Source organism: uncultured Allofournierella sp., from assembly GCA_944382705.1.
GTDB lineage: Bacteria > Bacillota > Clostridia > Oscillospirales > Ruminococcaceae > Allofournierella.
This window is the reverse complement of record CALWNE010000044.1, coordinates 1-56,315: the sequence shown is the minus strand read 5'-3', so window position 1 is coordinate 56,315 and position 56,315 is coordinate 1. Positions and strand designations below refer to the sequence as shown.

Sequence of the window (56,315 nt, the reverse complement as noted above, 5' to 3'; positions counted from 1 at the left end):
TTCAGCACCTTGGTCACATTGCTGGTGGCAAAATCGGTAATTTCCTCAAACCCGTCGGCCTCAGGCAGTACCTCCATGTAGGCTGCGTTGGCAGCCGCCTGAAGCTGCTGGGCAATCACAGGAGCGGTGAACTGGTTGGTCACAGCCAAAGCGCCGCTTGCCGCCATACAGATGACCACCAACACCACCACAGGCTTTAAAAAATTTTCCCAGGTGTTGTTTTTCATGGGTTATGCCGCTCCTTTCGCTTGTTTTTTTGCGCCCAAGGGCTTCTGTCGGGTCAAGTCGTTGATGTAGGGCACCAGCAGGTTCATAAACAAAATGGCGTAAGAAACGCCCTCTGCCATGTTGGCAAAGTCACGGATTGCAAAGGTAATCAGACCCAGGCCCAGGCCAAACACCAGCTTGCCCTTCAGGGTGAAGGGGCTGGTTACATAATCGGTAGCCATAAATACAGCGCCAAACAGCAAGCCGCCGCTGAGCACCTGGCGCAGAGCCAGGCTGCCGGCAGTAGCCAGGGCGGTGCCAAAGGCTGCCTCGGAACCCTGCATGGTTTCCACCAGGGTATGCAACAGGCTGAACAGCGCAAAGCTGCCCACATAAGCCACCGGAATGGCTGCGCTGATGGTGCGGCTGGCCACCAGCCATACAAAGCCAAGCAGAATAGCCACAGCGCAGGTTTCGCCCAGAACGCCGCCATGCACGCCCAGCAAAAGGTCCATAAGGGGGTACTGACCCAGCAGAGAGCTGCCGTCTGCTGCCACCGCCTGCAAAGGGGTGGCACTAGCCACTGCATCAATGCCGGTCAGAGTGTTCTGGGCAGCTTCCGGGTAGGTCCAGGCGGTCATGCGGGTACCAAAACCGGTAAACAGCACAATGCGGCCCACCAGGGCGGGGTTTACAAAGTTAAAGCCCAGGCCGCCAAACAGCTGCTTGGTTACCACAATGGCAATGAACGCACCCACAATGGCAATCCACAAGGGCAGCGTTACCGGGAAATTCAACGCCAGAATCAGGCCGGTTACCACAGCGGAGAGATCCCCCACCGGGCAGGGCTTTTTCATCAAACGGGTATACAAAAATTCAAACCCCACGCAGGCTGCGGTGGTAACACCAATCAGCAGCAGAGCGCGCAGGCCAAAAATCACGGTGCTTGCCACAACACAGGGCAGCAGAGCCAAAATCACACTGCCCATCAGCTTACGGGTGGAGGAATGATCCACCAGGTGAGGCGAAGCCGTAACCATCAAACGGTTCTCCATTTATTTCTGCTCCTCCTTTTGGGCAAATCGCTTTGCCAGGCTCATGGTCTGCGTCACCGGTCGCTTAGCCGGGCAGACATAGCTGCAGCTACCGCACAGCATACACAAATCCACGCAGAGCTGTTTCAGCGCTGCGTCGTCCTTTTTATTAAAGGCACCGGCAATCTGTACCGGAGCCAGACCCATGGGGCAGGCATCAATGCAGCGGCCACAGCGGATGCAGGGGCCCATTTCCGGCTTTTGTGCGGCGGACTGGCTCAGTGCCAACAGTCCGTTGGTCTGCTTAATCACGGGGCTCTCCAGGCTGGGCATGGAAACACCCATCATGGGGCCGCCGCTGATAAGCTTTGCCACCGGCTCCTTCAAGCCGCAGAACTCCAGCACCTGGCTGGCAGGGGTACCAATGGGCACCTCCACATTCTTGGGGCTGGCCACTGCGTCGCCATCCACGGTGACACGCTTTTTCACCAACGGCATACCGGTTTCCAGATAGCTGCCCAGCACAGACAGGGTGGTAACATTCATCACCACCACGCCCACATCTGCCGGCAGGCCACCCTGGGGCACCTCTGCACCGGTGAGTTTTTCCACCAGCACCTTTTCGGCACCCTGGGGGTAGTGGGCAGGCAGCACCTTTACACTCATACCAGGCACGGCGGCAGCCATCTGCTCCATTGCCTTGATGCACTGGGGCTTGTTGCTCTCAATGCCCATAATGCACTTGCTGATGCCCAGATGCTTCATCACCGCTTGGATGCCCTTCTGAATGGTATCTCCATGCTCCAGCATCTCCCGGGTATCCGAGGTAAGATAAGGCTCACATTCCGCAGCATTCACCAGCAGGGTGTGCAGGGTCTTTTTGCTGTCCAGCTTCACCGCAGTGGGGAAGCCAGCGCCGCCCAAGCCCACCAGGCCGCTGTTTCGCACGGCCTCCAGCAATTCCTGGCGGTTGGTCACCTTAGGGGCCTTAACGGAGGGATCCACCGTCTGCTGGCCGTCCGGCTCAATGGCCACAGCCATCACCGCTGTACCGGCAGCAGTGGTGTAGCTTTCCACCCCTGTAACCGTACCGGATACGCTGGAATAGATATTTGCGCTTACAGTGCCCTGTGCCTGGCCCACCAGGGTACCCACCTGCACTGCATCACCTTTTTTTACCACCGGCTCACAGGGTGTGCCGATGTGCTGCTGCATGGGCAGCAAAATTTTGCTGGGCAGCGGCATAACCACCGTTGCCTGGTCCGCTGTTGTTTTTGCGTGTGGCACCTTTGCACCCAGGGCCGCACGCTTCATTTTGTTAAACATGAATCGAACCTTCCTCCATTTACATACATACACCGTCTTTTGGGCGAAAAAAATCCCCTGACAAAAGACACTTTCTTCTTTATTTTAATTTTTTTTCAAAATCAAGTCAACATTTCCGGCGGCGTTGTAATCTTTTTAGCGGTTTTTTCCTGCCGGGGGATTCATCTGTCAAATTGTGGTCAATCTTCCCTGTTTTAAGGCAGCAGCGCAGCATTTCGGGTGCTGCAAACCGACGGACTTTTTTGTGAGACAAAAGCAAAAGCGCAACCAATCTTTGGTGGATTGGCTGCGCTTTTGCAAAACTCCTCACAAAAATGTTTGGCGCAATATCCCCTCTTAGCTGTTCGGCGTGCATTGCAGGGTGTTGCCCTGGCAATTTTGCCTTGGGATTCTGCCGGGTGCAGTCTACCATTTTATTCGGTTCCGTGGTATACTAAAGCAAACCAACACCACTGTGCTTGGCACATCGTAAAGGAGGCATATTGTATGAAAACCATGCTCAAGATTTTCGCCTTAATCTGCGCCGCTGCCGCCGCTGTACTGGGCCTCGCCCTCTTAAAAGAGGAAAATAGCTCTCAGTACATCCCCATTTATGACACTGACGACGATCTGTATTAATATTTTACTGCCTGCGGATTCACCGCAGGCTTTTTTGTTTTAACCCCAACGCCACCGCTCCATGGAACTTGCAATAGCAGCCCCGCACCGGCCGCCATACCGCTGCCGCAAAATGGCAGCTGCCAGCCTTCCCCCTGGGACAGGCCGGCAAATTTAGACCCTTCCGCTTTTTCAATGACCGTAAACAGGCATACCCACACCCAGGCGGCGGATTCAATGATGGGAATCGACTTAATTGGGCAGCTGATTTTGTTCGCTGATTTGCCTGGCCTATTTTTTGAGGTATTTTTAGCCAAAATTGAGGCATTGTCAAGATAACACAAAAAGCCCACAAACGGCTCTACAAGGCCATTTGTGGGCTTTTTTATGGAGCTGGTGGACGGATTCGAACCCCCGACCTGCTGATTACAAATCAGCTGCACTACCAGCTGTGCTACACCAGCGCAAAGCAAATTGCCCCCTAATTATAGCACCTTTTTGTGCTGGGAGCAACCCCCTACGCTGTATTTTTTGTGTTTTAATGGTTTTGCGCAAGGCATTCTTCCAGCCGGCACAAGTCCTCCAGGCTTAACTGCTCCGGCCGTACCGTGGGGCTCAGGCCTGCCTGCTCCAGCGCGGCCAGCACCTTTTCTTTGGGCAGGTGAAGTCCGCTGCTAATGGAGTTTGCCGCTGTCTTGCGCCGCTGGCTGAACGCCGCCCTCACCAGGGCAAAATAGGCCTGCTCGTTTTGGGGCTGAACTGCAGGCTGGCTGCGCACCGCCAGCTGAATCACTGCGCTGGTTACCTTCGGCGGCGGATAAAAGCTGCCCGGCTGCACCGTAAACAGCAGCTGGGGCTGGGCGTAATAGGCCACTGCATAGCTGATGGCACCGGCCTGCCGGGTTCCAGGCTCGGCACAAATACGCTGGGCTGCCTCCTTCTGCACCATTACGGTGATATGCTCAATGGGCAGTTTTTCTTCCAGCAGCCGCATCAAGATGGGGCTTGTGATGTAATAGGGCAGGTTGGCGCACACGGCCACCCGCAGGCCTGCAAATTTTTCCCGAATTAGGCCAGCCAAATCCACCTTGAGCACATCCTGCATCACCAGTTCAATGTTATCAAATTCAGCCAGCGTCTCCGCCAGCAAGGCCGGCAGGCGCTGGTCCACCTCGATTGCCACCACCTTGCTGGCCCGTTTTGCAAGTTCCTTGGTAAGCACGCCGATACCGGGGCCGATTTCAATTACGCCATAGCTTTCATCAATACCGGCTGCCTCCACAATTTTAGGGCAGATGCCGGGATTTACAATAAAGTTCTGTCCAAACCCCTTGGAAAGGGCAAAATCATGGCGGGCACACAGGTCCCGAATGGTGGAGATATCGGTAAGATTGGGCATAGACATCCGCCTTTCTTTTATGTGTTGTTGCGCAAAACAGCGCCCTGCCGCTTCGCTCCCTGTGGGGCAAGTGGGCAGAGCGCCGCCATTGTATTTGTTTTTGGGCAAAGCCCTGGCTCTCTTAGCCTTCGCCGCCCTCCTGGGGCTGGCTGTCTGCGGCAGACTCCTGGCTGGATGCACTCTCAGAGGTTTGTTCCTGTGCATCCTGGCTCTCAGCAGACTGCTCACTGTCTGCACCAGACTGCGAGCTGCTGGTGTTGCCGGCAGATACCGTTTCACCCGCCATGGTTTTGGCCACACCCAGTGCTTTCTGCACCTGGGTATCGCTTTCAACCGGCAGCAGTACGGTATCGGTGCCGTCGGTCTTGACAGCGGCCTCCACATCCACGGTCAGGCCGGTGCCATCAAAGCTGGTTCCGTCGGAAGTAAGCATCTTTGCAGTGGTAACTACCACGGCGCTGCCGTCGCTCATGCGGTGAGGTTCTGCCTGAATGGTGCCTTTGCCATAGGTAGTGGTACCTACCAGCTGTGCACCGCCCAGCTGACGCAGGCTAGCGGCAAACAACTCTGCACTGCTGGCGGTGTTGCCGTTTACCAGCACCACCATGGGCAGATCCACACTGCTTTCATCGCTGGAGCCCAGCAGCGTCTTTTCGCCATTTTTATCCTCGGCAAACACAATGTTGCCTTCCGGCACCAACTGGTCAATGCAGTTTACGGCCACATTCAGCAAACCGCCCGCATTATCCCGCACATCAAATACCAATGCCTTGGCGCCCTTGCTGTACAGCTCGCTCACCGCTTTGCTGAACTGGTTCTGGGTAGTGCCGTCAAAACGGTAAATCTTTACATAGCCATAGCTGTTATCCAGCATCTGAAATTCCACGCTGGGAATGGTGTATTTGCTTCGGTTAATGGTGTAATCGGTGGTAGTACCATCCGGGCTCATGTAGGTAATGGATACCTCGGTACCCGCCTCACCCTGCAAACGAGAGGTCACATTGGCAGCGGTCAGGCCCTTCACCTCAGAGCCATCAATGGCAGTAATGTAGCCGCCTACCTGCAATGCAAGCTCGGCTGCCGGGCTTGTATCATACACCTTGGTAATGCGGGCATAGCCAGAGGAATCCTTAATTACTTCCACACCAATGCCCATCAGGTTACCGTTTTGCAGTTCCAGCAAATCGGTGTATTGCTTGGCGGTGTAATAGGTAGCATTTTTATCGCCAATTCCCAAAATATACCCGTAACCCAGGGTATCGTACAGGGTTGCATCCTGAATGTCGCCATAATAATTAGCGCGCACATATTTATCAATTTCAGCCAGCTTGCTGTACATACTTTCCTTCTCTTTTACCGAAGGGATGGTACTGTCAAACAGTTGGCGTGCCAGAATCATGGTAACCGAAAAGGTCACCGTCATGGCAATGATAGCAATGGTCAGTGCCATGCTGATGGAAATTTTTTTATTCATGGGTTCACTTTGGCTCCTCCCTTTTGCAAGCTGGAAGGCGGCTGCTCAAACGCTGTAAATCAGCTGTATAAGCAAACCGCTGAACATGGACACCGCCATCAGCAGCGCAATGCCCAGGCTTACCGCCCGTACCAAAAATTTTGAGTCCTTGTTGTCCATACAACGCTCCTTGCGGCTTTACCCAGCCGCATGACTTCAGTAACTAATGTAGTTGCGGGGATTTTGGCGCACACCATTGATGCGCACCTCAAAATGCAGGTGGTTGCCGGTGGACCGGCCAGTGGAACCCACATAACCAATCACATCGCCCTTTTTAACCTTCTGGCCCACGCTGGCCGCAATGCTGCTCATGTGGGCATACAGCGTGGTCACGCCGTCCCCATTGTCCACCATGACCACATTTCCGTAGGTCCAGTGGCCGGTGGTGGATGAGACCGTCCCATCATGTGCTGCATAAATGGGCGTGCCGCCAGGGGCCGCAATGTCCATGCCTTTGTGGCCGGTCATAATAACGCCGTTCACATTCTGGGTGGCCCCAAACTCGGTGGTCACGGTTCCCTGAATCGGCAGGGGCCAGCAAAATCCTTCGGCGGACTGGCCGCTGCCCTGGGAGGCCTGGCTTCTGACCCATGCCTCATACTGCTGTTCGGCTTCATCGGCCTTTTTCTGCTGCTCTGCCACCACCTGGGCCTGAGCCTTTGCCTGTGCCTCCACCTGAGAGATGGCTGCATCCTGCTGCTGAATGCTCAAGGCGTATTCCGCTTCTTTTGCTTCCAGATTCTGCTGTGCCTGTTCCAGTTCTGCCCTATCCTGCTCCAACTTTTCCTGCTTCTGTTGCAGAGCGTCCTTTTCCTGGTTCATTTCCTCCAAAATCGAGAGGTCCTGCTGGCTGATACTCTGCAAGCTGTTGGAATAGCTTAGCAGGTCATAAAGACTTTGCGCACTGGCAATCATGGCAACCATGCCTGTGTCATGCATCATCTGCATGGCCTTCATCCGCTCACAAAACCCGTCCCACCGCTCATCAATGAGCGCCTGCTGGTCTGCAATGGCCTGCTGCTGCACAGCAATCTCACTAATTTTCTGGTTTACCTGGTCAATGGTATGGCTGATTTGGCTTTTGATGATGGCCTGCATATTCTCCAGGCTTTGTTTGGTTTGCTCTTCTTTTGCCTGCTGTGCCTTAATCTGCTCGTAGCACGCTTTCTCTTCTTCCAGCTTCTGCTCAGCCTGCTGCCACTCCGATTTGTAGTCTGCATAAACAGCAGCTGTACCGGAACAGCTAAATACAATACACCCAGCAGCGACTGCTGCCACCAGGCGCTTGCACCAAAGAGCAAGTGAGTTTTTCATAGGGCAGCTCCTTCATTTCAAAACATCCTAACAACCATAAAAACTTATACTTTCAAATGTTTGCGCACCGAGGTGGCAGTGCCCAGGCTGCCCAGCAGGCTGCCAAAGACCAAAAAGCCCCCCAGCACCATCCACCAAACCTGATCCATGGGCAGCAGCACCGCAGTTGCCATGCTGCTCCAAAAGCCAGCAAACAGGTTGGTATTCATCAAAAGCAGGTAGTACCCACCCAGCACCAAACCGCTGGACAGCGCTCCTGCAATCAGGCCCACCGCAATGCCTTCCACAAAGAAAGGCATCCGGATAAATGTATTGGTAGCACCCACATACTTCATGATATTAATTTCTTTACGGCGGGCAAACACGGTAAGGCGAATGGTGTTGCTGATTACCACTACGCTCACGCAGCCCAATACAACCACCAGGCCGATGCAGCCATACATGACCACATTGTTTACATTCACAACCACATCCGAAAGCTCAGCGGGAGCCACTACCTCCTGCACGCCTTCAATGGCCTGAATCTGGGGCAGGATTTCATCCAGCTGTGCCACATCTTCCAGCACAACACGGTAGTTTACAGCCAGGGGGTTTTGCTCTCCTTCCAGCACATCCAGCAGATAGGCTTTTTCTCCCATAGACTTTTTGAGCCGCTGGAGGGCCTCATCCTTGGAGATATACTCCAATTCCTTGATGCCACTGATGGAGCGCAGCTGCCCATCCAGCTGGGCCAGCGTATTTTCATCCAAATCTTCCTGGGGGTATACCACCATTTCATTCTGGCTGCGCAGGTAGCTCATCATGCTGTTCATGTTCATGGTAAACAGTCCTGCAATGCCGGTAATAATCAGGCAAACGGTAAGTACACCCACGCTGGCAAAGGTCATCAGCCGGTTGCGCAGCAAACTGTGCAGTCCCTGACCGGTCAGATATTTAAAGCTGGACCACTTCATGCCTGCACCTCCTCTTCCTGCAAGAAATCATCGGTGTTATCGGCAGAGTCACCCACCACATTACCGCGGTTGATGGTGATCACACGCTTGTTAAAGTGCCGGGCCAGCTCATGTTCATGGGTTACTACCACAACGGTAACGCCCACGCTGTTAATGGCGTTCAGCAGCTCCATCATCTCCAGGCTCAGCTCTGGGTCAATGTTGCCGGTAGGTTCGTCTGCAATAATCAGCTGGGGGCTGTGCACCAGCGCACGGGCCAGAGCAACACGCTGCTGCTCACCGCCGGAAAGCTCTTCCGGGTATTTGTTCATCTTTTCCGAAAGGCCCACCAGGCTGAACACATAGGGCACACGGCTGGCAATCTTCTTTTCGGGGATGTTGGTCACACGCATTGCAAATGCCACATTTTCGTAGGCGGTCATGCTGGGAATCAGGCGGAAATCCTGAAATACCACACCCATGTTGCGGCGCAGGTAAGGTACATCCCGCTCCTTCATGCGGCTCAAATCCTTACCGTCCACATACACACGCCCGCTGGTAGCCTTCTCCTCCCGAAGGATGAGTTTCAAAAAGGTGGACTTACCTGCGCCGGAATGGCCCAGCACAAATACAAATTCACCTTTTTTAATATGGAGGCTTACATTTTTCAGTGCGGTGTTGCCTCCTGGGTACACCTTGGAAACACGGTCAAATACTATCATATCGTCCTCTTGCTTTATCTCTGGTCAACCGGTCAAGCACGGAAAATGCTTAGTATTTTGCAGGGTTGGCACTGAGGTATTTTTTAACCATCAGGGCCACCTTAAACACGATGGCATCGTCAAACTCCCGCAGATCCAGACCAGTGAGTTTTTTAATTTTTTCCAGTCGGTACACCAGAGTATTGCGGTGCACAAACAGGCCACGGCTGGTTTCGGACACATTCAGGTTGTTCTCAAAGAACCGCTGAATGGTAAACAGAGTTTCGTTGTCCAGGCTTTCGATGCTGCCCTGCTTGAACACCTCCCGCAGGAACATTTCACACAGGGTGGTGGGCAGCTGGTAAATCAAGCGGGCAATGCCCAGATTATCGTAGCTGATAATGGACTGCTCGGTATCAAATACCTTGCCCACCTCCATGGCAACCTGAGCTTCCTTAAAGCTGGCAGCCAGGTCTTTTACATTGACGATGGGGGTTCCAATACCAATCACTGCTTTGATGTAGTGCTCGCCAGAGAGGGTATCCACAATGCTGGAAGCCAGTTTTTCCAAATCCCGCTGGTCGATGCCTTTTTTAATCTCCTTCACCAGCACGGTGTCGGTTTCGCTGATGTTGAACACAAAGTCCTTCTGCTTATCCGGGAACAGGCCGCTGACCACATCATAGGCAGAAATATCTGTACCGGAGGTCACCCGAATCAAAAACACTACACGGGAAACATCGGTGACAAAATGCAGTTCTCTGGCCTTGGCGTAGATATCGCCGGGCAGGATGTTATCCAGCACCACATTTTTGATGAAGTTGGTTTTATCGAACTTTTCATCGTGGTACTGCTTGATGCTCTGCAAACTGATGGACAGCAGACTTGCAAACTGAGCAGCCGTTTCATCTGCGCCTTCCACAAATACCGCATAGTCGTTGTGCTTGTTGGCGCTGAACTGATGGTAGCTGAAGCCATCCTTTACAAAGGTGTCGCTCACCAGCCGCTCAGCAGCAAACCCATCCCGCACTTCACCAATGCTATTGAGGTCCGAACAGGCAATAATGGCGCCGTTGTCATCCGTAACACCCACAACGCGGCCGATGGCATCCTTCATCTGACAGACTACACCTTGAAATACTCTGTTAGCCATAATTTGCTCCCCTTTTTTGATGGTTCTCGTTTCCACAATCCTATATTTTGTTATTTTTGAACAATTATAAACAATGTCTGTGTATATTTTACACAAGAGCATCTACTTTTGCAACATATTTGAGCAAAATATTATTGGGTTTATTGTGTACTTTTAAAGGACATCCAGGGCTACATTTTTACAGCCCTTTTAGCCTATTCTAAAAATGTGTGTATTTTTTGAACAAATATTGAAATCCCTTCATTTCCCAGGGGTTATGCCACTGGCTTTGGCAAGCTGTTCCACTTCCTGGGCGGTCATTTCCCGCCATTGGCCCGGCGCAAGGCTGTCATCCAGCCGCACCTCTCCAATAGCGCTGCGGTGCAGCTGGTCCACGCCCGCTCCCAGCACTCCAAACATCCGCTTGATTTGGTGGTATACTCCCTGGCGCAGCACAACCTGAGCCGCCATAGGGTCCTGAGGGTCAGGCAGCAGCCGGGCCGGCAGCATGGTATGGCCATCTGCAAGGGTTACTCCCTGCTCAAAGGCCTGCACCATTTCCTGCGTCACTGGAGTATCCAACCGCACCCAATAGGTTTTGGGTACATGGCGCTTTGGTGCAAGGATGGCGTGTGCAAAAGTGCCGTCATCGGTCAGCAGCACAAAGCCCGTGCTTGTTTTATCCAGCCGCCCTGCAGGAAACAGCTGCCTTCTGGGGAATGCCTCCTTTACCAGGTCCACCACAGTGGTATCCCGCCGGTCGGTGCTAGCGCTCACTACTCCCTGAGGCTTATGTAGCATCAGGTACACAAACTGCCGATGTTCCAGCTGCTGGCCTGCTGCTGCCACCTCATCCTGGGGCTTTAAGGCCGTATCTGCCTTTTTGCACACCTGGCCATTTACCAAAACGGCACCCCGGGCAATGCGGGCTCTCGCCTCGCTTCGGGTAAGCTGCATAGCCTGTGCTACATATTTATCCAAACGCATCGGTTCATTCTCCTTGCTGTGCGTTAAGCCTTGCTTGCATTCTCTTTGTTAAAACGAGCATGTTCCTTGTATTATAGCATAAAGCGTGGCGTATTGGTAGAACGCTGCGCCAAATTTAGGGCCGCACCGCATAATTCCAGATGGCGGAGCGTGCCCAATTTTTTCGCAACAGAACCCCTAAAAAGCAGCCAATCCTTGCGGGACTTGCAAGCATTTCACAAAACCATTGCCAAGAATTTTTGCTTGATGCTCCCCCCTTTTTCGCCTTTCAGCATAAGCTGGGCGGTGCTGCCTTCAATGTTTTGCCCCAAACAAACCAAAACCCCCTGTTCCGCAGTTTTAAACTGGGAACGGGGGGCTGTTTTCCTCAATTCAGCAAGCAGAAGCTTCCACCAGCTGATTTATTTTGATGCTGCGCATGAACTGCTCCATCTGCTGCTGAATCTGATTAAAGCAATCTTCCACAGCATGCAGCGCCTTTTCCACCTCTGTTTCAGCCGAGCTGATGTCCTCAGACCGGCTCAGTGCCAGGCAGTCTTCCATACAGTCCACAATGTCAAACAGGCTGATTTCATCCACCTTGCGGCAGAGCTTATGCCCGCCCATCACACCGCTGCGGGCGCTTACAATACCGGCCTTTTTCAAACGGCTCAACACACGGGGTACAACATTTTCGGGCACATTGGTAGCTGCGGCAATGCGGCCTGCCTGCACATATTCCTGATGCTGCGCCAAAAACAATACGCAGCGAATGCCGTAATCTGTTTCCAATCGTAATCTCATAGTGGTGTCCTCATCTTTCTTCGCCAAAGGTAAATAGAACCCATTATTGTTCTTAAGCAAAGCTTAAGAACAATACGGGGTACCCCGTATTCGATTTTTATTTACCAAAAATTTCCACTACCCCGGAGATCTGCACATCCCGGGGTAGTGGTGCTGCATTCCGAACTCAACTTAAATAGCACTGCTCAGCCCGCAGTGTATTATTAAAATAATAGGTACTATCTTGCCTTTTTATCGTAAAATTTTTTGTCTTTTTTGTCAATCCATTTTTGTGTAATATTTGTTAATTTGTACAAAAACTCATCTTAATGCTTATTTTATCCCTACACCACATATTTCTATTGCTTTTTATTTCCAATCGGTATACACTAAATTAAACAATTCCTTAAAAGGACTATATACAAGGAGGGTTTTTCCATGGATTTCTATATTTGTGACCACTGCAAAAATGTTGTAACCTACCAAACCAACAAAGGCGTGCCCATTGTATGCTGCGGCGAAAAAATGCACAAACTGGTTCCCGGCTCGGTGGATGCCGCCCAGGAAAAGCATGTTCCTGTGGTGGAGCAGGATGGCCAGACCGTTCGGGTGCAGGTGGGCAGTGTAATCCATCCCATGACGCCGGAGCACCTGATTGAGTGGATTATTCTGGAAACCAATCTTGGCTATCATCGCCGCACCCTCACCGCTCAGGACGCTCCTCAGGCCCAGTTCCAGCTGGCAGAGGGCGAAGTGCCCGCCGCTGTTTACGAATACTGCAACCTCCATGGCCTGTGGATGACTCAGCTGTAAGCGGCTCTCTTTTCTTTATCTCACAAAGCAAAACCAGCCAGCCGTTTGTTACGGCTGGCTGGTTTTTACTTTATTTATAAGCGGTTGTTTTTCTTGCCTGCAAAAAAGCACCAAAGCGCTCCGCCCAGTGCGGCCAGTGTTAAAAAGCAGGTCCCAAATATCGCCAGACCCCACCCAAATCCAAAGCTTTGGCAGAGCTGCCCCATCAATGGGCTAACTGGCAGCATGACTGTGCTGTACACCATGCTTTGTACGCTCACCAGGGTGGCTCGCTGGCTGCTGGCCAGCCGTTGGTGCAGCCAGCTGCTGACCCGAATTTCCATGGCTCCATCCATCAGACTAGCCAGGCCGCCGCCCAGCAGCGCCAACCCAAGCCTGGGCGCACCGGCTACCGCAATTCCAACCCCGATGGCCGCGCAGCTTGCCACCGCCCAGTGGGCAAACCCCTTTTTGCTGCGGCCAGCCATCCAGGCACCCAGCGCACCCAGCAAAGGAACGCAGGCCAAAACCGCACCCAGCCCATTGCCGGACAGCTGCAAGCTGGTGAGATGCTGCTGCATGAGTTGCAGCCCAAAATAGGCACAACAACCCTCCAAGCCGCTTAACACCATTACAGCTGCCACCACAGGGTTATGGAACAAAAACCCTATGCTGTGCTTTATGTGGTTGCAAATTGCTTTTGGCACAGACAGTGCCGCTAGGTTGCTTTCGGTTTGTCTGTTGCTGTCTGGCTCCTGCAAGGCCAAGCTCAGGCAAAGCCCCAGTACCGAAGCGGCAATCCCCAAGGTATAGGCATTGCGCCAGCCCATCCAAAGGGTTAGGCCTGCCAGCAGGGTACAGGCAGTTTCCATCATGCGGCCCAGAGCACTCAAACGGCCTGCAAGGCCAGCGTATCGCTGCGGGCACCCTGCCTGCAGCAGGCTCTCGTACACCAGAGCTTCCTGGGTGCCGCTGGCCAGATTGTAGGCCAGTGCCGTGGCCCCCATGGCCAGGCACACCCCCAGCATCCCTTGGCTGGCCAGCATACACAGGCCGGAGAGTGCCCCTACCCCATAAGAAAGGGCCAGGGTGCGTTTGCGTCCTATAAAATCCGCCAGCATACCGCTGGGCACCTCACAGCAAAAACTTACCAGGTGAAAAAACCCTTCTGCCAGACCAATTTCCCCCAGAGAGAGCCCTCTGCCCGCCAGCAGAACCACCCAAATGGGGCCCGCCAGCCCAAACCGGCCAACCAGAGCCAGTGCGTACAAGATGCGAAGTTGTCGTTGTAAATTCATAAAAAAAATTCCTTTCGTTGCAGGCTGCATCTGCGCAAACACGCAGATGGTCAGCCGGACTTTACAGCCCCTTTTTTCAACGAAAGGAATTTGGATTCATATTTTGCAGCACGGCGCAGCCAAACCCAGCCGCGGCACTTACCAAAATGCCAACAGCAGCAAGGTCAATCGGCTGCATCTAACCGGTCAATTCCATCCCATACGCTAAAAAAGGGCGCACTTCTAGACGGAAGAGCCAAATCGTTGCCTTTTTGAACCCGCAGGTTACGCATTTTCCAGCCCATGGGTACACCCTCCTTTGCTCCGGAAATCCCGGTAACTATTGTTATTTTACCATATATCCTTGTGCTTTGTCAAAGTAAATTCGCTCTCTATCCGCCTCCCGCTTTTTGCCCGGGGGCAGAGCAATTCTGCTTGGTTTTCAGCGCAAAAAACCGGCCCTCTCCCACACCCAAAGGCGTGCGGCGAGGGCCGGCGCTTATGTTCGGTTGTGCTGCAAAAAGATGGATTCCCTGGCAGCCAAGCTATGGTTCATGCCAGCCCCTGTGCCTATACCAAGGGCTGGAGACACACCCTATACAAAATGTTATTTCTTGTCGAACATATCCTTTAAGTTTTTAAAGAACCCCTTACGCTGCTCATAGTTTTCATCCTTGAGGGTATCCTCAAAGGCTTTCAGAGCCTCACGCTGGGAGCGGGAGAGCTTTTTGGGAATCTCCACATTCACCTTCACATACTGGTCACCACGACCACGGCCGCCCAGGTAGGGCACGCCCTTGCCCCGCATCCGGAAGGTTGCACCGCTCTGGGTTCCTTCAGGCACATTGTACTCCACCTTGCCGTCCACAGTGGGCACCTCAATGGCGGCACCCAAAACTGCCTGGCTAAAGGTAATGGGCACATGGACCCATACATCGTAGTTATCCCGCTCAAACATGGGGTCGGGGCGCACGGTCACAATGACGATTACATCGCCAGCAGGGCCGCCGTTCACCCCTGCATCACCCTGACCACGGAGCGCAATGCTCTGGTCATCGTTGATGCCGGCGGGAATGTTCACCTCCAGGGTCTTGCGTACGCTCACCTTGCCACTGCCATGGCAGTGACCGCAGGGTGTTTTTACAATGGTACCCTTGCCGCCGCAGCGGGAACAGGGCTGACGCTGCTGCATCACCATACCACCCATGCGGATGTTACGGGTAACCTGGCCGCTGCCGTTGCAGTCCGGGCAGGTTTCGGGGCTGGTGCCCTTGGCAGCACCGCTGCCACCGCATTCGGTGCAGGTATCCTGCTTGGTGATGTTGATGGTTTTGGTGCAGCCGTGTACAGCCTCCATAAAGCTGAGGGTCACGCCCACCCGCACATCGGCACCCTTACGGGGTGCGTTGGGGTTTGCCCGGCCACCAAAGCCGCCGCCGAACCCACCGCCAAAGATGTCGCCAAAAATATCTCCCAGGTCCACACCGCCGAACCCGCCGCCAAAGCCGCCAAAGCCGCCGCCGAACCCGCCTGCTCCGGCACCTGCGCCATAGTTGGGGTCCACACCGGCAAAGCCGAACTGGTCGTACCGGGCGCGTTTTTCCTTATCGCTCAGCACCTCGTAGGCTTCGTTCACCTCTTTGAAGCTGGCCTCCGCAGCCTTATCGCCCGGGTTCAGGTCCGGGTGATACTTTTTGGCCTGTTTGCGGTAGGCGGACTTCAGTTCGCTGTCTGTGGCGTTTTTGGCCACGCCCAGCACTTCGTAATAATCCCGTTTATCTGCCATCGTATTGTCACCTCAAGCCCGCCGGGCGGGCCTTTTCTTGTGGAATTGCAAAGTGCCGCCCCAGCGGCTGGCCACAGACACTATGGGTGGAACCCTGTGGGCGCTGGGCCATAAGCCGGGGCGGCTTTTTATTCAACCATTAAACTTCCTTAAAATCGGCATCAATCACGCCGTCATCGCCGGGGGTGCCAGCGGTGCCCTGGGCTTCCTGTGCGCCCTGAGCAGCCTGTGCATTCTTGTACAGCTCCTCGCTGATGGCATAGAATGCCTTCTGCACTTCCTCCTGCTTTGCCTTGATGGCCTCGATGTCGGTGCCCTTCAGAGCTTCCTTCAGCTCAGCCAGCTTGGACTCTACCTCAGCCTTCTTGGCTGCGTCCACCTTGTCGCCCAGCTCGTTCAGGGTCTTTTCGGTCTGGAACACCAGCTGGTCGGCATTGTTGCGGGTGTCGATGTCCTCGCGCTTCTTCTTGTCCTCAGCAGCAAACTGCTCGGCCTCACGCACAGCCTTTTCGATGTCGTCCTTGCTCATGTTGGTGGAAGCAGTGATGGTGATGCTCTGCTCCTTGCCGCTGCCCAGGTCCTTGGCACTTACATGCACAATGCCGTTTGCGTCGATGTCGAAGGTAACCTCAATCTGGGGCACGCCACGGGGAGCTGCGGGGATGCCATCCAGCTTGAACATACCCAGGCTCTTGTTGTCGGCAGCCATCTCACGCTCGCCCTGCAGAACATTTACCTCAACGCTGGGCTGGTTGTCGGCAGCGGTGGAGAAGATCTGGCTCTTCTTGGTGGGGATAGTGGTGTTGTGCTCAATGATCTTGGTGCATACGCCGCCCAGGGTCTCGATGCCCAGGCTCAGGGGGGTAACATCCAGCAGCAGGATGCCGCCCACTTCCTTGTTCAGCACGCCGCCCTGGATAGCAGCACCAATGGCCACGCACTCGTCGGGGTTGATGCCCTTGAAGGGCTCGCAGCCCATCTCCTTCTTAACAGCTTCCTGTACGGCAGGAATACGGGTAGAACCGCCCACCAGCAGCACCTTGCCCAGCTCGCTGGGACGCAGGCCAGCATCCTGCAAAGCCTTACGCACAGGCACCATGGTGCGCTCTACCAGGTCGGCAGTCATGCTGTCGAACTGAGCACGGGTCAGGGTCATATCCAGGTGCTTGGGGCCGGTTGCGTCGGCAGTAATGAAGGGCAGGTTGATGGCAGTGGAGGGCACGCCGCTCAGCTCAATCTTAGCCTTCTCGGCAGCTTCCTTCAAACGCTGTGCAGCCATCTTGTCGTTGCGCAGGTCAATGCCGTTCTCCTTCTTAAACTCATCGGCCATCCAGTCAATGATGCGCTGGTCGAAGTCGTCGCCGCCCAGGTGGGTGTCACCGTTGGTGGCCAGAACCTCGGTCACGCCGTCGCCCATCTCGATGATGGAAACGTCAAAGGTACCGCCGCCCAGGTCATATACCATGATTTTCTGGTCGGCATCCTTGTCTGCACCGTAGGCCAGAGCAGCAGCGGTGGGCTCGTTGATGATACGGCGTACATTCAGGCCGGCAATGGTGCCTGCGTCCTTGGTTGCCTGACGCTGGCTGTCGTTGAAGTAAGCAGGTACGGTGATAACAGCCTCGGTCACAGTTTCGCCCAGGTAAGCCTCAGCATCTGCCTTCAGCTTTGCCAGAATCATGGCGCTGATCTGCTGGGGGTTGTAGTCCTTGCCGTCGATGTCCACCTTGTAGTCGGTGCCCATGTGACGCTTAATGCTGATGATGGTGCGCTCGGGGTTGGTGATAGCCTGACGCTTTGCCACCTGACCTACCAGACGCTCGCCGGTCTTGGTGAAGCCCACCACACTGGGGGTGGTGCGGGCGCCTTCGGCGTTGGCGATTACAACGGGTTCGCCGCCTTCAATAACGGATACACAGCTGTTGGTCGTACCCAGGTCAATACCAATAATCTTGCTCATAATCGTTCTCTCCTTCAATGAATGCTTTCAATGTGTTAAACGGTGCCGCCTTTTACCGGGAACCATGGCTGTTATGCCAGCCCTGTAAAAGCAGCTTCGGAATTGCTTGGTTTGCGTTAAAAACAGCGGACTACTCGGCCACCACAACGGTTGCGTGGCGAACCACCTTGTCGTCCAGCTTGTAGCCTTTCTGGAATACCTGTACCACGGTGCCGCTCTCCTGGCCTTCGCCAGCAGGCTGCTGCATCACAGCACTGTGCAGCTCCGGGTCAAAAGGCTGGCCCAATGCGGGGATTTCCTCCACCTTCAGTACCTTAAAGGCCTGGGTGGCTTTATCCAGGGTCATGAGCACGCCTTTTTTGTAGTTCTCATCCTCGGTGGGAGCGTTGGCGGCCATATCCAGGGTATCCAGAATACCCAAAATCTGATTGACCGCAAACCCTACGCCGTTGTTAAAGGCTGCGTCCTTCTCCCGGCCGGCCCGCTTGCGGAAGTTCTCGTATTCTGCGGCAATGCGCATCATCTGTTCCTTGGCGGCTTCCGCTGCCTTCTGGGCAGCTTCCAGCTGGGTCTTTACTGCCTCCAGTTCTGCCTGGGGGTCTTTGGGCTGAGCGGTGGTTTCCTCCGCTGGGGTTTGTTCTGCTGCGGTTTCTTCCACCTGCTGCTCTACCTGTTCTTCCAGGTCCATTTCCTGCTTGATGTCTTGGTTCATGGGTTTTCCTCCTGTACCTTGCCAGCCATGCACTCGCCCAGCTTTAAGGCATAATATTCCAAAATGGGAATGAGTTGTTCAAACGGCATCCGGGCCGGGCCCAGTATCGCAATGGCGCCGGTCAATCCGCCCCCTGCCAGATACCGCTTGCTCACCACACAAAAACCGGGCAGCGGGCTTTGGATATCCTCACCCAGCAGCACGGTGGTGCGGCCGGTGCGGGGGGTAATCAGCCTACCGGCCTGTTCCTGGTTTGCAAAAACCTCCAGTACACTGGGCAGGTTGGGGGTCAGTTCCGGCCAGCGCAGCAGATACTGCTGGCCTTCCAAACAGGTGCGGGCTTTTGCCGCCTCATCCAGCAGGGCTGCGGCTGCATTCACCACCGGATAAAAATCCATGCTGCGGGCACCCATCTGCTGGGCTACGCTGTACAGCAGCGTTTGGTTCAAATCCGCCGGCGCCACAAAGGTAAGCCCCTGGTTCAGGGCCGCTGCCGCCAGCTGTGCATCCTGCCGGGAGAAGGCTTTTTCCAGCCTTGCCACCCGGGTGAGAACACCGCCTGCGCTGGTAACTCCCAGCACCGCTGCGGAATACCGGCCTACCTGCACTACTTCAAAATGAGCAATGCACAAATCATCGGAACGGGGGGTGGTGGCTGCCACTGCAAACCCCACCTGCTCGGCCAGGGCCTTTGCGGCCCCGCTGGCCAGCCGTTCCGGCTCATGATCCAGGGTTGCAAATATCCGGTCAATTTTTGCCTTCTGGGCTGTGCTCAATCCGCTGGTGGGACGCATCAGATGATCCAGATAGTACCGATAGCCCTTGGCGCTTGGCACCCGCCCGGCGCTGGTGTGGGGCTGTTCCAGAAGGCCCAGCTTGGTAAGGGCGGCCATCTCGTTGCGCAGGGTTGCGCTGGAATAGGCCGTGTCCAGATACTGACTCAGGGAACCGGAACCAACCGGTTCACCGCCTTGGGTGTACAGGGCAACAATGGCCTCCAGCACACGCTGCTTTCGATCGTCCATGGGCATTGCCCTTCACCTCGTTTTCCTTCGTTTTAGCACTCAATGTATCTGAGTGCTAAATTTATTGTACTCCATTTTACAGCGGTGTCAAGGGTTCGTGCAAAAAAAATTGCAAGTTTCATGGTTTGTTCACAATCCGCCCCGGGGTCGGGCAAAAAAACACGGGCACCCCGCCAAAGAGGGGTGCCCGTGGGCCAAGGCATAAAAGCGTGTCAATCCTCCAGCTGCTTGGCCAAAAATCCCGCCGCCAGCTGTACCAAGGCCTGGCTTATCTGGTCTGGCTGGGCCTGCCTGTCCTCGGTCAGAAGGAGCACGGCACCCCCCACATCACCGCCTGCCAAAATGGGGCAGCCCACCAGAATGGACTTGTTGGCACCCTCGCAGGGATACAAACTTTCCTGACCGTCACCGTTGTGGCAATACATCTGCCGGCTGTTCATGATTTTCTCTACCGGCAGGCCGATGCGCTTTTCCAGGTAGAATTTGCATCCAGGGCCTGTGGCGGCCAGCACCGTTTCCTGGTCGCAGATTAGGGCAGGATGGCCCAGCTGTTTATAAAGCAGCTGGGTGTACTGGGCTGCAAAGTTAGCCATTTCCCCCATGGGGGAATATTTTTTAAAAATCACCTCACCATTTGCGGTAGTAAAAATCTCCAGCGGGTCACCCTCCCGGATGCGCTGGGTACGCCGTATCTCTTTGGGAATAACCACCCTTCCCAGATCATCAATGCGCCGCACAATGCCCGTTGCTTTCATATAAATCTCCCTTACCTTTTTACAGTAGTTTGTTTTCTGGTAGTATTCGCCACACATTCATGCTTTATACAAACGAAAAGCTTCTCTTTGTGTGATAAGTTGACAAGGGAGATTCTTTATGATATCATTTTAATATCACAAAACTCAATTTAGTAAGGAGGCATTTTATCATGACCGAAAAAGTATTATACAACAAAAAAAACGGCCTGGCTGCATTGTTGCTTATCAGCCTACTGTATCTGGCCGCTGTGGGTGCCATCATACTGGGAGCTTGTTCAATAGACGCCTATGGTTGTCAGCCGTTGAATGTGGCTCTGCTTGTCATTGGCATTGTTTGGGCATCTTTCGGCTGGATTCCCTTTTTAGGACTGAAGGTTCTCCAACCGCAGGAAGCATTAGTGCTCACCCTGTTCGGCAACTACATCGGCACACTGAAAGGGGAAGGCTTCTACTTTGTTAATCCATTCTGCGTGGGTATCAATCCTGCCGCAAAAACTCGCCTGAACCAAAGTGGCGATGTAACCGAACTGGCACAGAGTGTATCAAAAAACGAGTTGCAGATTGAACTCACAAACAAAAAGCTTTCCTTGAAAGTGATGACCCTGAACAACAACCGGCAAAAGATTAACGACTGTCTTGGCAACCCGGTGGAAATCAGCATCGCTGTTACCTGGCGCATTGTAGACACAGCAAAAGCAGTTTTTGATGTGGACAACTACAAGGCATTCCTTTCTCTTCAGTGCGACAGCGCACTGCGCAACATTGTACGCATCTATCCCTATGATGTTGCTCCCAATGTGGACACCACCGGAGATGGCATCGCAGACGACGGAAGCCTTCGCGGCTCCAGCGAGATTGTTGCCGCTCGCATCAAGGATGAGATTCAAAACAGGGTAAGCCAGGCAGGTCTGGAAATTTTGGATGCCCGTATCACTTATCTTGCCTATGCACCGGAAATTGCCGCCGCAATGCTTCAGCGTCAGCAGGCTTCTGCCATCATCGACGCTCGCAAAATGATTGTGGACGGCGCTGTTGGCATGGTGGAAATGGCTTTGGAGCGTTTGGGAGAAAATCAGGTCGTAACGCTGGATGAGGAGCGCAAAGCTGCTATGGTTTCCAATCTGTTGGTGGTTCTTTGCGGAAACCGTGACGCACAGCCGGTGGTAAATTCCGGCAGCCTTTACTGATATGGCCTCCGAGCAAAAAAAGCAGGTTCCTCTGCGTCTGTCTGCCAGCTTGTATGCAGCGATTGCGGCTTGGGCAGAGGACGATTTCCGTTCGGTGAACGGACAGATTGAGTATCTTCTCACCGAGTGTGTCCGCCAGCGCAAAAAAAACGGCAAGCCAACTCCCCAGGAGTTTGATATCCCACCCGACCTTGACCTCTCCTGATTTCTGGAATGTGCTTTCAAAGCAAGATACCCAGTTCCCACCATTTTAACAGATATTTTATGATGCAAATGCAAAACCGCCCCTGCACAAACACAGGGGCGGTTTTTTCATCTTTGATGCGCTCTACTAAAAAACGCTAGTCTGGTGCAAATTTTCACCCAATGCCTTTTAATCCGGCAGGGTCAGGCTGATTTTTCTAAGGCGGCGGAACACTGCTTTGTGCTCTGCGCTGCCACAGAGCTGCTTCGCCACAAGCAACCGCCCTCATCAAAGAACTTATACCCCAGCCTGCTCTACCATGCCGTTCCACAGTCGGTAGTAGGTGCCCTTTTTGGCCAGCAGCTCCTGATGGCTGCCCTCCTCCTCGATGCCTTCCTTGCCCAGTACCAAAATACGGTCTGCATTCTGGATGGTGGTCAAACGGTGGGCAATGGTAAGGGTGGTGCGGCCCTGGGCCAGCTGCTCCAGGCTGCGGCCCACCAGGATTTCGCTCTCGTTATCCAGTGCGCTGGTTGCCTCGTCCAAAATCAGGATGGGGGGATTTTTCAAAAATACACGGGCAATGGAAATGCGCTGCTTCTGGCCGCCAGAGAGTTTTACACCCCGCTCGCCCACATAGGTATCATAGCCATCCTTCAGCTGCATAATAAAATCATGGGCGCCGGCCAGCTTTGCTGCCTGAATCACTTCTTCTTTGGTGGCACCCACCTTGCCGTAGGCGATGTTCTCAAACACGCTGCCGCTGAACAGGTACACATCCTGCTGCACCACGCCAATGGCACTGCGCAGGCTCTTGATGGTAACACTGCGCACATCCTGGCCGTCCACCAGAATGCGGCCGTCGGTTACATCGTAAAAACGGGGAATCAGGTTGCACAGAGTGGTCTTTCCGCCGCCGGAAGGACCTACCAGAGCCACCTTTTCGCCGGCACGGATGCTCAGGTTCACATCCTTCAGCACCTGGTTGTGGTCGTCCGGGTACTCAAAGCTCACATGCTCCAGCCGAATGGAACCATCCTTCACCTGCAAGGGCTTTGCGTCCGGCTCATCAAAAATCTCCACATCTGCGTCCATGATTTCGCAAAAACGCTCGATGCCGGTCATGCCCCGCTGGAACTGCTCGGCAAATTCCACAATGCGGCGGATGGTGGCAATCAGGGTGCTTACATACAGCATATAAGCCACCATGTCGCCTGGGTCAATGAGGTTAAAGGCCAAAAACAGACCGCCGGCCACAATCACCACCAGATACATCAGGCCGTCAAACATACGGGTGCTGGTCTGGAATGCTGCCATATAGCGGTAGCTTCTTTTCTTGATGGCTTTGAAGGCGTCGTTGTCCTTGGCAAACTTCTCCTTTTCCAGCTCCTCGTTTGCAAAGGCTTTCACCACCCGCTCACCCAGCAGGCTGTCCTCAATGCGGGCGTTCAGCTCGCCAATCTGCACACGCTGTTCTCGGAAGGCGGCCCGCATCTTGCGGTTAATGGCAATAGACACCACGGCCATGAGGGGAACGCACAAAAACAGAATCAGGGTAAGTAACACGCTGGACTGGCACAGAATTACAAAGGACGCAGTAATTTTAATGCCTGCAATAAAAAATTCTTCCGGGCAGTGGTGGGCAAACTCGGTCACATCAAACAGGTCGTTGGTGATACGGCCCATAATCTGGCCCACTTTGGTGTTGGAATAGTAGGTATGCCCCAGCCGCTGAAGATGGGCAAAGGCATCCTTGCGCATATCGGTTTCCACATAAACGCCCATCACATGGCCCATGTTGGCCATGTAATAGTTGGCAGCGCCATCAATCAGGCGCAGCACCAGATACAGCAAGCCCAGCTGAAGCACTACCTGTACGGTAAGGCTTGCCGCATCGCTCAATGCGGTATTGGTAAGGTATCGCATAATCAGGGGCAGCACCATATCGCACAAGGTGGTAAGCGCTGCACAAACCAGGTCCAGCAGCATGATGTGCCGGTACTTGCGCAGGTAGGGCCAGAACCGCCGGAACAAACCAGCCGATTTTGTTTTTTTCATGGTATTTTTACTTCCTCCTTTTAAAACAGATTCCAATGCTTAAAGCCGCAAAACGCAAACCTCTTTTACAGCACACAAGACCTTTTGCCTTACGGCAAAAAGTCTTGTGCCAGCGTTTGGGTAAAACCGCCGGGAGCAATCAGCCTTACGGCTGTTGCTGCCCATCGGATTCGGTTGCTTGAGATTGGTCCACCGGAGGGACAGCGGTGGGTGCTGCTGTTGGGGCAGCGGTGGGAGCCTCCGTAGGCGCTGCCGTTGGGGTTGCCGTGGGGACAACCGTGGGGGCAACCGTGGGCGCCGCTGTGGCGGGAGCAGTCGCGGGGGGAGTCGCCGTGGGGCCAGTGGTGGGGGTGGGTACCGGCGTTGCGGCAGGTGCTGCCGTTGGGGTTGCGGTGGGGGTTGCTGCGGGGGCCTTGGTAGGTGTTGCACTGGGAGCCGCTGTGGGTGTGGCGCTGGCTTCCACTCGTTTGAAGTGTGCCTTCAACACCACACCATTTGCATCCGCATTGCCCGGCACTCTAAAGGTAAGCGTTTCGGCAGAGTTGCCGGTGCTGCCAATGGTAGCCGTCCAGTAATCAAATTCCCAGCCATCCTCTGCCTGGGCTACAATGGTGTCGCACAGCTCGCCCCGCAGCACCAGCTGGGTGGTTTTGCCCTTAATGGAACCACCTTCGCCTGCTGTAAATTCCACGGGAACTTTTTTGCCCAGAGAATTTGTCTCCTCGTCCTCATCCTCATCGTCGGAGCCACGCACCGCAATGGGGTCCTTTTCAATCAGGTTGGGGGTTACCCCCTTTACCGCAGGAATTTCATTGAGCGGTTTGGGCCGGCGATCCTCGGTAATATATGCATGGGTGCGGATGTAGTCAAACAAAGCCCGCACACCCGCCTGGCTCAGGTGTACCCCATCGCTGAGGGTGTAATCTGCTTTGGCCCAGCCGGTGGAAGAGTCCACCAGTGCCTCGCTGGTATCCAAAAATTTATAGCCATCCTCCTCGCACATCTGCGCCAGAGCAGCATTGAAGTTGTCTACCTTTTCCATGGTAAGGGCGGTATTGCTGCGTTGCTGATCCAGCGGGGGAACTGCACACACAATGATATCGGCATAGGGGTATGCTTCTTCAATGGCATACAGTCCATCCCGATAATTGGAAATGTAATCGGTGGTATTCATGGACAGGTTGTTGGTGCCAAAACCAATGATAATCCGCCGGGGCTGCATGATTTTTACCGCTTCGGGGATGGTTACTGCCGAAGAACGGCCCACAAAGTTCTCGCACTTCAAGCTGTTGATTTGCTGCACGCCCATGCTTACCACACCAATGTTGTTGTCAATGGTGGTAAAGGGCGCGTCGCTGTCCTCCGGACCATACATCATGTACCGCATGGTGTTGGAGTCTCCAATGAACAGTGTCTCGTCCAGGTATTCCTGGCCAGCATCTTCGGTTTCGGGCAAAATGGTACCTGCATAGTCCGCAGCATTCAGCTTTTCCAGCATGTTATAGTACTGGTCCTCGCCATCCTGCTCAGATTCCCACTGAGGTTGTTCCTCCAAAACAGCAGGCAGCTTGTCCTTTATCTCTGGAGTGCTCAAAACCACTGCGGATACCGCCAGAACAGCAAGCGCAATGCAGCCGCCCAGCAGGGCCGGCCGCACCCCCGGTGTGCCCAGCCACTTTTTCAGCCCTTTCGGCTCCGAAGAAGAATTCGGTTGATTTGTCACGATTCTTTCACCTTTCTTTTGTTTCAAGAAGCGAACTCATCTTTTATAGTACACCATCCAGAACGCTGCTGTAAACGGTTTTCACCACATTTTGGGCATTTTCCTCTGTTTTTTCACTCTTTTAAGGCCGCTGTATCCCCGTTCAGCAAAAGAAGTTTCCCTGGCAGCACTTCCAATTCCACCTGGGTTACCATAGGGCCTTCCTCGCCATCCAGGGTCCAGCTGGTGGGCTGTTCAAACCAAACTTTCACCTTGCCGGCCGCTAGGCGATGAACCAGGTCTTCGTTTCGCCGCTGGTTCAGCAAACTGCCTGCCAGCTGATGCATCTCCAGCAGGGTCTGCGGCTTACGAATGAGCATCAGCTCAAACATTCCATCATCCATGCGCACCTGCTCTGCATCCGGCACCGTCATGCCGCCGATGGCACGGGCATTGCTCAGCGAGCCATACCAAAACTCTCCTTCCAGCACCTGACCATCTGCTTCCACACGGGCTTTCCAGCCTTTGGAGATATCCAGTGTGCGAATTCCCTCCATCACATAAGCCATGTGCCCCATCAGATTTTTGCTGCCCTGCGGGGTCTGGTAAGAAACCTCTGTAAACATACCAAAGGCCGCCACATAACAAAAATACTGTTTTCCAAAGCGTCCCAAATCCAGCTTGCTGGGCTGCATCCGTCCAATGGCAGCACAGTTTTTTGCCAGTTCCGGTGAAATCTGTACGGAGGCCGCAAAATCATTGGTGGACCCAAAAGGCAGATACCCCACCGGAAGCTGGCCCCCAAGCTCCATAAGCTGCTGCACCGTGTGATGGAGGGTGCCGTCTCCGCCGCAGCACACCACTCCATCCATCCGGTTGGCCAGCTGTGCCAAAGTATCCTGGGCCAAAGTCTGCCCCGGCAAAATCGGGCAGGCCGTCACCACGCATCCCTCTTTGGAAAGGCCGGTAATAATTCCTTCCAATTCCTGCGCCACTCGGCGCTTGCCCGCCGCCGGGTTATACAACAGCAAAACCGATGCCTTTTTCATGGGTATGCCTCCTTTTTGTACGTTCATCAGATTGTTATCGCCTTTATTATAAACATACCTGCACAAAAAGAAAGGGATTATTTGTAAACTTTGCACTGCAGCGCATCTACAAACTCTTTGTCCACCCGGTTTAGGCACGCAGCGCACAAAACCCCGGAGGGAGCAAACTCCCTCCGGGGCCTTGGCTAGGTTATCCAAAGTAACAATCAGCTGTTTTTGCCGGTTAGCTGCTGGCGAAACAGTCCCGCCTTTTGCAGCGCAGGCCGCAGCGCTGCTGCCAACAGCACAGCCACAACGGTGCCCACCGCTGCATTCACCAGGCTGCTGGCCAGCTTGGTAACCAGCTGCACCTGCACTGCCTGAAGGGCCTGTCCCTCTATGTAGTACTTTATAATAAAGTTCTTGCCCATGTACAGTCCCACATAGGCCAGGGTACCCAGAGCAGCCCCTGCAATATCCCATCCCTTTTGGGTGCTGCCGCCTTTGCCCTGGCGAGCCAGCAAACCAGCCAAAAAGCCGATGGCAAACTTGGTCAAAAAGGTAATCCAGCTTTCCGCAATGTAAAGAGGATTGGTAAAATCAAACAGCATACTGCCCATGCCGCTGGCAAAGCCCCCCAGCCAGGGCCCAAACAGCAGGCCGGTCAGTGCGCAGAATCCATTGCCCAGATGCACCCGGCTCACATCTCCAATGGGAATCTGCATCCAGCTAGATACAAACACCAGAGCGCTCATTAAACCAAATACGGCTAATTTTTGTACATTCCAACGGTTGTTTTTCATGATTTTAACCCCTCCTGCCGGATTGAATTTTAGTTCCCGATCTCTTTACTTTTTCCGGCGTCTATGGTTTTATTATAGCCAGTACTGAACTCATTGTAATATCCAGAATACATATTTTTTATGGGGTCAGTTTTAGGGAGGTTTGCAGATGCTTCAACTTTCATTTCAACCGCAGCCCGGCAGCGGGCCGCTGTACGAGCAGCTCTACCGGGCCATTGTGTCCCAAATTCGCCTGGGCCAGCTGTCGCCGGGAGAAAAACTGCCCGGCAAGCGCAGCCTGGCCCAAACTCTTTCGATGAGTGTAAACACGGTGGATACCGCCTACCAGCTGCTTACCGCAGAAGGCTATCTGGATGTGCGGCCCCGTTCCGGCTACTATGTGCAGGCCTGCCAGGGGCCAGTGGCCGCCAGCCTTACCAGCCGCACCGCCTCCGCTCCTGCAACGGAAGCACCGGCCTACGCCTTCGACCTTTCCACCGGCGGCATTGATACCGGGCTGTTTCCCTTTCGCACCTGGGGACGCATCCAAAAGGAGCTGCTTTATTCTCAGCCCCAATTACTGGACCGGGGGCACCCCCAGGGAGATGAGGATTTACGGTGTGCCATTGCGGACTATCTGCAAGCCTACCGGGGAGTGGACTGTACGCCCCAGCAGATTGTGGTGGGGGCCGGCGTGGAGTACCTTCTGGGCCTGCTGGCCCCACTGCTGCCCGCCAGGGCAGCTGTGGAGGATCCAGGCTACCGGCGGGTACACCATATTCTTGCCAACAGCGGGCTGGACTGTGTGCCCGCAGCCATCGACGGCCAGGGACTGAACCCCGCAGCGTTGGAGGGCACCGGTGCGGATCTTGTGTACATTACTCCCAGCCACCAGTTCCCCACCGGGGCGGTGCTGCCCGCCAGCCGCCGGGCGGCTTTGCTGCAATGGGCGGCCCAAAAGCCTGGCCGCTACCTCATCGAGGACGATTACGACTCGGAATTTCGGTTTGAACTGCGCCCCCTTCCCAGCTTGCAGGGTATGGCGGGCAGCAATGGGCCGGTGGTGTATCTCTCCACCTTTTCCCGCAGTTTGGCCCCCAGCATTCGTATCGCCTGTATGGTGCTGCCCCAGTCCCTTATGCCAGCGTTCCAGCACCACTATGGGCAGTACTCCTCCACGGTCAGCCGGTTTGAGCAGCAAACCCTCCGGGTGTTTTTGCAGCAGGGCCATTTTGCCCGGCATCTCGCCCGGTGCCGCAACCGGTACCGGGTACGGATGCAAACCCTTACCGAAGGGCTGCAATCCCGCTTTCCCGGCCGGGTGCACTTATGGGGCCAGCATACAGGGCTTCACTTTTTAATGCAGCTGCAAGGCTCCGCCTCGGAACAGCAGCTTGTGGCCCAGGCACGGTTGGCAGGGGTTCGCTTACAAGGCCTTTCCAGTTATTCGGTGCAGGCTTCGGTACCGCCCAGCACGCTGGTCATGGGCTACGGCAGCCTGCCAGACGAGCAGATTCCCGCACTTTGCAGCACCTTGGGTCAGGTGTGGGGCTAACACGCCCCAGTGCGTGTTGCGCCAACCTGTTCGCCCATTGCCCTTCTGGCCCGAACCTTGCCGGTACACAACTTGCCTCCCAACGCAGCGTTGAGAGGCAGTTTCTCTATCATCCCAGCGCACCTGCCGGGGGGCCAATTTGGGGTACAGGGGTGGCTGTGGGCTGCTCCTCCTGCTCCTGATTCTGGCTTGGCTCCTGAGCAGCTTCGGATTGGGCAGCTTCAGGCTGGGCTGTTTCGGGCTGCTGGTCCTGCTGAACCTCCGCTTCCTGCTGATTTTGCACCTTGAACCAGCTGCGGGCAAAGGTCACGGTTTCCTGGGTGGGAACAAACCGGTCCTCCTCCGGCTGGTAACGGCCAGGCAGACCCTGGCTGTCCACGGTGGTGCCTTCCCCCAGCCAGCCCAGAATTTTTTGCAGCTCATATAAATCCGTTACCGTCAAGTCCGTTAGCAGGCGGGCCATCTCTCCCTGCAAGCCCTGTGGCAGGCTTACCTTCATCTGCTGGGGCTGCTGGCGGAGGGCTGCATCCCATATGGCCGCCCGCAAACGAGCCAGGCGAACTGGAGGCAGATTGAGCTTTTCCAGCACCTCGTGGGCCTGCATAGGTGTCAGGCTGAGCACCGGGTCCCCCAGCAAGCCCAGCTGCTCCTGCTCGTCCGCTTCCAACAAGCCGGTAAGATTTACCCGCATAGGCTCCATCCCCTGCCACACCTGTTCCAGGCTTTGGGTGGTAATGGCCAGGTAGTGGTCAATCTGGATGTTCAGGGTTTGGCCCAGCAGTTCCGCTGCCCGGCCAGGCCCTGCGGCGGCGTAGCTATCCTGCAGCAGCAGCGGGCCGGTGGGGCCGGTCACCTGGGTTTGGGCCGGTACGGCGCAGATTTTGATTTGCTGCTCCAACGGGTTCAGGCGTATCAGCACAAAAGCGGGCTGTTCTGCCGCCACCGTCACCAAAAGGGTGTAGTCCTGGTCCTGGGTAGGCTGCTGAATGGGAATTCCCCCCTGCTGAGCCTGCACAGGGGTCTGCTTTTGTTTTTGGTACATCCCGTAAAGCCAAAACCCTAAAATAATGGGCACAAGGAGTGCTGCCGTTAACAAAAACGAAAGCCAAAAGGCCTTTCCTCCGCTGAGCGATTTCACAATGCCATTGCTCCCTTCCTTGCTTTATCCCCTTCAGCTTGGGCAGAAAACGGCAGATTTATGCAGCCATCGAGAGCCAACCCACCCGCAGAAAGTGGCACCTGTAAAAAAGATGCCGCCCACCCGGCCTGCTGCGGCTTCTCTTTTTTCGCTTTAAGCAACCAGGCAAAACAAAAAGCATCCCTTGCACCATCCGGGCCGGCTTGCCGGGCGGTTGTGCAAAGGATGCTTTTTTGTGTTGAACATCAGGTGTATCAAAAATCCGAACGGGGTTACGCCTCTTTTTGGTACACCAAAAACCGGAATCCAATGGGGGTGGTCAGCTGTGCGCACTGGGCCAGCCGCTGGCTGCCCTCCAGGGGAGTTTTCCAGTAATAGGGGGTCATGGCGAACAAATCCTGCACCGCCTGCCCGGTAAGGGTAATGGTATCCTCCACCGTATGCTCTGCCACCAGGGTAAACCCTTCGTACTCCACCTGCTGCTGGGGATTGGCATAGGGGGTTTGGTAGAGCACCTCTTTTAATCCCATCAGGTGCTGCGGGGTAGGCACTGCGTACACCAGCCAGCCACCGGGGCGCAGACAACGCAGGAACTCCTGCCCTGCAAAGGGCGAAAACACATTTAAAATTACATCGGCCCATTGCTGCTGCAACGGAATGGCAAAGCTGCTGGCCACTGCAAACTGGGCCTGGGGCAGCCCCCTGCGGGCTGCCAGCCGCACCGCCGCTTTGGAAATATCAAACCCTGCAAGCTGATAGTCCCTGTTCTGACTGCACAAGGCCTGGCATACCTGCTGGGCATACCAGCCTTCGCCACAGCCTGCATCCAGCAGATGAAGCGGCCCCGGCTTCTGATTGGCCAGCTGAACCATCTGCTGGCCCAGAGCCTTGCCAAAGGCCTGGTATGCGCCGCCTTCCAGCAGCCGATGCCGGGCCTGTACCATCTCCTTGCTGTCTCCCGGTGCCTTGGTGCGCATCCGGCTGGCCAGCAGCAGATTTACATAGCCTTCCTTGGCTCCATCAAAGCTGTGCCCCTTACCGCAGCGCAGCCCACCCGGCTGCTGGTGCAGGGGCTGGCCGCACACCGGGCAGCTCCACAAGGGGTTCATTCTTCTCCCTCGCTGGATGCAGCTTCCCCAAAGCCGCCCCGGCTTTTCATGTACTCCTCAAAACTGGCAAACTTCTGGGCTGGGGGCTTGCGGGTAATTAACAGCAAACCGGGGTCCTCGTCCCGCTGAGGGGCAGCCTGGCTGCGGCTGCGCTCGCTTCGCTCGCTGCGGGCCTTCGGGGCAGACGGCTGTTCGCTGCGGGCTGCACTGCGGCCATTCCGGCCACTGCGGCCAGCGGCAGCTTTGGCAGCCTGCTGCTTTTCCTGCTTGGGAGCAGCTTCCTTTTGAGCAGCCTTTGCAGGCTGTTTTTCCTGTTTTTTGCCTTTGCCTTCCAGCTGATTCTGGGAGGCTGTTTGCTGGGCTGCATTTTCCGCTGCCTTGCCCTGGGCCCGACGGCGACGGCGGCGGCGCTTTGCGCTGGCGGTGAGGGGTTGGTTGTTCTTTTCCTCCACGATGGTCTCCTCCAAACTTTTATCGTTGGGCTTGTTGGCTTGCTTGGCGGGTGCGTCCGGCTTGGCAGGCCGCTCCCGCTTTTTGCCAGGCTTCCTGGTCTGGCTGGAATCGGATTTTTTCGGGGCCTCCGGCCGTTGGGTCTGGCAGGGCCCATCCACCGTAAACACCGGGATTTTACGCCGGTTCAGTTTTTCGATGCCTGCCAGATACTCCCGCTCCTCCGGGCTGCAAAAGCTGATGGCAATGCCCTCTGCCCCCGCCCGGCCGGTACGACCAATGCGGTGCACATAGGTTTCCGGCACTTCCGGCAGGTCAAAGTTGAATACATAGGGCAGCTCGCTGATGTCGATGCCACGGGCGGCAATGTCGGTGGCTACCAAGGCCCGTATCTTGCCGGTTTTAAAGCTTTCCAAAGCCGCCACACGGGCACTTTGGCTCTTGTTGCCATGGATAGCCGCCGCCGGAACCCCCTGCTTGCTTAAAAAGGCAGCAATGGCGTTGGCGCCATGCTTGGTTCGGCTGAACACCAGGGCACTGGTCACATCCGGGTTTGCCAGCAGACGAGCCAGCAGCTGCTTTTTGCCGGGTTTGTCCACATAATACAGCCGCTGTTCAATCCGGTCTACCGTGCTGCTTACCGGGTCCACCTTTACGCTCACAGGCTTTTTTAAAATACTGCCTGCCAGCTGCTCAATCTCCTTGGGCATGGTGGCGCTGAACAACAGGTTCTGCCGCTGGCTGGGCAGGTGCCGAATCACCTTCTTCACATCCTGCACAAAGCCCATATCCAGCATCCGGTCTGCCTCATCCAGCACAAACACCTCCAACCGGCTCAAATCCACATGGCCCTGGTTAATCAGGTCGTTTAGCCGGCCAGGGCAGGCGGTAAGTACATCGGTTCCCCGGCGCAGGGCCTCCACCTGGGGCTGCTGGCCCACACCGCCAAACACCACACAGTGGCGCACATTCAGGTATCGGCCATAGCGGTCAAAACAGTCGTCAATCTGTAAAGCCAATTCCCGGGTGGGGGTCAAAATCAAAGCCCGCACTCCCTTGTGCGAAGGATGACTGGCCACCATCCGCTGCAAAATCGGCAGGGCAAAGGCTGCTGTTTTTCCGGTTCCCGTCTGGGCGCAGCCCAGCAAATCGTGGCCTTGCAGCACCGGGGGAATTGCCTTGGCCTGAATGGGCGAAGGTTTTTGGTAGCCCTGTTCCTCCACTGCCCGCAGCAGGGGACGAACCAGGTTTAACTCGCTAAAATTCATAGGTCTTTATCTCTACTCTCTCCTGCAATCAATCGGCATTCCAATTCAAAACGGCTTTCCGCCATGGCAAAGGGGGCAAAACTGCCTGCGGGCAAAATCCCCTCTGCCGCCAGCCCCATAAACAAGTCCGGGCCGGTGCATTCCAACAAAATGCCGCTTACCCCATCGGCAGCCAGTTCCCGCAGCTGGCTTTCCTGGGCCAGCCGGTCGGTGCTGCACATGGGGTTTGTGGATAAATATTCCTGCAAAAACGCCTCTGCCAGGCAAACGCCCGGCACGGGAGCTTTGGCTTTGAGCCAGAGGGTGCGTTCCCACCGGCCATACACCAGGGTAAGGCGGGCCGCCCCCGGCTGGGGGCTTTGTGTAAGGGCAATCCCCTGGCGAACACACCACTGTTCCAGCTGGGCCAGCAGGGGCAGTCCCTGTACCCCCATCACCAGCCGATGCAGCGGCGCAATTCCCGCCGCCGGGTGGTCGGCACAGCCAACCTCTGCCAGGCAGAACCGGGCGGGATGGTCCGGCTGTGCCCTTTCCTCTTTGCGGAGCATCCAATCCACCTTGGCCCCAGCCAGGGCACACTGGCCTTCCACTGCAATCATCAGGGGCACACCATCGCTTTGCGGTGCAAAAAGCCGGGCCAGCTGGTCCAGCAGCTGGGGCTGGTTCACCTGCCAGGCTCGCACTGTTCCGCCGCCACTGCCCAAACGGCCCTCATACAGGCAGGGCTGCTTTTTGCAGACTGCCTGTATCGGCTCAAACAAATCCTCGCTGGGCAGGTTGGCCAACAGGCGCACCGGGGAAGTTTCCATCAGGGCGGTTTCCCGCAGCTGGGCACGGGGCAGCACCTGTTGAGCACTCAGGGGCTGTGGCTGGCGTACCGGACAGCTGCTGCCTGGCTCAAAGCTGTACTGCTCCAAATCCACCAGACCCACAAGGCCCGGTCTGCACTGGCCATCCGGCAAGGTTCGCTCCAGATATACAAAGCCAGTTTCCAGCGCCCGCATTCCGGGCAGCTGCTGTTCCATGGCTGTTTGAGCTGCCTGCCAGCGGCTTTGGGTATCCACCCGGTGGAGCAATGCCTGGGGCAGCTGCATTGCCCGCAAGCTGGGTCCGCTGCTGCTCTCCAGCTCCTGCCAGGCTTCCAGGTTCCAATCCGCAGCCTCCGCCGCCGGGCTGGCCCAGCCCTCTATCCCTTGGCCAGGCCCCGGCAACAGGAGCGGCCCCGGCACAAAGCAGGGGCCGCTGATGGCTTGTTGTTGGGGACGGCTCATCCCTGCACCGCCTGTACGGTAAAGGTCTGGCCGCTCTGTACGCCCAGGTACTGGCTGGCAGCCGCTTTGGCCGCCTCCAGCTGAGCATTCTCCTCCTCGGTCAGGCTCTGGGAAGCCTGCACTGCCAGCTTGTGGATTCCCAGCTGGGCCACGGGGCCGCCGGTGAGGGTTTCGTTGGCGCCGCTGGCAACCTCCAGCGGGTACACAATCCAGCAATCATCCTGCTGCTGCCACTGGTCAATGAGGGCAGCCAGCCGCTGCTGCTCGCTTACGCCGTTGGTGCCGCCATAGTTGGCCTGATTGCGGCCTGCCGGTGTGGGGAACTGCACCCCGCTGAGCCAGATTTTCTGGTAGCCCATGGAGCGGGCTTCGTTCATCAGGTCCGTGATATACTGCACTGCCAGCTCGGAATAAGGATTCAGCCAGGGCTTACCGCCAGACTCCAAGGCTGCATCCAGCCAGAGATACTCGGTATCCTGGTACATCACCGCCATGGCACGATTGGCACCTGCCGCAATGGGATCACGGAATGCACAGATGCCAGCTACCGGTACAATGCCCTGCTGCTGCAAGGCCTGGGCCACTGCCGCAGCGTCAAATCCGCCCTGTACCAAGCCGGCAGCCGCTGCCTCCACGCCGGAGTTGTAATACACATTGCCTGCGGCATCCTTCAAGGTTACCACTGCATAGCCCACGCCCTGGCTTGCCAGCTCACTGGCAAGGGCGGCGGGGTCCGCCAGCTGGCTGCTGTCCACAAAGGCCCAGCTGCCCTGGGTCAAATCCTCCCCAGGCTGTTCTGTGGGCTGGGCGCTCGGTTCGGTTTGTTCCGGCTGGGAGCCAGGCTGCTCGGGCTGGCTGGTGCCGGTTTGGGAATTGGGGGTCGAAGTTTCAGAAGGTTCGGTAGCCAGGCTGTGCCATGCATTGCTGCCCAGCTGTACCAGAGCCGGGCCTGCAAACCAGCCCAGGGCAAACAGCAAAACAATACCGCCCACCGCTGCCAGCACCCGCATGGCGCGCTGACGGCCGCTATAAAAGCTGCGCCGGTAACGCTTAACCTTACCCATGTTCTTTTTTGCCATAAAGAAAGCCGCCTTTCTCTCCCCGCCTGGCTGGCCGGGAGCCATTGCATTTTAACCGATGGAAATCCGGTGCCCGGTAAAGCCGTAGATGGCCAGGGCCAGAATTCCGATATAAATCAGGGTAATGGGCAGCCCCCTGAAGCTGGCGGGCACATTGGCATCCCGCATCTTGCGCTGACCTTCGCTCACCACCAGTACAGCAGCCAGGTATCCCACGCCGCTGCCCAATGCAAAACCCATGGTTTCCAGCAGGGTAAAGCTTTGGGTGGTGGTAATCAGCAGCAGGCCCAGCACCGCTGTGTTAAAGGTGGCCATGGGCAGCACTGCTACCACAGGCTTGGCCCGCTCTTTCAGCACCGCAAGCACCAGCACCAGCACTACAAAAAAAGCCACCGTGCTGCACAGCAAAAACGCCAGGGGCCGCACTGCTCCCCGCCAGGAAAGGGGCAGCAGCAGCTGATTCACACCATAGGCCAGGGGCGCACTCAGCAGCTGAATCAAGCACAGCAGACCTCCAAACACCAGGGTGTCCACCGTGGGGTCATCCACCAGTTTTACCAGGCGGGAAACGCCCATTGCACGGCTGAACACAGCATTTTCCGCAAATACAGCGGCAACGGCATACACAAAAAACACGCCAACAGCTTGCATTACTTCCATCATAAGCCCCGCTTTGCCTCCGCATGCACATAGTTCTTGTAGGCTCGCACGCCGCCCCGCCAAAGTGCGCATACCACACCCAGCAGGATAAACCCGCCCGCAGGCAGGTTCGCCATGGGCAGCAGGGGGAACTTGAGCTTGGGCAGCACCGTGCCAAACAAGGCCGTTACCGCCATAATTTCCCGCATACAGCCCATGAGCATTAGCACCAGCACATAACCAAGGCTGGTACGGATGCCTTTTTTAAGGGCCACAGTAATTTTTTCCGGCTGCAAGCGCTCGTACCGTTTAATAATCAGCGGCTCCACCACCAGCATGGGCAGATAAACACCCAGCTGGAGAATTTCCACATCAAATATTCCTCTCAGTATAAAATATACCGGGATATACAAAATTGCGCTAACCCCGCAGTACAGCAACGCCCGAAAACGGTACTTTCCTGCCCGGTTCAGTGCTGCGGCCAGCACCCGGGTGGGGGTGAGCAAAAGCAGCACTGCCACGCTGAGCATCAAAGCGTTGCGGCCGTTGCTGGCAGCCACCACCAGCGGAGCCAGGCCCATCCCCTGCATAATGACCGGGTTATTAAGCAGAATTCGATCTCTGCGGGCAATGCGGCTCATATTTTCCGAAAGGTATTGGGCTTTTTTAATATTCACGGCGCACAACCCCCTTTCGGTTCATCGCCTTGCATACAGTGCGGTCGATCCAGCCGGATACAGCATTCACAGCCAGCATTGCAAAGCAGACGCCCACCTCATAGTTGCCATAGTAGCGGAACATCATGGTCATAAAGCCCAGCAGGATGCTGTACAAGGCACAGGACACCGGATTTTTGGGCACCGTGATGGGGTCTGCCAGCAGATACACCGCTGCAAACACCATGCCGCCGCCGCAGATTTCATACTTCACCACAGCCAGCCGGTCTGCCAGATGCACCCAGGGTGCACTCATGGCCGGAATATCGCCCAGCCGAGGGGCCAAAAAGGCCACCAGGGCGCAGGTGAGCAAAAAGCATACCGGTGCCAGCAGGTTCAGCCGGCGGCGGTTCCACAAAAACAAAGCACAGGCCAGAATCACCAGCAACGCGGTAAGGCCCATGGGCCCCGCATAGTTGCCCAGCAGCAGCTCCATGCTGTCCAGGGTGGGCAGGCCGCCAGTTTTGAGGGTATACAGAGGCGACTCCACCAATGCCCCGGCAATTGTATCCACCTGTACCACAGGCACTGCGGTAAAAGGCTGGGGATAACGGAACATCTGGTCGGGCCAGTTTACCGCCGCCACCACATAGCCCACAGCGGTGGGATGGAACGGATAGGCTCCGTAACCGCCAAAGGCTTCCTTGCCCAGAATTACCGCTGCAATGGACCCCACCACTACCACATAATAGCTGGCACTGGCCGGAATCATAAGGGCAAACATAACGGCAAAGGCTTCGCTGCTCCACTCATTTTTATCGTAAGGCATCCGCCGCAGCAGTGCGGCAAGCCGGTCGCACAGGTTGGCGGTCAAAAAGGCGGTCAGGCACATAATAGCCGGACGCACCCCATAAAAGAACATGGCCATAGCCAGCAAGGGCAGGCACATGAACAGCAGGTCTGCGTGTACACCCCGGTCCCGCTGCATCAGGGCTTGTTGTTTCTCGTTCAAGCAGATGGCTCCCTTCTTTTGTACCATTATGCCGCCGGGCTTACAAAGCTCGCAAGCCTTCCACCGCAGCAGCCAGGTCCGGCTTGCCAAACACAGCGCTGCCTGCCACCAGCAGGTTTGCACCGGCTTCCACGCACAGGGGGCCGGTGGTCTGGTCCACGCCGCCGTCTACCTCCAGCCAGGGATTCAGCCCCCGTGCCTGGCACTCGCTGTGCAAAAAGCGCAGCTTATCCAGCGCACTGGGCATAAATTTCTGGCCGCCAAACCCAGGCTCCACGCTCATCACCAGCACCAGATCCAGCTGGTCCAGGTAGGGCAGCAGCGCCTCGGCCGGGGTTCCGGGTTTGATGGAAAGGCCCGCCTTGCAGCCTGCTTTGTGGATGGCATCCAGGGTGGCCTGCACATCGCTTTCGCTCTCAAGGTGGAAGGTAATGCAGCCTGCACCCGCCTTGGCAAACGCCTCCACATAGTCCAGCGGATGGGTAATCATGAGATGGACATCAAAAAATGCTTCCGGCAACGCCTTGTGCAAACTTTGCAGCACCGGCACGCCAAAGCTCAGGTTGGGCACAAAATGGCCGTCCATTACATCAAAGTGCAGCATCTCAGCGCCCGCTTCCAGCACAGCACGGCACTGCTGGCCCAGGTTGGCAAAATCAGCGGATAAAATCGAAGGACTTAATTGGGTCATAGGTTTTCTCCCGTCGCATAAATTTCCCTGCCCGGCGCCTTCAGGGCAACCCGGGCAGAAGTTGCCAAAAGCTCTGGCCCCAACACTGGGGTCCAGAGCCGCTTTCTACTTGTTATCAATTCAAACCGGATTCTTTCCCCGCTCATTGGCGGGGCTATCCATTCTTTATTGTACCGTATCAGGCAGTAAAAATCAAATCAGGGGCGTTTTTTTCACCATCTGTACACGATTGCTTGTGCCCCAGGACGCCCCTAAAAAACAAACTCCCTCAGGCCTTTTTCTGGCCCGGCAACATCTTGCCTCGGGTGCCCGGTGCTTCGCAGGGAAGGGTAAAGCTGAACTGGCACCATTCGCCCTCCTTGCTTTCTGCCCAAATCTCACCGCCGCACCGGTTTACCAGCACCTTGCAGATGTGCAGTCCAAGGCCGCTGCCCTTGGTGTTCAGGCCCCTGCTCTTATCTTCTTTATAAAACCGGTCAAACACAAAGGGCAGCGCATCCTGGGCAATGCCCTGTCCGGAGTTGCGGATGGAAACCTTCACCTGGTTTCCGCTGCGCTGTACCCCAAATGCAATGGTTCCCCCTTCGGGGGTAAACTTGAGGGCATTGTCCACAATGTTGTACACCACCTGATACACCAGGTCGGGGTCTGCATACACCGTGGTATTCACAGGCTCCAGCCCCTCAATCTGTACCTTTTGCTGTTCAATGCGCTGCTCGGCGCTGAACACCACACCGGTAATGCTGTCCCATACATCGTAGCTCTGGGCATTCATCCGGTACTCCCCCGCCTCCAGCTTGGAGATATCCAGCATATTCTGAATCAGCCGGGTCAACCGGCCCACCTCCTGGCTCACCAGGCACAGATAATGCTGCTGAAGCTCCTGGGGAATGGTTCCGTCCAGCATACCGTCAATAAAGCCCTTAATGCTGGTCATGGGGGTGCGCAGCTCGTGGGCAATGTTGCCCATAAAGCTGGCCCGGGAGGAATCGATGGTTTCCAGGTTGTGGGCCATGTTGTTGAAGGTTTCTGCCAGCTGGGCCATCTCGCTGGTGCCGCTGGCCGGCACCGGCACCCGCACCCGGAAATCTCCGCTGCCAAACTTGCGGGCCGCCTCGCTGATGCGGCGCATGGGTGTGGTCAGAATGTTGGTGAACACAATGGTCAGCAGGCTGGCCGCCAGCATCATAAGCCCGGCACTGAGCACAAAGCCAGAAAACACATCGCCTATAAATTCGTTCAGACCCTGCACGGCGGTGCTGGCAAACACATAGCCAACCAGCTCATTGTTTTCGCCCATGTATACCGGCTGACCTGCGGTGTAGTAACGGTCCTCATACAGGCCAGCCAGGGTGCCTGCCTCAAAAAAACCATCCTGGCTGATGGTCTGCCGCAGCACGCTTTCTTTCACCTGGCCGCCCAGATATTTTTCCTGCCCGGTGGTAAGGGTCAGCACGCCCTGCTCATCGGTCACAAACAGAATGGTGCTGCTGGTGCGGCCAATCAGGTTCAAATCCTGCTGCAGCTGCTGGCACAGCAGCGCATCGGCAGACAAACCGCATACCGGGACCCCGCTCTCCAACAGCTCATTGCTGGCAATGGCCACCACCTCTGTCAGAGACTCCTCCTGCTGCTGTTTGAAATAGTTCATGGCCATGTACATTAAAATTAGGCTCATAAAGGCCGTACTCACCAGCAGCAGCACCGTGGTGGTCATAAAGTACATGGAACTGATGCTTTTGCGCATATCTCTCAGTCCTTTGCCTCAAACTTGTAGCCCACGCCCCACACGGTTTTCAGGCACCAGGCATCGCTGGCACCTTCCAGCTTTTCCCGCAGGCGTTTAATATGCACATCAATGGTGCGGGAATCACCATAATATTCAAAGCCCCACACCTCGTCCAGCAGCTGGTCACGGGTAAACACACGGTTGGGGTGCCCTGCAAGATAAGCCAGCAGCTCCAGCTCCTTGGGAGGTGCCTCCACCACCTGACCCTTTACCTTCAGTTCGTAGCGGCTCATATCCAGCGAAAGATTTTCAAACTGGATAATTCCATTGCTTTCCTGGCTGTCCGGGCTGCACCGGCGCAGCACCGCCTTAATGCGTGCCACCACCTCTTTTGTGTCAAAGGGCTTTACCACATAATCGTCTGCCCCCAGTTCCAGGCCCAGCACTTTATCAAAGGTTTCCCCCTTTGCGGTAAGCATAATCACCGGGGTATTGCTCTGGCCCCGAATGCGGCGGCATACCTCCCAGCCGTCCATGCGGGGCATCATTACATCCAGCAAAACCATGTCCGGCTTTTCCTTTTCAAACAAATCCAGGGCGGCTTGTCCGTCGTGGGCAATAAGTGTCTCGTAGCCCTCTTTTGCCAGGTACAGGCGCAAAAGTTCGCAGATATTCTGGTCGTCATCCACAATCAAGATTTTTTGGTTGGCCATGGTGGCACGCTCCTTACTTGTGTTTTAGCATTCTCTGCCGCCCTTTGGGCGGCAGTCTGGTGCAGGGGGTTTGCTTTATTATACGGTATAATTGTAAATAAAAAAAGAACCGTGTCAAATTCCACGGCGTATTGTGGCTCCTGCAGGCCCTATGGTCGGTGTTTTTCGTTGAAAACCCGGCCTGTTTATGCTATACTCTTTAGTTGCATCAAGCTTTTTTGCATCCAGCAAAGGTGGCTGCGTCTGGGCAGCCACCACAAAATAGACAGGCAATTTTACAGAAAGGCAGAACGCCCGGTTCATGGGTGTTCTGGAGAGGAATCATCCGATGAAATTAGGTATCGTGGGTCTGCCCAATGTGGGCAAAAGCACCCTGTTCAACGCCATCACCAGCACCAAGAATGCGGCAGCCGCCAACTATCCCTTCTGCACCATCGAACCTAACACCGGCATTGTGTCGGTACCCGACGCCCGGCTGGACAAGCTGGCCGAAATCTGCAATACCGAGAAAAAAGTTCCCGCTATTGTGGAATTTGTGGACATTGCCGGCCTGGTAAAGGGCGCATCCCAGGGCGAGGGCCTGGGCAACAAGTTCCTGGGCAACATCCGGGAATGTGACGCCATTGTCCATGTGGTGCGCTGCTTCGGCGGCACCGACATTGTTCATGTGGATGGCAGCGTGGACCCCCTGCGTGACATTGAAACCATTGACACCGAGCTGATTCTCAGCGATTTGGAGGTCGTTTCCAACCGTGTCGCCCGCTTTGCCAAGGCCGCCAAAACCGGCGACAAAAAGGCTGGGGCCTCCGCTGCCTGGCTCCAGGAGCTGGCCGAGCACCTGGGCAAGGGCAAAAACGCCCGCAGCTTCCCCTTTAACCAGGACGACGAGGACCAGATGCTCCAGCTCAAGGAGATGGGCCTGATTACCGTAAAACCGGTAATTTACGCCGCCAACATGAGCGAGGACGACCTGATGAGCGGCATGAACGAGAATGTGCATTACCACGCCGTGCAGAAGCTGGCCGCCGAGGAGGGTGCTGAGTGCATTCCCATCTGCGCCAAAACCGAGGAGGACATTGCGGACTACACCCCCGAAGAAAAGAAGGAATTCCTCCGTGAAATGGGCATCGAGGCCACCGGTCTGGACAATCTGATTAAAGCCAGCTACTCCCTGCTGGGCCTGATTTCCTACCTCACCGAAGGCAAGAAGGAATGCCGCGCCTGGACCATCCGCCGGGGCACCAAAGCACCCCAGGCCGCCGGTAAGATTCACTCGGACTTTGAGCGGGGCTTCATCCGTGCCATCGTGGTAAGCTACGCCGATTTTGCCGCCTGTGACTTTAACATGGCCACCGTAAAATCCAAGGGCTTGCAGCGCACCGAAGGCAAGGAATATGTAATGCAGGACGGCGACATCGTCGAGTTCCTGTTCAATGTGTAATATCCCCAGGCAGGAGGAACAGCATATGGAAATTTTCGGCATTATGGGTGCCATGCCCGATGAAGTGGAGCAGCTTTGCGCCCAGCTGGACGGCGTGACCATTGTCCCCTATGCAGGGGTGGAATACCATGTGGGCCGTCTGGGCGAAAAAGAGGTGGTTGTTTGCTGCGCCGGTATGGGCAAGGCCAACGCCGCAGCTACCACCCAGGTGCTTATTACCAAGTTTGGGGCACAGCGGATTATCTTTTCCGGCATTGCCGGCAACATGACCAGCAAAATCGGCATTGGTGATGTGGTGGTGGGCAAAACCGTGGTTTACCACGACGCCCAGGACGACATGATTGCCCAGTCCGCTCCCTTTACCGCCCAATATGAGGGTGACCCTGCCCTGGTGCAGGCAGCCATGGAGGCCTGCCGCCAGGCAGGGGTAACTGCTCTGAAGGGCAAGATTGCCACCGGCGACCAGTTTGTGGGCGACAGTGCCACCAAAGAAGCCATTGCTGCCAAAACCAGCCCGGACTGTGTGGAGATGGAGGGCGCCGCCGTCTGCCAGATTGCGGCAAAAAACAATGTGCCCTGCGTGGTGCTGCGGGCCATGAGCGACAATGCCGATGAAGAAGGCCACGAGCGCCTGGTGGTGAAGGATTTCAGCATCAGCGAGTATGTGGCCACCGCCACCCGCATTGTGTGTGCCATGCTGAAAGCACTGTAATGGATTCATCTTCCGCTTTTAAAAAACCTTCCCGGCACGGGGCAGCCCTGGGCTGCCCCTCGTGCCGGTTTTTTGGCTCTATTCGTTATGTTTTTTAAAATACTACGAAAGAAGGAGTGCCCATGCTGAACATCAACCTCAAGCAGCTGGAGGTGTTTGTCACCGTGGTCCAGCTGCAAAGCTTCACCCTGGCTGCCCAGCAGCTGTACATCACCCAGTCCACCGCCAGCACCCATGTGCGGGGCTTGGAGCAGCAGCTGGGGGGCGATTTGTTTGTGCGGGGCAGCAAGCGGCAAACCGCCCTTACCCCCCTGGGCGCCCTGATTCTGCCCCGTGCCCAGGAAATTCTCACCCAGTGTACCCAGCTGGAAAATCTGGCACGGCCCAACCAAAACACCGACCTGCTGTGTCTGGCCGCCTCCACCGTGCCCAGCCGGTGCCTGGCTCCTGCCCTGATGGCAGGTTTTTCGGCACAGATGCCTCAATGCCGTTACCAGCTGCAGAATGCAGACAGCCAGAAGGTCCACGAGCTGCTGCGCCAGCGCACCATCCGGCTGGGTCTGGTTGGCACCCGTCTGCTGGAGGAGGGCTGCACCTACCAGCTTCTGTGTCAGGATAAACTGATTCTTGCCGCTCCCGCCCTGCCCCGGTACAGTCAGCTGGCCCAGAAGGGCGCACTGGGCAGCCAGCTGCTCACCGAGCCCATGCTCTGCCGGGAGGAAGGCTCCGGCACCCACCAGCAGCTGCTGCGGTATGTGGAGCAACTGGGAATGGATACCCAGTGCCTGAACATCGTGGCCCGCATCGAGCAGCCCCAAACCATTTTGGATGCAGTGGCCCAGGGGCTGGGGGTTACGGTCTGCTCCGCCCTGTACGCCAAGCCCTGGATTGATGCAGGGCGTATTCTTGCCTTTGAATTGCAGCAGGAAAGCCTGTACCGGGGCCTATATCTGGTCTACCGGAGCGACAGTATGCTTTCCGCCTGCGAAAAAGCCTTTGTGAATTTCTGCCGCCAGCACGCTCCCTTTTCTCCCCTGTAAGCTTAAAGCGCCCCGGTTTTGCTCCCCCTGGGCGTTCAGGGCAGCCCTTTGCCAATGGGCCAATAGGCTGGTTTTTTTGCCCGGCATTGCACCGGCCCCACGCTCAAACTAATCCTCATAGGCAAAGAGCCATCCTGTAAATTTACAGGATGGCTCTTTGTTTATGGGGTTGCTTGCCGGTCTGCGGATTTGGTCTTTACAAAAAACGCCGCATATCCTGGGCCGTGCGTTCCTCAAACTGCTGAAGTTCATCCAGCAGCTTTTTTGCCCCGGAACTGGCACCAGGGTAGTCTTTGCGGGCCTTTTCGCAGTCCATAATGCCCTGGGTGGCTCCCTGAATCACCATATCCGCCAGATTGCGGTTGCTTTTGTCTGCAATGGTCTGGCTCCAGATGCCTACCTTGGTGGTCAGCCGTGCAAAGGGAGTCTGGCCCTCGCTGCGGCCGCCGCAGGCTTCAATGGCGGTGTGGGCTGCTTGGTTCAACCGGCGGTACTCCTTTTGCTGGTTCAGAAAGCTGGCTCGCAGGTTGCGGTCCTGGGTCAGTTCAATCAGCTGATCCATGGTGTTTTTGCCCATTTCAGTGTTGGCAACCACGGCATTGAGGACTGCCTGGTTATCGGTCATATTCTGCTGGATGTTTCCGTGTGGATATGCCATAAAAAAATCCCCCGTTTCTACCAAGTCATGGGTGCGCAATCGTGCGCCCTTCTTCCTAAGTATGCACGGGGGCTTTGCAATTTATACAGCTGTCTGGCCTTTTGGAGCCGGTTGGCTGCGGCACTGCTGCCCTCTCCTGCAAGACAGCCGGGCCAGGCCCCTGCAACGGGCTGGAAACTGGCATAACCGCCCGGCCATCCTAGCACCAGCGGCTGTTGCTGCTGCTAGGGCTTATTCCATAGCAGCCAAGGCAAAAGAAGGCCCTATTTTATTCCGCCCCCAGCAGCACCGCCGCCTGGTTTTGCAGGTCACTGCGCACATAGTCCGAAAGGGCTGCTGCCAAATCCGGCAGATGCCCCTCCTGGGTGGTTGTGGCAGCGGGCAGCTGGCTGGCTGCTGCGGGGTTGGTGTAGGCCCAAAGCAAAAATGCCTGGGCCTCCTTCTGCTGCTGGCTCTCCGCCTGGCTGGATACCATCAGCCAGCCCTCTGCCGCCTCAATGGGCCAGCGCAGCTGGTCCATTGCAAAGCCTTCACCGCTCAGGCTTTCGGCGGCAAACCCAAAGGGAACGGGCACCAGGCATACTTCCTGGGCCAGCTGGGGCTCCATCAGCTTAATTTCACTGGTGCCGGTACGGTAAAACAGAGCCTGCCCCTGGGCAAAGGTCTGCAACGCCTGCTCCTGGCTCAGCTCCAAGGCCTGGCTGCTTTGCAGCCGGCCCTGCGGGCCTGCCATGGCGCTGGCTTCCAGCTTCATCAGCTCCACCAGTGCCGTCAGGTTTTTTTGCAGCGCCGCTGTATCCTCCTGGGTGCGGCTGGCCACCTGTTCCGGGGTTGCAAAGCAGGTTGCCAGCACCGGCGTGAGAACGGCCCCATTGTAGGCAGTGGAGCCCGCAAAGGTAAACACACCCGCCAGCTGGCCCAGCTCCGGCCCAGGCTGGGCGGGCAGCCGGTAGCTGCGGCCTGCCAGCACCACCGAAACCGCCTGGGGCTGCTCTATCCATGCCTGCACCGTCTGCACAAAGGTCTGCCATTCCTCCCAGCTGGCGGCCGCCAGCCGGGCTGGGTCAAAACTGCTGCCCAGCAAAGCCCGCAGCATCCGGGCATCCGCCAGGTATCCGTAACTGCCGCCGCCAAAGGGCAGCCCATAGCAGCTGTTCTGGGCACTGCGGCCTGCCGCAGTCATCAAAAGGGGCACCTCCTGGGCCAGGTCCACCGCTGTTTGGCTGGTGGGCAGCTGATAAGTTACTACCAGGCCGGGCGCAGCGTCCGGCTGGTTTTGCTGGCTCACCACCTGTACCCCGGTAGCCTGGCTGTACGCCTGCAATGCCCCTTCCAGCAGCCCCTGGTCATCCTGTACATACAGCACCCGCTGGGTCTGCTGTTCCTGAACCTCAGCGGACGCTGTGGGTGCCTGGGGCACCCATTGCAGCTGCTGCACGCTGCATCCGGCCAGCAGCAGTGCGCTGCACGCTATGGCCGCCATTTGCTTCATCATATCTGGCATTGCTCCCTTGCTGATTTGTGTTTGGTTCCAGTATTCTTTATTATACAACGGCCTGTGTCCCCTTCGCAACCAAAAGGGCCGCTCTGCGGTGACATTCCGCCCAAAGTGTGTTACAATAAAACATTATGTACCAAGTGCCGAAAGGAGCCCCTGCCCATGTGTGAGCCTCTTTATTACAGCCAGCCGCCGGTGCTGGAATTTACCGCTTCCGTCACTGGCTGCCAGCCCTGCAAGGAGCTGTGGGAAGTTACTTTAACACAAACCGCCTTCTACCCCCAGGGGGGCGGCCAGCCTGCCGACCGGGGCGCCCTGAACGGGCTGCCGGTGCTGGATGTATACCACAAGGAAGGCCAGGTGGTACACCTGCTGGAAGCTCCCCTGGAGCCCGGCCTTGAGGTGCAGGGGCTGGTGGATGGGGATTACCGGCTGGAGATGTGCCAGCAGCACACGGGAGAGCATATTCTCTCCGGCCTGCTGCACCAGATGTTCGGGGTGCAGAACCTGGGCTTTCACATCGGGCAGGACTACCTGACCATGGATACCAGCATCCTCCTTACGGCCCAGCAGCTGGCCCAGGCGGAGGAGCGGGCCAACCAGATGATCTGGCAGGATGTTCCCGTACAGGCCCAGTGGTACCAGCCCCACCAGCTGGCCAGCCAGACCTACCGGAGCAAAAAAGCACTGGAAGGCCCGGTACGCTTGGTTACGGTCCCCCAGGCAGATTGCTGCGCCTGCTGCGGCACCCATGTGCAGCGCACCGGCCAGGTGGGCCTGATTAAAATCATCCAGTGGCAGAACTACAAATGCGGCGTGCGGCTGTTTGTGGTGTGCGGCGTGCGGGCCTACCGGGAGGTATGCAGCCAGCAGGAGCAGGCGGTGGCCATCCGGCGCATGCTCAGCGTTACCCCCCAACAGCTGGCCCAGGGCGTGGAGCGTCAGCAGCAGGAGCTGGAGGCCGCCCGCTTCCGGGCCGGTCAGCTGGAACAGCAGCTGTTCCAGGCCCTCAGCCAGCAGGTGCAGCCCGGCCAAGCCCCCGTGCTCATTCAGCCGGACCTTGCCCCCCAATCCCTTCAGCGGTTGTGTGCCGCCCTCACCCAGCGCACCCAGGGGCTGTGCGCCGTGTTCAGCCCTCTGCCCCAGGGCGGGGCCCTGTATGCCCTGGCCTGTGCCGATGCCCAGGCGGATTTGCGCCCCCTCTGCCGTGAGCTGAACCAGGCTTTTGAGGGCCGGGGCGGCGGCAAGCCGGGCTTTGTGCAGGGCAGCATCCAGCAGGATGCCGCCAAAGCTGCCGCTTATCTGCAAACAATCATCTCAAACACTTAAAAATAAGGAGAAATACCCCACCATGAGAATGCGATTTAAACCCTACGCCCGCCCCGAACTGCTGGCCTGCCCCTTCCACGCCCACGAACCGCTGGAAAACAAGGGCCGCTGGCACAGCGTATTTGCCCGCCCCCAGCAGCCGGTTCATCTGGAGCTGGGCTGCGGTAAGGGCGGTTTTCTGGCTCAGCTGGCCAGCCGTCACCCGGACATCAACTACCTGGGCATTGATATTACCGATAAGGTACTGATTCTGGCCAAGCGCAACATTGAACGGGTGTACCAGGAAAAGGGCCTTGTGCCGGACAATGTGCAGATTATGAGCCTGGACATTGAGCGCATTCTCAATGCCTTCAACGAGCAGGACCAGGTGCAGCGCATCTACATCAACTTCTGCAATCCCTGGAACAAAAAGCTGGCCCACAAAAAGCACCGGCTCACCCACACCCGCCAGCTGGCACTCTACCGCACCATTCTGGCCCCGGAAGGTGAAATCTACTTTAAAACCGACGATGACGGCCTTTTTAAAGACAGTCTGACCTACTTTGAAGAAGCAGGCTTTGAAATTATCTGGCACACCTTCGACCTGCACCAGCAGGAGCCGGAATGGAACATCCGCACCGAGCATGAGCAGATGTTTACTCAGCAGGGCATTCCCACCAAGGCTTTGATTGCCATCAAACGGCCCATGACCGCCGAACAGGTGGAGCAGGCCATCACCCGCCGCACCCAGCTGGATAAAGAAGAAAGCGCCGCCATCCGGGCAAAGCTGGGCATCCGGTAAACAGCCTGTGCTGCTGCCGCCCAGCAACCCTTTATAGCACAAACAGCCGAACCCCCTGCCGCAAAACAGGATAGTTCGGCTGTTCTTTTTATGGTGGGCAAAAGGCCGGATTCAGCACTCAAAGTCGCACACTGTGCGCTGGCTTGCAATGGTGGCCACCCATTCCTTGATTTTTACATGGGGTTCATAGGCCTGATAGTCCTCTAGACCCTGGCGGTCGGTCAGCTGGGCGATAAGTGCCACATCGCTGCCTGCAAAGCCAAGCCCCACCTGGGCACTCACCAGGCCAGGGGCACGGCCCACCAGACCCTCCAGCTGCCGTTTTAATTCCGGTGCCTGGGTCTTATCCTTCAAGTTCCATAATACAATGTGTGTTACCATGGGTTATTCCTCCTGTTTTTGTATGGGTGGGGGTGCGGCAAAGGCTCTAGGCTGTTCCTCCCGGACGGGTTCAATGCCCAGGCTGCCCAGCCCCAGCTGGTTGTTCAAAATGCCCCCTGCACCAATGGCGCCCCGGCCATATTTGCTGCGGATGGCATCCAGGCTTTGCTCCAGCCGTTCCCGCTTTTTGTCCGGCTGGGGAACCTCCTCCAAAAAGCTCTGCTGCACCGCAAAGGGCTCGGTGGTCAGGCTTTGGGCGGTTACGGTGAGCATCCGCACCGGCTGGCGCATATCCCAATGCTGGCGCATCAGCTGCCAGCAACCCTCCGCCAGTTCCTTGGCCAGGTGGCTGCTGGTGGGCAGCTGCTTTTGCCGGGTGATGGTTTTCATGGCATCGTCCCGCACCGTCACCTGCACCGCCCCGGCCCACAGGCCCTTGCGCCGCAGCCGGGCGGCCACCTCGTCTGCCAGCACACCCAGTGCCAGCTGAATTTCCCGCTGGCCCACCAGGCTACGCTTAAAGGTGGTGCCGTTGCCCACACTTTTTACCGGTTCCCGCTCACCATAGCGGCGCACCGGCTCATCGTCCAGCCCCTGGGCATACCGCACCAGCTGAAGGCCCTGGCGGCCCAGCAGCTGCTCCATGGCCCCAGGGTCCGCCTGGGCCAGCTGCCCAATGGTGTAAATCCCCTGCCCGGCCAACCTCTGGGCAGCACTGCGGCCCACATACAGCAAATCCCCCACCGGCAGCGGCCAAACCAGCTGCCGGAAGTTTTGTGGGGTGATAAGGGTGGTGGCGTCCGGCTTTTTGTAGTCGCTCCCCAGCTTGGCAAACACCTTATTAAAGCTCACCCCCACCGAAATGGTCAGCCCGGTTTCCTGGCGCACCTTCTGGCGCAGCTGGTCCGCCAGCTGCCAGGGACTTTTTGCAAACAGCTGCCAGCTGCCGGTTACATCCAGCCAGCTTTCGTCAATCCCAAAGGGCTCCACCCTGTCCGTTACCGAATAGTACAGCTCATTCAGCAAACGGGAATAGCGGGTGTAGTCCTCCCGGTGGGGCGGCAGCAGTATCAACTCCGGGCAGGCCTGTTTTGCCTGCCAGATCACCTGGGCCGTTTTAACGCCCCGCCGTTTGGCTGGCTCGTTCTTGGCCAAAATAATGCCCTGTCGGCTTTCCGGGTCGCCGCATACAGCCACACATCGCTCTCGCAGTTCCGGGTGGCGCAGCAGCTCCACACTGGCATAAAAGCTGTTGCAGTCACAGTGCAAAATCCATCGTTCCATCCCGGTGCTCCCCCCCTTTGTACCACTGGGCTTTGCAGCCAGAGTTCTGCTTTGTTCTTTTTATATAGTATAGCACGAATTTCTTTGCGGCGCACCACTTGCAGCCCCAGCCGGAAAGGAGTATACTAAAGCCCTGCAATCTCTGCGCAAGGGCTTTCCCTGCTTTGAAGGAGGTTTTTCATGTCTTTTAGTGTATACCAAATTTTATGGTTCTTTTTTGTTTATTCCTGCCTTGGCTGGTGCATGGAGGTAGTGTTCCACACCGTTACCACCGGCGAGTGGGTAAACCGGGGGTTTTTAAACGGCCCCCTCTGCCCCATCTACGGCTGCGGCATGGTGATTGTGCTGCTGGTGCTCTGGCCATTGCGCCACCACATTCTCCTGCTGTTTTTGGGCAGCGTCCTGCTTACCAGCACTCTGGAGCTTATCACCGGCTGGGTGCTCAAAACCCTGTTCCACACCGTCTGGTGGGACTACTCCCGGGAGCGGTTTAACCTGGGCGGCTACATCTGCCTGCGGTTCAGTGTGGCCTGGGGTGTGGTGGGGGTGGGGGCAGTGCTGCTGCTTCATCCACCCATTCAAGCCCTCATTGACCTGATTCCCCTTACCTTGGGCTGGGCACTGCTGGGTATATTTTCTCTGGTGCTGCTAGTGGACGGCATTGTTACCCTGGTCACCCTCATCGGCATTCAAAAGTATCTGGGAGAAATCCAGCACATCAGCCAGCTGCTGCGCCGGGGCAGCGATGCCATCAGCCGGGGCCTGAGCGATGTAACCCTGGCTGCGGACGAACGCCTGGAAGAAGGCCGTCAGGCTCTGCCCTTAAAGGTGGCCGAGCTGCAAATCCGCCGGGATTTCCTGATGGCCCAGCTTACCGACACCCGCCTGTTCCGGGCAGGCCGCCTGCTGAAAGCCTTCCCCCATATGCGCAGTGTGCGGTACGGCCAGGTGCTGACCGAGCTGAAAAAACGGCTCCAAAACACCCTGCACCGGTAAACCAGCCGGGCTTTCAGCTTACAAACAACATAAAAAGACCTTGTGCCCCAAAAGGCACAAGGTCTTTTTAATTACAGGATTCAAGCCCTTCTGCGGCGGCGCAGCATCTGGCGGGCGGTGGTCAGCAGGTCTTTTAAGCCTGCAAGGCAGACCACTGCGGTAATCATAGTACACCACACCGGCCAGCCGGGGACCTCCATCTGCATGAGCACGCATTCCAGGCCAATCAGCAGCAGGTTAAAGCTCATCCAGCCAAATTTAAAGCGCATGGGCAGCAGCTTGCGGGTGGTAACAATGCGCAGCACAAACACCAGCAGATAACTTACCATGCTGGCAAACCCAGCCGCAATGGGACCAAAGAAGGGCAGCATTGCCATGCTGACCACGCAGTTGAGCACTGCACCGGGCAGCATGGTGGTAAGGGAGAGGGTGCTGCGTTTTTCCACCATATAAACGCTGCTCAAAAACTGGTTGAAGCAGTTAAACAGGGCCCCCAGGGTAAGCAGGGGCACAAACTGCCAGGCGTTGTAGAAATTTTCTTTAAACAAAAACATCAGGGGCCGGCACAGCAGAATAATACCGGAACAGCAGCAGAACAGCAGGGTTTGGTACAGCCCGAACACCTTGGAGAAAAAGGCCCCCCGGCCCTGTTCCTCGGTTACAGCAGAAAGCTGCCAGGCTTCGTAAAAGATGGTACCCATAACCGTAAGAATGGTGGGCAGGAAGCTGCCCACACTCAGCAGGCCCGCCCAGTATTCACCGGTGTTGCCGCCGTAACCCTCGCAGAGAATCTGCACAAAAAACAGGTTGCTGGCACTGATGACCCAAAAGCTGATTTGGGCCGGCACCATGGGCAGGGCATATGCCATCATCTTTTTCCACATGGGCAGGGAGAAGGACTTTAGCCGCAGATACCGCTGCAAATCTGCCACCACAAACACAAACAGGCTGCTGAGAGCATCGCTGCAAATCACCGCCAGCACATAGCCCTGAGCCCCCATGTGAAAGCCAGATAAAAACAAAATCATAAAACCCAGGTTTGCGGCACTGCACAGCACACCGTCCACCGCCACCAGCCGGTTCAGCTGACGGCTGCGCACAAACTGAGTACACAGGGTACGCATACAGCTCATGAGCACATGAAGGTAAAGCAGCAGGGCATACTCACTGAACAGCGGTATCAGCTGCAATAGCGGGTAACACACAATCATAAGGGCAAACCCGGCCCAGATGGTAAAAAAACCGTTGGTAAACACCTGTCGCTTGTCGTTGCTGCGTTCCAGGCCAAAGCGTATAATTGCAAAACTCACACCCATGCTTACCAGCGGAATCAGCAAAAGTCCAATCTGCTGCACCAGCTTGGTGATGCCCACCTCGTCCACCTCGCCCATGGCAAAGGTGATGTAGGGCTGCAAAATAATGCCGAGCAATTTGGAGGAAAAGCTGCTCAAGGCAAACAGTACTGTGTTGCTCATCAGCCGCTTATACTTACTGTCCAATCCAAAAAGCCCTCCTTTCTTTGTGGCAGATCCCGGCCAAGGCCGGTTGTTCTATTATAACCTTTTCCCCGGCAAAAGTCACCTGCCCCGGCAAAAGTCCTGCTTACTGGCGCAAAAGGGCTCTGCGGCAGGCATAATCCGGCATAAACCGGGCCACCAGCTGCCAAAAGGGCGGCTGGTGATGGGGGTGCACAAAGTGGCAGTACTCGTGCAGTATCACATACTCCACCGCCTCCAGAGGCTGCACCGCCAGCTGACGGGCCAGAGTAATGCGCTTTTTTTGCAGGTGGCACACACCCCATCGGCTGGTCATGTCCCGCACCACCAATTGGGGCGGCTCGCCCCCCAGCACCTGGGCAAAGGCCGGGTAGATGCGGTCGCTGATGGGCTCAAACAGCGCCAGGCATTCCTCCTTGCTGGGCAGCGGGGGCTGCTGGCTGCGCCGGTTAATTTTTTGCTGCGCAGATACAATCCAGGCCAGGTGGGCCGCCATAAATCGGTCAATCTCCTGCTGGGGCAGGCGATGGGGGGCACTCACCGCAACAGTACCGTCCTGCCGTACCCGCAAATTGATGTTTTTTACCGCCTTGCGGGTGAGCTGATATTCCAGCCCTGCAAGGGTGCAAAGTTGTGGTTCCATGGGCTAAACCTCCCTGCTTTATAAACCTGGTAATGACCTTTTTATTGTATCACATAGGGGCACATTTGGCATTCGTCAAGTCATCATAACGCACAAAAAAAGCCGCAAAAACTTTCTCTTTCTTGCCGCCCTCCGCACTTGACAACCACTATATCTAGGTGCCATAATAGTAGCCGTACCCTATATACCCCAAAATACAGGTGCCGGTAATTTACCGGCTGTATTTTTTCGGCCCCGGCAGTTCGGCGTATTTTGCCCTGCTGGGCCTTTTGTTGCTCAGGCTTTTGGCCCTATCAAAGCAACGGTTCACCATCAGGAAAAGGAGACTACGAGCCATGATTAAAAGTGTTGTCAAACGGGACGGCCGGGTGGTTTTATACGATCAGGAAAAGATTGTAAATGCCATTATGAAATCCCTGGAAGCTGCCGGAGAGGGCGATTTTACAGAGGCAGGCCGGGTGGCTGCCCGGGCAGCACGCCAGCTGGAGCTGGACTGCGGCGACCAATCTCCCCAAATTGAGCAGATTCAGGACGCAGTGGAAACTGCCCTTATGGATACCGGCCATGATGCAGCGGCCAAACAGTACATTTTGTACCGGGCCAACCGCACCCGCATCCGGGAAGCCAACACCTCCCTGATGAAGACCATTGACGAAATCACCAATGTGGATGCCCGTCTCAGCGATATGAAGCGGGATAACGCCAACATTGACGGCAACACCGCCATGGGCAGTATGCTGCAAATTGGCACTGCCGGTGCCAAGGCTTATAACGCCGCCTATCTGCTGCGGCCAGAACAGGCCAAGGCCCACGCCGAGGGTGACATCCACATCCACGACTTTGATTTTTACTCCCTCACCACCACCTGCTGCCAGATTGATATTCTGCGGCTGTTCCACGGCGGTTTTTCCACCGGCCATGGCTTCTTGCGGGAGCCCAACAGCATTGGCAGCTACGCAGCCCTGGCGGCCATTGCCATCCAGTCCAACCAGAACGATCAGCACGGCGGCCAGAGCATTCCCAACTTTGATTACGGCATGGCCGAGGGCGTTCGCAAAAGCTTTGCCCGGCTGTACACCAGCAAGCTGGCCGAATGCATTGAGGATATTTTAGAGCTGGAGGATTGCAGCGCCCTGGCCAAGGAAGCTGTGGAAAAGGCAAGCAGTGCCATGGGCCAGCCTCCCCGGCTGGGCACCAATGTGCAGGAGTTTGACCAGCTCACCGCCCAGGCCCTTGCAGACAGCGGCCGCCTGGAGGAACGGGATGCACACCGCCTGGTGGCAAGCGCCCGCCGCCGGGCCCACCGCCAGACCAACCGGGATACCTACCAGGCCATGGAAGGCTTTGTGCACAACCTGAACACCATGCACAGCCGTGCCGGCGCCCAAACTCCCTTCAGCAGCATCAACTACGGCACCGATACCAGCCCCGAGGGCCGGATGATCATCCGCAATATTCTGCTGGCGGAGGATGCCGGCCTGGGCCATGGCGAGACTCCCATCTTCCCCATCCATATCTTTAAGGTGAAGGAAGGGGTTAACTACAACGAGCAGGACCCCAACTACGACTTGTTCAAGCTGAGCATGAAGGTGAGTGCAAAGCGGCTGTTCCCCAACTATGTGTTCCTGGATGCGCCCTTTAACCTGCAATACTATCTGCCCGGCCGCCCCGAAACCGAGGTTGCAACCATGGGCTGCCGTACCCGTGTTATGGGCAATGTGTACGACCCTGAGCGGGAAATCAGTTACAGCCGCGGCAACCTGAGCTTTACCTCCATCAACCTGCCCCGCCTGGCCCTGCTGGCCCAGAAGGACGAAGCCCTGTTTTACAAAAAGCTGGATGCCATGATGGAGCTGGTAGCCCAGCAGCTGCTGGACCGCTTTGAAATTCAGGCTTCCAAGCGGGTATACAACTATCCCTTCCTGATGGGTCAGGGCGTCTGGCTGGATTCCGACCAGCTGGGCCCTGCCGATGAGGTGCGGGAGGTGCTCAAGCACGGTACCCTGTCCATCGGCTTTATCGGCCTGGCCGAAACCCTCACCGCCCTGTACGGCCATCATCACGGCGAAAGCGATGAGATGCAGCAAAAGGGCCTGGCCATTGTGCAGCATATGCGGGACTTCTGCGACCGTAAGAGCCAGGAGCTGAAGATGAACTTCTCGCTGCTGGCCACCCCTGCCGAGGGTCTGTCCGGCCGTTTCACCCGCATGGACCAAAAACGCTTTGGCAGCATTGAAGGCGTTACCGACCGGGAATATTACACCAACAGCTTCCACATTCCCGTGTGGTTTGCCATCTCCGCCTATGATAAAATCCAAAAAGAAGGCCCCTACCACGCCCTCACCAACGCTGGCCACATCAGCTATGTGGAGCTGGACGGCGACACCGCCAACAATCTGGAAGCCTTTGAAAGCGTGGTGCGCTGTATGCATGACAGCGGCGTGGGCTATGGCAGCATCAACCACCCCGTAGACCGTGACCCGGTGTGTGGCTATGTGGGCGTAATTGGCGATACCTGCCCCCGGTGCGGCCGCCGCAGCGGCGAGGCCATCAGCCCGGAACGGCTGGCCGAGCTGCGCAAAAAATTTCCCACCGTGCCCATCTTCTGTGGCTGTGAATAATCCATTCCGGCCCTGTTGATTCAGTTATGTATCCAAACTCTGCCGCTGTGTGCTCAGCGGGCAGCGGCAGAGTTTTTTCATGGGCTTTTCGCCCCCGGCGCAAAGCCCCCAACCCTAAGGAGGTATTTGTTATGGCAGCAATGCAGAAACAGTCCGTTGTAGGCAAGGATGTACCCTTCGAGCGTATCCGCCGCATCACCGGCTATCTGGTGGGCACCATGGATAAGTGGAACGACGCCAAAAAGGCCGAAGAGCGCGATCGCGTCAAGCACCTGTAAGCCATGCTTCAGATTGCAGGTTTTGTAAACGACAGCATTGTGGACGGCCCTGGCCTGCGGTTCACCGTGTTTTTTCAGGGCTGTCCCCATCACTGCCCCGGCTGCCACAACCCGGAAACCTGGCCCTTTGAGGGCGGTACCGGGTTTACCCCCCAGCAGATTTTGCAGATGGTGCAGCGCAATCCCCTGTGCCGGGGCATCACCCTTTCGGGTGGGGAGCCCTTTGCCCAGGCCGGGCCGGAACTGCTGGAGCTGGTGCAGCTGGCCCGCAGCAGCGGCTACGAGGTGGCCAGCTATACCGGTTACACCTTTGAGGAACTGCTGGAGGGCACCCCTTATCAAAAAGCCCTGCTGGAACAGCTGGACATCCTGATTGACGGCCCCTTTGTGCAGGCAGAGCGAAGCCTGGAACTCCGGTTCCGGGGCAGCCGCAATCAGCGCATTTTAAATGTGCCAAAAAGCCTTGCAGCTGGTGCCCCTGTGTGGGAAACCGCCGAACGCTGGGTAGGCGAGCCGGAACAACCGCTGGTCTGGTAAGCATCAAAAAAACCACCGCCCAAAGGGCGGTGGTTTCAGCTTGTAGAAAAACCTGCTTTGGCAATCAGACCAGAGCAGGTTTTTGGTTTGTAAACAAGAAGGAAGATGGAAAAAGCAGCGAAATGTTGGGCGTATTTTCGCGCAATCTGGACCGTTTG

General features: G+C 56.4%; 53 protein-coding genes and 1 tRNA gene (1 of these 54 running past the window's edge). 14 read left to right on the top strand and 40 right to left on the bottom strand.

Annotation, left to right across the window (positions count from 1 at the left end; translation table 11 throughout):
- The 3 genes in view from ACH2EM_RS06625 to rsxC are tightly spaced (at most 3 nt apart) and all read right to left on the bottom strand, a layout consistent with a single transcriptional unit that may run on beyond the window.
- Positions 1-227, bottom strand: partial view of an FMN-binding protein gene (locus ACH2EM_RS06625; protein WP_395151349.1) — the start only. 1,246 nt of this gene lie to the left of the window's left edge; 227 of the gene's 1,473 nt are visible here — the first part of the coding sequence; it begins with the start codon at positions 225-227; its stop codon lies beyond the left edge, outside the window.
- A gap of 3 nt (positions 228-230) precedes the next feature.
- A complete protein-coding gene (locus ACH2EM_RS06620; protein WP_395151348.1) occupies positions 231-1,262 on the bottom strand; it encodes an RnfABCDGE type electron transport complex subunit D in 1,032 nt (343 codons plus the stop codon).
- On the bottom strand, positions 1,263-2,567 hold the full coding sequence (gene rsxC, locus ACH2EM_RS06615) for an electron transport complex subunit RsxC (RefSeq protein ID WP_395151347.1): 1,305 nt from the start codon (positions 2,565-2,567) through the stop codon (positions 1,263-1,265). It abuts the gene before it with no gap.
- Between the two features lie 486 nt (positions 2,568-3,053).
- Here rsxC and ACH2EM_RS06610 point away from each other — a divergent pair, with 486 nt between their 5' ends.
- Entirely contained in the window at positions 3,054-3,185 is a 132-nt protein-coding gene (locus tag ACH2EM_RS06610) for a hypothetical protein (RefSeq protein ID WP_395151346.1), read from the top strand.
- On the opposite strand, the gene ACH2EM_RS06605 is transcribed toward ACH2EM_RS06610, so the two are convergent.
- From ACH2EM_RS06605 to ACH2EM_RS06560, 10 genes are all read right to left on the bottom strand, one after another.
- Entirely contained in the window at positions 3,182-3,508 is a 327-nt protein-coding gene (locus tag ACH2EM_RS06605) for a hypothetical protein (RefSeq protein ID WP_395151345.1), read from the bottom strand. The two genes, ACH2EM_RS06610 and ACH2EM_RS06605, sit on opposite strands and share 4 nt — an antisense overlap.
- Before the next feature lie 44 nt (positions 3,509-3,552).
- A tRNA-Thr gene (locus ACH2EM_RS06600) sits at positions 3,553-3,628 on the bottom strand.
- A gap of 74 nt (positions 3,629-3,702) precedes the next feature.
- Positions 3,703-4,563 (bottom strand): 16S rRNA (adenine(1518)-N(6)/adenine(1519)-N(6))-dimethyltransferase RsmA, encoded by an 861-nt coding sequence (gene rsmA / locus ACH2EM_RS06595; RefSeq protein ID WP_395151344.1) that lies wholly within the window; start codon positions 4,561-4,563, stop codon positions 3,703-3,705.
- A 121-nt stretch (positions 4,564-4,684) separates the two neighbouring features.
- Positions 4,685-6,037 (bottom strand): S41 family peptidase, encoded by a 1,353-nt coding sequence (locus tag ACH2EM_RS06590; protein ID WP_395151343.1) that lies wholly within the window; start codon positions 6,035-6,037, stop codon positions 4,685-4,687.
- 195 nt (positions 6,038-6,232) lie between these two features.
- A complete protein-coding gene (locus ACH2EM_RS06585) occupies positions 6,233-7,390 on the bottom strand; it encodes a murein hydrolase activator EnvC family protein (RefSeq protein ID WP_395151342.1) in 1,158 nt (385 codons plus the stop codon).
- A gap of 44 nt (positions 7,391-7,434) precedes the next feature.
- Positions 7,435-8,343: a permease-like cell division protein FtsX gene (gene ftsX / locus ACH2EM_RS06580; protein WP_395151341.1), complete on the bottom strand. Its 909-nt coding sequence runs from the start codon at positions 8,341-8,343 to the stop codon at positions 7,435-7,437.
- Positions 8,340-9,044: a cell division ATP-binding protein FtsE gene (ftsE, locus tag ACH2EM_RS06575; RefSeq protein ID WP_395151340.1), complete on the bottom strand. Its 705-nt coding sequence runs from the start codon at positions 9,042-9,044 to the stop codon at positions 8,340-8,342. The genes ftsX and ftsE overlap by 4 nt, the downstream gene beginning before the upstream one ends.
- A gap of 49 nt (positions 9,045-9,093) precedes the next feature.
- Positions 9,094-10,176, bottom strand: a complete 1,083-nt coding sequence (locus ACH2EM_RS06570; RefSeq protein ID WP_395151339.1) for a PucR family transcriptional regulator — start codon at positions 10,174-10,176, stop codon at positions 9,094-9,096.
- A gap of 240 nt (positions 10,177-10,416) precedes the next feature.
- Positions 10,417-11,142 carry a pseudouridine synthase gene (locus ACH2EM_RS06565; protein WP_395151338.1) on the bottom strand — a complete coding sequence of 242 codons (726 nt, stop codon included), beginning with the start codon at positions 11,140-11,142 and terminating at the stop codon, positions 10,417-10,419.
- A gap of 372 nt (positions 11,143-11,514) precedes the next feature.
- Positions 11,515-11,925, bottom strand: coding sequence for an RrF2 family transcriptional regulator (locus ACH2EM_RS06560; RefSeq protein WP_395151337.1), 411 nt, complete (start codon positions 11,923-11,925; stop codon positions 11,515-11,517).
- A gap of 417 nt (positions 11,926-12,342) precedes the next feature.
- Between ACH2EM_RS06560 and ACH2EM_RS06555 the strand changes: the two genes are divergently transcribed.
- Positions 12,343-12,717: a desulfoferrodoxin family protein gene (locus ACH2EM_RS06555; protein WP_395151336.1), complete on the top strand. Its 375-nt coding sequence runs from the start codon at positions 12,343-12,345 to the stop codon at positions 12,715-12,717.
- Positions 12,718-12,791: 74 nt separating this feature from the next.
- Here the strand turns inward: ACH2EM_RS06555 and ACH2EM_RS06550 are convergent, their stop codons facing one another.
- From ACH2EM_RS06550 to ACH2EM_RS06525, 6 genes are all read right to left on the bottom strand, one after another.
- A complete protein-coding gene (locus tag ACH2EM_RS06550) occupies positions 12,792-13,994 on the bottom strand; it encodes an MFS transporter (RefSeq protein ID WP_395151335.1) in 1,203 nt (400 codons plus the stop codon).
- 586 nt (positions 13,995-14,580) lie between these two features.
- Positions 14,581-15,759, bottom strand: a complete 1,179-nt coding sequence (gene dnaJ, locus ACH2EM_RS06545; RefSeq protein WP_395151334.1) for a molecular chaperone DnaJ — start codon at positions 15,757-15,759, stop codon at positions 14,581-14,583.
- Positions 15,760-15,898: 139 nt separating this feature from the next.
- Positions 15,899-17,719 (bottom strand): molecular chaperone DnaK, encoded by a 1,821-nt coding sequence (gene dnaK, locus ACH2EM_RS06540; protein ID WP_395151333.1) that lies wholly within the window; start codon positions 17,717-17,719, stop codon positions 15,899-15,901.
- Positions 17,720-17,849: 130 nt separating this feature from the next.
- Complete coding sequence (locus ACH2EM_RS06535) at positions 17,850-18,431, bottom strand: nucleotide exchange factor GrpE (RefSeq protein WP_395151332.1); 582 nt, start codon at positions 18,429-18,431, stop codon at positions 17,850-17,852.
- Entirely contained in the window at positions 18,428-19,456 is a 1,029-nt protein-coding gene (gene hrcA / locus ACH2EM_RS06530) for a heat-inducible transcriptional repressor HrcA (protein WP_395151331.1), read from the bottom strand. Before hrcA ends, ACH2EM_RS06535 begins: the two co-directional genes overlap by 4 nt.
- 212 nt (positions 19,457-19,668) lie before the next feature.
- On the bottom strand, positions 19,669-20,211 hold the full coding sequence (locus ACH2EM_RS06525) for a stage V sporulation T C-terminal domain-containing protein (protein ID WP_395151330.1): 543 nt from the start codon (positions 20,209-20,211) through the stop codon (positions 19,669-19,671).
- Between the two features lie 170 nt (positions 20,212-20,381).
- On the opposite strand from ACH2EM_RS06525, the gene ACH2EM_RS06520 reads away from it, so the two are divergent.
- Entirely contained in the window at positions 20,382-21,398 is a 1,017-nt protein-coding gene (locus ACH2EM_RS06520; RefSeq protein WP_395151329.1) for an SPFH domain-containing protein, read from the top strand.
- A 1-nt stretch (position 21,399) separates the two neighbouring features.
- Positions 21,400-21,603 (top strand): PTS ascorbate transporter subunit IIC, encoded by a 204-nt coding sequence (locus ACH2EM_RS06515; RefSeq protein WP_395151328.1) that lies wholly within the window; start codon positions 21,400-21,402, stop codon positions 21,601-21,603.
- A gap of 276 nt (positions 21,604-21,879) precedes the next feature.
- Here ACH2EM_RS06515 and ACH2EM_RS06510 read toward each other — a convergent pair whose 3' ends face one another.
- From ACH2EM_RS06510 to ACH2EM_RS06495, 4 genes are all read right to left on the bottom strand, one after another.
- Entirely contained in the window at positions 21,880-23,640 is a 1,761-nt protein-coding gene (locus ACH2EM_RS06510) for an ABC transporter ATP-binding protein (RefSeq protein ID WP_395151327.1), read from the bottom strand.
- Positions 23,641-23,785: 145 nt separating this feature from the next.
- On the bottom strand, positions 23,786-25,363 hold the full coding sequence (locus tag ACH2EM_RS06505; protein WP_395151326.1) for a GDSL-type esterase/lipase family protein: 1,578 nt from the start codon (positions 25,361-25,363) through the stop codon (positions 23,786-23,788).
- A gap of 113 nt (positions 25,364-25,476) precedes the next feature.
- A complete protein-coding gene (locus tag ACH2EM_RS06500; RefSeq protein WP_395151325.1) occupies positions 25,477-26,391 on the bottom strand; it encodes a diacylglycerol/lipid kinase family protein in 915 nt (304 codons plus the stop codon).
- A gap of 206 nt (positions 26,392-26,597) precedes the next feature.
- Positions 26,598-27,173, bottom strand: a complete 576-nt coding sequence (locus ACH2EM_RS06495; RefSeq protein ID WP_395151324.1) for an ECF transporter S component — start codon at positions 27,171-27,173, stop codon at positions 26,598-26,600.
- Between the two features lie 148 nt (positions 27,174-27,321).
- Between ACH2EM_RS06495 and ACH2EM_RS06490 the strand changes: the two genes are divergently transcribed.
- Positions 27,322-28,707 carry a PLP-dependent aminotransferase family protein gene (locus ACH2EM_RS06490; RefSeq protein ID WP_395151323.1) on the top strand — a complete coding sequence of 462 codons (1,386 nt, stop codon included), beginning with the start codon at positions 27,322-27,324 and terminating at the stop codon, positions 28,705-28,707.
- A gap of 109 nt (positions 28,708-28,816) precedes the next feature.
- On the opposite strand, the gene ACH2EM_RS06485 is transcribed toward ACH2EM_RS06490, so the two are convergent.
- From ACH2EM_RS06485 to ACH2EM_RS06435, 11 genes are all read right to left on the bottom strand, one after another.
- Positions 28,817-29,749: an LCP family protein gene (locus tag ACH2EM_RS06485; RefSeq protein WP_395151322.1), complete on the bottom strand. Its 933-nt coding sequence runs from the start codon at positions 29,747-29,749 to the stop codon at positions 28,817-28,819.
- A 368-nt stretch (positions 29,750-30,117) separates the two neighbouring features.
- The gene (locus ACH2EM_RS06480; RefSeq protein ID WP_395151321.1) at positions 30,118-30,954 is read right to left on the bottom strand and encodes a putative RNA methyltransferase; all 837 of its coding nucleotides are present in this window, start codon (positions 30,952-30,954) and stop codon (positions 30,118-30,120) included.
- Complete coding sequence (locus ACH2EM_RS06475) at positions 30,951-32,672, bottom strand: DEAD/DEAH box helicase (RefSeq protein WP_395151320.1); 1,722 nt, start codon at positions 32,670-32,672, stop codon at positions 30,951-30,953. Before ACH2EM_RS06475 ends, ACH2EM_RS06480 begins: the two co-directional genes overlap by 4 nt.
- A complete protein-coding gene (locus tag ACH2EM_RS06470) occupies positions 32,669-33,943 on the bottom strand; it encodes a DUF1015 family protein (protein WP_395151319.1) in 1,275 nt (424 codons plus the stop codon). The genes ACH2EM_RS06475 and ACH2EM_RS06470 overlap by 4 nt, the downstream gene beginning before the upstream one ends.
- Complete coding sequence (locus ACH2EM_RS06465) at positions 33,940-35,022, bottom strand: putative glycoside hydrolase (protein ID WP_395151318.1); 1,083 nt, start codon at positions 35,020-35,022, stop codon at positions 33,940-33,942. Before ACH2EM_RS06465 ends, ACH2EM_RS06470 begins: the two co-directional genes overlap by 4 nt.
- A 51-nt stretch (positions 35,023-35,073) precedes the next feature.
- Complete coding sequence (locus ACH2EM_RS06460; protein ID WP_395151317.1) at positions 35,074-35,685, bottom strand: Rnf-Nqr domain containing protein; 612 nt, start codon at positions 35,683-35,685, stop codon at positions 35,074-35,076.
- Positions 35,682-36,338 (bottom strand): Rnf-Nqr domain containing protein, encoded by a 657-nt coding sequence (locus ACH2EM_RS06455; RefSeq protein ID WP_395151316.1) that lies wholly within the window; start codon positions 36,336-36,338, stop codon positions 35,682-35,684. The genes ACH2EM_RS06460 and ACH2EM_RS06455 overlap by 4 nt, the downstream gene beginning before the upstream one ends.
- Positions 36,328-37,329, bottom strand: coding sequence for an RnfABCDGE type electron transport complex subunit D (locus tag ACH2EM_RS06450; RefSeq protein ID WP_395151315.1), 1,002 nt, complete (start codon positions 37,327-37,329; stop codon positions 36,328-36,330). Before ACH2EM_RS06450 ends, ACH2EM_RS06455 begins: the two co-directional genes overlap by 11 nt.
- 40 nt (positions 37,330-37,369) lie before the next feature.
- Entirely contained in the window at positions 37,370-38,020 is a 651-nt protein-coding gene (gene rpe, locus ACH2EM_RS06445; protein WP_395151314.1) for a ribulose-phosphate 3-epimerase, read from the bottom strand.
- 268 nt (positions 38,021-38,288) lie between these two features.
- Entirely contained in the window at positions 38,289-39,767 is a 1,479-nt protein-coding gene (locus ACH2EM_RS06440) for an ATP-binding protein (protein WP_395151313.1), read from the bottom strand.
- Between the two features lie 5 nt (positions 39,768-39,772).
- Positions 39,773-40,462 carry a response regulator transcription factor gene (locus tag ACH2EM_RS06435; protein WP_395151312.1) on the bottom strand — a complete coding sequence of 230 codons (690 nt, stop codon included), beginning with the start codon at positions 40,460-40,462 and terminating at the stop codon, positions 39,773-39,775.
- Positions 40,463-40,790: 328 nt separating this feature from the next.
- On the opposite strand from ACH2EM_RS06435, the gene ychF reads away from it, so the two are divergent.
- The 3 genes from ychF to ACH2EM_RS06420 all read left to right on the top strand — a co-directional run bounded on the left by ychF (position 40,791) and on the right by ACH2EM_RS06420 (position 43,655).
- Complete coding sequence (gene ychF, locus ACH2EM_RS06430; protein WP_395151311.1) at positions 40,791-41,903, top strand: redox-regulated ATPase YchF; 1,113 nt, start codon at positions 40,791-40,793, stop codon at positions 41,901-41,903.
- A gap of 25 nt (positions 41,904-41,928) precedes the next feature.
- Positions 41,929-42,615 (top strand): 5'-methylthioadenosine/adenosylhomocysteine nucleosidase, encoded by a 687-nt coding sequence (locus ACH2EM_RS06425; RefSeq protein ID WP_395151310.1) that lies wholly within the window; start codon positions 41,929-41,931, stop codon positions 42,613-42,615.
- Between the two features lie 122 nt (positions 42,616-42,737).
- Positions 42,738-43,655: a LysR substrate-binding domain-containing protein gene (locus ACH2EM_RS06420; protein ID WP_395151309.1), complete on the top strand. Its 918-nt coding sequence runs from the start codon at positions 42,738-42,740 to the stop codon at positions 43,653-43,655.
- A 196-nt stretch (positions 43,656-43,851) separates the two neighbouring features.
- Here the strand turns inward: ACH2EM_RS06420 and ACH2EM_RS06415 are convergent, their stop codons facing one another.
- Together ACH2EM_RS06415 and ACH2EM_RS06410 are read right to left on the bottom strand one after the other, a co-directional pair.
- Positions 43,852-44,313 carry a hypothetical protein gene (locus ACH2EM_RS06415; protein WP_395151308.1) on the bottom strand — a complete coding sequence of 154 codons (462 nt, stop codon included), beginning with the start codon at positions 44,311-44,313 and terminating at the stop codon, positions 43,852-43,854.
- Positions 44,314-44,581: 268 nt separating this feature from the next.
- Complete coding sequence (locus tag ACH2EM_RS06410) at positions 44,582-45,808, bottom strand: extracellular solute-binding protein (protein WP_395151307.1); 1,227 nt, start codon at positions 45,806-45,808, stop codon at positions 44,582-44,584.
- A 165-nt stretch (positions 45,809-45,973) separates the two neighbouring features.
- Here ACH2EM_RS06410 and ACH2EM_RS06405 point away from each other — a divergent pair, with 165 nt between their 5' ends.
- A complete protein-coding gene (locus tag ACH2EM_RS06405) occupies positions 45,974-47,140 on the top strand; it encodes an alanyl-tRNA editing protein (RefSeq protein ID WP_395151306.1) in 1,167 nt (388 codons plus the stop codon).
- A gap of 22 nt (positions 47,141-47,162) precedes the next feature.
- Positions 47,163-47,921, top strand: a complete 759-nt coding sequence (gene trmB, locus ACH2EM_RS06400; RefSeq protein ID WP_395151305.1) for a tRNA (guanosine(46)-N7)-methyltransferase TrmB — start codon at positions 47,163-47,165, stop codon at positions 47,919-47,921.
- 111 nt (positions 47,922-48,032) lie between these two features.
- On the opposite strand, the gene ACH2EM_RS06395 is transcribed toward trmB, so the two are convergent.
- Together ACH2EM_RS06395 and ACH2EM_RS06390 are read right to left on the bottom strand one after the other, a co-directional pair.
- Positions 48,033-48,302: a Dabb family protein gene (locus ACH2EM_RS06395; RefSeq protein ID WP_395151304.1), complete on the bottom strand. Its 270-nt coding sequence runs from the start codon at positions 48,300-48,302 to the stop codon at positions 48,033-48,035.
- Positions 48,303-48,305: 3 nt separating this feature from the next.
- Positions 48,306-49,586 carry a DNA polymerase IV gene (locus ACH2EM_RS06390; RefSeq protein ID WP_395151303.1) on the bottom strand — a complete coding sequence of 427 codons (1,281 nt, stop codon included), beginning with the start codon at positions 49,584-49,586 and terminating at the stop codon, positions 48,306-48,308.
- A 180-nt stretch (positions 49,587-49,766) separates the two neighbouring features.
- Here ACH2EM_RS06390 and ACH2EM_RS06385 point away from each other — a divergent pair, with 180 nt between their 5' ends.
- Positions 49,767-50,582 (top strand): putative ABC transporter permease, encoded by an 816-nt coding sequence (locus tag ACH2EM_RS06385; protein ID WP_395151302.1) that lies wholly within the window; start codon positions 49,767-49,769, stop codon positions 50,580-50,582.
- Positions 50,583-50,662: 80 nt separating this feature from the next.
- Here ACH2EM_RS06385 and ACH2EM_RS06380 read toward each other — a convergent pair whose 3' ends face one another.
- Both ACH2EM_RS06380 and ACH2EM_RS06375 read right to left on the bottom strand, forming a co-directional pair.
- Entirely contained in the window at positions 50,663-52,081 is a 1,419-nt protein-coding gene (locus ACH2EM_RS06380; RefSeq protein WP_395151301.1) for a lipopolysaccharide biosynthesis protein, read from the bottom strand.
- A 103-nt stretch (positions 52,082-52,184) separates the two neighbouring features.
- A complete protein-coding gene (locus ACH2EM_RS06375; RefSeq protein WP_395151300.1) occupies positions 52,185-52,721 on the bottom strand; it encodes a M48 family metallopeptidase in 537 nt (178 codons plus the stop codon).
- Positions 52,722-53,056: 335 nt separating this feature from the next.
- Here ACH2EM_RS06375 and ACH2EM_RS06370 point away from each other — a divergent pair, with 335 nt between their 5' ends.
- The 3 genes from ACH2EM_RS06370 (at position 53,057) to nrdG (ending at position 56,157) form a co-directional block, all read left to right on the top strand.
- Positions 53,057-55,342, top strand: a complete 2,286-nt coding sequence (locus tag ACH2EM_RS06370) for an anaerobic ribonucleoside triphosphate reductase (protein ID WP_395151299.1) — start codon at positions 53,057-53,059, stop codon at positions 55,340-55,342.
- 131 nt (positions 55,343-55,473) lie between these two features.
- Positions 55,474-55,620 (top strand): anaerobic ribonucleoside-triphosphate reductase, encoded by a 147-nt coding sequence (gene nrdD, locus ACH2EM_RS06365; RefSeq protein ID WP_395151298.1) that lies wholly within the window; start codon positions 55,474-55,476, stop codon positions 55,618-55,620.
- A 3-nt stretch (positions 55,621-55,623) separates the two neighbouring features.
- Positions 55,624-56,157: an anaerobic ribonucleoside-triphosphate reductase activating protein gene (nrdG, locus tag ACH2EM_RS06360; protein ID WP_395151297.1), complete on the top strand. Its 534-nt coding sequence runs from the start codon at positions 55,624-55,626 to the stop codon at positions 56,155-56,157.
- The last annotated feature ends 158 nt before the right edge of the window (positions 56,158-56,315 follow it).

What these genes read in the sequence shown, in the direction of transcription:
- ACH2EM_RS06620 (WP_395151348.1), bottom strand. Translation starts at nt 1,262, where the DNA reads ATGGAGAACCGTTTGATGGTTACGGCTTCGCCTCACCTGGTGGATCAT.
- rsxC (WP_395151347.1), bottom strand. Translation starts at nt 2,567, where the DNA reads ATGTTTAACAAAATGAAGCGTGCGGCCCTGGGTGCAAAGGTGCCACAC.
- ACH2EM_RS06610 (WP_395151346.1), top strand. Translation starts at nt 3,054, where the DNA reads ATGAAAACCATGCTCAAGATTTTCGCCTTAATCTGCGCCGCTGCCGCC.
- rsmA (WP_395151344.1), bottom strand. Translation starts at nt 4,563, where the DNA reads ATGCCCAATCTTACCGATATCTCCACCATTCGGGACCTGTGTGCCCGC.
- ACH2EM_RS06590 (WP_395151343.1), bottom strand. Translation starts at nt 6,037, where the DNA reads ATGAATAAAAAAATTTCCATCAGCATGGCACTGACCATTGCTATCATT.
- ACH2EM_RS06585 (WP_395151342.1), bottom strand. Translation starts at nt 7,390, where the DNA reads ATGAAAAACTCACTTGCTCTTTGGTGCAAGCGCCTGGTGGCAGCAGTC.
- ftsX (WP_395151341.1), bottom strand. Translation starts at nt 8,343, where the DNA reads ATGAAGTGGTCCAGCTTTAAATATCTGACCGGTCAGGGACTGCACAGT.
- ftsE (WP_395151340.1), bottom strand. Translation starts at nt 9,044, where the DNA reads ATGATAGTATTTGACCGTGTTTCCAAGGTGTACCCAGGAGGCAACACC.
- ACH2EM_RS06570 (WP_395151339.1), bottom strand. Translation starts at nt 10,176, where the DNA reads ATGGCTAACAGAGTATTTCAAGGTGTAGTCTGTCAGATGAAGGATGCC.
- ACH2EM_RS06565 (WP_395151338.1), bottom strand. Translation starts at nt 11,142, where the DNA reads ATGCGTTTGGATAAATATGTAGCACAGGCTATGCAGCTTACCCGAAGC.
- ACH2EM_RS06560 (WP_395151337.1), bottom strand. Translation starts at nt 11,925, where the DNA reads ATGAGATTACGATTGGAAACAGATTACGGCATTCGCTGCGTATTGTTT.
- ACH2EM_RS06555 (WP_395151336.1), top strand. Translation starts at nt 12,343, where the DNA reads ATGGATTTCTATATTTGTGACCACTGCAAAAATGTTGTAACCTACCAA.
- ACH2EM_RS06550 (WP_395151335.1), bottom strand. Translation starts at nt 13,994, where the DNA reads ATGAATTTACAACGACAACTTCGCATCTTGTACGCACTGGCTCTGGTT.
- dnaJ (WP_395151334.1), bottom strand. Translation starts at nt 15,759, where the DNA reads ATGGCAGATAAACGGGATTATTACGAAGTGCTGGGCGTGGCCAAAAAC.
- dnaK (WP_395151333.1), bottom strand. Translation starts at nt 17,719, where the DNA reads ATGAGCAAGATTATTGGTATTGACCTGGGTACGACCAACAGCTGTGTA.
- ACH2EM_RS06535 (WP_395151332.1), bottom strand. Translation starts at nt 18,431, where the DNA reads ATGAACCAAGACATCAAGCAGGAAATGGACCTGGAAGAACAGGTAGAG.
- hrcA (WP_395151331.1), bottom strand. Translation starts at nt 19,456, where the DNA reads ATGGACGATCGAAAGCAGCGTGTGCTGGAGGCCATTGTTGCCCTGTAC.
- ACH2EM_RS06525 (WP_395151330.1), bottom strand. Translation starts at nt 20,211, where the DNA reads ATGAAAGCAACGGGCATTGTGCGGCGCATTGATGATCTGGGAAGGGTG.
- ACH2EM_RS06520 (WP_395151329.1), top strand. Translation starts at nt 20,382, where the DNA reads ATGACCGAAAAAGTATTATACAACAAAAAAAACGGCCTGGCTGCATTG.
- ACH2EM_RS06515 (WP_395151328.1), top strand. Translation starts at nt 21,400, where the DNA reads ATGGCCTCCGAGCAAAAAAAGCAGGTTCCTCTGCGTCTGTCTGCCAGC.
- ACH2EM_RS06510 (WP_395151327.1), bottom strand. Translation starts at nt 23,640, where the DNA reads ATGAAAAAAACAAAATCGGCTGGTTTGTTCCGGCGGTTCTGGCCCTAC.
- ACH2EM_RS06500 (WP_395151325.1), bottom strand. Translation starts at nt 26,391, where the DNA reads ATGAAAAAGGCATCGGTTTTGCTGTTGTATAACCCGGCGGCGGGCAAG.
- ACH2EM_RS06495 (WP_395151324.1), bottom strand. Translation starts at nt 27,173, where the DNA reads ATGAAAAACAACCGTTGGAATGTACAAAAATTAGCCGTATTTGGTTTA.
- ACH2EM_RS06490 (WP_395151323.1), top strand. Translation starts at nt 27,322, where the DNA reads ATGCTTCAACTTTCATTTCAACCGCAGCCCGGCAGCGGGCCGCTGTAC.
- ACH2EM_RS06485 (WP_395151322.1), bottom strand. Translation starts at nt 29,749, where the DNA reads ATGTACCAAAAACAAAAGCAGACCCCTGTGCAGGCTCAGCAGGGGGGA.
- ACH2EM_RS06480 (WP_395151321.1), bottom strand. Translation starts at nt 30,954, where the DNA reads ATGAACCCCTTGTGGAGCTGCCCGGTGTGCGGCCAGCCCCTGCACCAG.
- ACH2EM_RS06475 (WP_395151320.1), bottom strand. Translation starts at nt 32,672, where the DNA reads ATGAATTTTAGCGAGTTAAACCTGGTTCGTCCCCTGCTGCGGGCAGTG.
- ACH2EM_RS06470 (WP_395151319.1), bottom strand. Translation starts at nt 33,943, where the DNA reads ATGAGCCGTCCCCAACAACAAGCCATCAGCGGCCCCTGCTTTGTGCCG.
- ACH2EM_RS06465 (WP_395151318.1), bottom strand. Translation starts at nt 35,022, where the DNA reads ATGGCAAAAAAGAACATGGGTAAGGTTAAGCGTTACCGGCGCAGCTTT.
- ACH2EM_RS06460 (WP_395151317.1), bottom strand. Translation starts at nt 35,685, where the DNA reads ATGATGGAAGTAATGCAAGCTGTTGGCGTGTTTTTTGTGTATGCCGTT.
- rpe (WP_395151314.1), bottom strand. Translation starts at nt 38,020, where the DNA reads ATGACCCAATTAAGTCCTTCGATTTTATCCGCTGATTTTGCCAACCTG.
- ACH2EM_RS06440 (WP_395151313.1), bottom strand. Translation starts at nt 39,767, where the DNA reads ATGCGCAAAAGCATCAGTTCCATGTACTTTATGACCACCACGGTGCTG.
- ACH2EM_RS06435 (WP_395151312.1), bottom strand. Translation starts at nt 40,462, where the DNA reads ATGGCCAACCAAAAAATCTTGATTGTGGATGACGACCAGAATATCTGC.
- ychF (WP_395151311.1), top strand. Translation starts at nt 40,791, where the DNA reads ATGAAATTAGGTATCGTGGGTCTGCCCAATGTGGGCAAAAGCACCCTG.
- ACH2EM_RS06425 (WP_395151310.1), top strand. Translation starts at nt 41,929, where the DNA reads ATGGAAATTTTCGGCATTATGGGTGCCATGCCCGATGAAGTGGAGCAG.
- ACH2EM_RS06420 (WP_395151309.1), top strand. Translation starts at nt 42,738, where the DNA reads ATGCTGAACATCAACCTCAAGCAGCTGGAGGTGTTTGTCACCGTGGTC.
- ACH2EM_RS06415 (WP_395151308.1), bottom strand. Translation starts at nt 44,313, where the DNA reads ATGGCATATCCACACGGAAACATCCAGCAGAATATGACCGATAACCAG.
- ACH2EM_RS06410 (WP_395151307.1), bottom strand. Translation starts at nt 45,808, where the DNA reads ATGATGAAGCAAATGGCGGCCATAGCGTGCAGCGCACTGCTGCTGGCC.
- ACH2EM_RS06405 (WP_395151306.1), top strand. Translation starts at nt 45,974, where the DNA reads ATGTGTGAGCCTCTTTATTACAGCCAGCCGCCGGTGCTGGAATTTACC.
- trmB (WP_395151305.1), top strand. Translation starts at nt 47,163, where the DNA reads ATGAGAATGCGATTTAAACCCTACGCCCGCCCCGAACTGCTGGCCTGC.
- ACH2EM_RS06395 (WP_395151304.1), bottom strand. Translation starts at nt 48,302, where the DNA reads ATGGTAACACACATTGTATTATGGAACTTGAAGGATAAGACCCAGGCA.
- ACH2EM_RS06390 (WP_395151303.1), bottom strand. Translation starts at nt 49,586, where the DNA reads ATGGAACGATGGATTTTGCACTGTGACTGCAACAGCTTTTATGCCAGT.
- ACH2EM_RS06385 (WP_395151302.1), top strand. Translation starts at nt 49,767, where the DNA reads ATGTCTTTTAGTGTATACCAAATTTTATGGTTCTTTTTTGTTTATTCC.
- ACH2EM_RS06375 (WP_395151300.1), bottom strand. Translation starts at nt 52,721, where the DNA reads ATGGAACCACAACTTTGCACCCTTGCAGGGCTGGAATATCAGCTCACC.
- ACH2EM_RS06370 (WP_395151299.1), top strand. Translation starts at nt 53,057, where the DNA reads ATGATTAAAAGTGTTGTCAAACGGGACGGCCGGGTGGTTTTATACGAT.
- nrdD (WP_395151298.1), top strand. Translation starts at nt 55,474, where the DNA reads ATGGCAGCAATGCAGAAACAGTCCGTTGTAGGCAAGGATGTACCCTTC.
- nrdG (WP_395151297.1), top strand. Translation starts at nt 55,624, where the DNA reads ATGCTTCAGATTGCAGGTTTTGTAAACGACAGCATTGTGGACGGCCCT.